The sequence below is a fragment of the Acinetobacter sp. YH12131 genome, from assembly GCF_013418635.1.
GTDB classification, from domain to species: Bacteria; Pseudomonadota; Gammaproteobacteria; order Pseudomonadales; family Moraxellaceae; genus Acinetobacter; species Acinetobacter towneri.
Genome location: NZ_VPBQ01000003.1, coordinates 173,015 through 230,685, shown reverse-complemented (window position 1 = coordinate 230,685; position 57,671 = coordinate 173,015). Strand labels below are relative to the sequence as shown.

Below are 57,671 nucleotides of genomic sequence, written 5' to 3'. Positions count from 1 at the left end.
ATTCTTAATGCCAATCGAAGACGTATTCTCTATTTCTGGTCGTGGTACAGTAGTAACTGGCCGTGTAGAAACTGGTATCGTGAAAGTAGGCGAAGAAGTTGAAATCGTTGGTATCAAAGACACAGTTAAAACAACTGTAACTGGCGTAGAAATGTTCCGTAAACTTCTTGACGAAGGTCGTGCGGGCGAGAACTGTGGTGTTCTTTTACGTGGTACTAAGCGTGAAGACGTACAACGTGGTCAAGTACTTGCTAAGCCAGGTACAATCAAGCCACACACTAAATTCGATGCGGAAGTATACGTACTTTCTAAAGAAGAGGGTGGTCGTCACACTCCATTCCTTAACGGTTACCGTCCACAATTCTATTTCCGTACAACTGATGTAACTGGTGCAATCCAGTTGAAAGAAGGCGTTGAAATGGTAATGCCAGGTGACAACGTTGAAATGTCAGTAGAATTAATCCACCCAATCGCAATGGACCCAGGTCTACGTTTTGCGATCCGTGAAGGTGGCCGTACTGTAGGTGCGGGTGTTGTTGCTAAAGTAACAGCATAATTATAGAATGTGTAAAACAGGTCGGGAGCTTTGGCTCTCGATCTGTGCTGTAGGTCAGTAGTTCAATTGGTAGAGCGTCGGTCTCCAAAACCGAATGTTGGGGGTTCGAGTCCCTCCTGGCCTGCCACTTTTTTTAAAAGAAGCTTGATGTCGGCTAATCTAGTCATATAATAAGTCGCGAATTCTACGACGAGTACAAAAATGTCGAATGATAAATCGCGTGACGCATTAAGCGACGCGCCAATCCCTCAAAGAAATAATTCTGCTGAAGTTGTTCAATCAGGTTCTCCATTAGACTATGTGCTATGGGGTGTTGCCTTGGTTTTATTCATCGCTTCGATGATGGTGAATCAGCATCTTCCTGCGTATTGGGCACCAGCCAATGATATTTGGGTGCGTGTTGGGGTAATTTTGGCTTGTATCGTTGTGGCTTTAGGTTTATTATACGCCACCCATCAAGGCAAAGGCTTTGTTCGTTTGCTTAAAGATTCACGTATTGAGTTACGTCGAGTCACTTGGCCTACTAAACAGGAAACTGTAACAACGTCATGGCATGTATTGATTGTTGTTGTAGTCACTTCAATTGTATTGTGGTGTTTTGACTATTTGTTAGGCTGGGCAATCAAGTTAATTATCGGGTAAAAGAGCTATGAAACGTTGGTACATTATTCATGCCTACTCAGGTTATGAAAAACAAGTGATGCGTTCGCTTAATGATCGAATCCAGCGTAGCGCTGTTGCCGATAGCTTTGGTGAAGTCCTTGTTCCTACCGAAGAAGTGGTAGAAATGAAGGATGGTAAGAAACGTAAGTCAGAGCGTAAGTTCTTTCCAGGCTATGTATTGGTTGAAATGGAAATGAACGATGAAACTTGGCACATTGTTAAAGAGTGTCCAAAAGTTTTAGGTTTTATTGGTGGTACAGCAGAAAAGCCTGCCCCAATTACGCAAAAAGAAGCTGACGCGATTCTTGCACGTGTACGCAATACTGGTGAAGCACCTCGTCCGAAGACGATGTTTGAACCAGGCGAAGAATTACTTGTGATTGATGGTCCATTCACCGACTTTAAAGGCGTGGTGGAAGAAGTTCAATACGAGAAGTCACGTTTAACGTTGACAATTAATGTATTTAATCGACCTACTCAGGTTGAGCTGGAATTTCGTCAAGTCGAAAAATCCGTTTAAGTTTGAGTGGTTGGAAAACGCCCGATTTATGATGAATCGGGCATTGTTGTTGTAACGGTATCGTTACTTAAAATATTGGGGAGCCTAGCGGCGTTTGTACCCAGAGGTAATTTGAAATGGCTAAGAAGATTGACGGCTATATCAAGCTGCAAGTTCCAGCTGGTAAAGCGAATCCATCTCCACCAATTGGTCCTGCATTAGGTCAACGTGGTGTTAACATCATGGCATTCTGTAAAGAATTCAATGCTGCTACACAAAAAGTTGAACCAGGTTTGCCAATTCCTGTAGTGATCACTGTGTACAACGACAAGTCGTTCACATTCATCATGAAAACTCCTCCTGCTGCAATTCTTCTTAAGAAAGCTGCAGGCATTCAAAAGGGTTCAGCTGTACCTAACAAAAACAAAGTTGGTAAGTTGACTCGTGCTCAATTAGAAGAAATCGCGACTACTAAAGAACCAGATTTAACTGGTGCTGATTTAGAAGCACGTGTGCGTACCATTGCTGGTTCTGCACGTTCTATGGGCTTGGATGTGGAGCTATAAGACATGGCAAAGTTAACTAAACGTCAAAAAGCCATTGCTGCTGCTGTAGAAGCAAACAAAGTTTACACTTTGGAAGAAGCAGTTGAAGTTCTAAACAACCTTCCTGCTGCTAAATTCAAAGAATCTTTGGATGTTGCGGTAAACCTAGGTGTTGACCCACGTAAATCTGATCAGGTTGTTCGTGGTGCGACTACACTTCCTGCAGGTACTGGTAAAACTGTACGTGTAGCTGTTTTCGCTCAAGGTGCTGCTGCAGAAGCTGCTAAAGCTGAAGGCGCAGACGTAGTTGGTTTCGACGACTTAGCTGAAAGCATTCAAGCGGGTAACCTTGACTTTGACGTTGTGATTGCAGCTCCGGATGCAATGCGCGTAGTAGGTAAGTTGGGTACGATTCTTGGTCCACGTGGCTTAATGCCAAACCCTAAAGTGGGTACTGTAACTCCTGACGTTGCGACTGCAGTTAAAAATGCAAAAGCAGGTCAAGCGCGTTACCGTGTAGACAAAGCGGGTATTATCCACGCTGCGATTGGTCAAGTTGGCTTTACTGCTGAAGCAGTTCGTTCAAACGTTGAAACCTTAGTTGCTGACTTGAAAAAGTTAAAGCCTGCAACTTCTAAAGGCGTATACATCAAAAAGATCACTTTGAGCTCTACTATGGGTCCTGGTCTTGTTATTGATGTACAGAACGTTTCTAACTAAGTCTGACTTAGAAAGAATTTTAAAGTCCTGAAAAGTCTCCTTCTCCCTCTGGGAGAAGGTCGGGATGAGGGTTAAACCTCTCCCTAACCCTCTCCTAGCAGGAGAGGGGGACATTCAGGCGGACTTTGAATTGGTAAATGAGAATTTATCAGCGTCAAAGACCTCAGGCGAGAGTAGTTTTATGCTGCTTTCTTAATCTTCCAGCCTGGGTAGACGCGGTGGTGTGATTTATTCCTCCTCCGCGTGTAAGTTCAGCAATGAATTTACGAATTGGGAGTGTGCTTCACGTAAGCACATAAATCACCGTTAGGAGGTTTTACAATGGCTCTTCTTATCGAAGACAAAAAACAGATCGTAGCAGAAGTTAACGAAGTTGCTTCTAAAGCGTTCTCTGCTGTTGTTGCTGACTATCAAGGTATGAGCGTTGAGCAATTAACGGCTCTACGTGTTGAAGCGCGTAAATTAGGTGTTACTACACGTGTTGTACGTAATACTTTGGCTAAACGTGCTTTTCAAGATACGCAATTCACGATCTTGAACGACAACCTTGTTGGCCCAACAATTTTAGCTTTCTCAACTTCTGAAGACGACATGGGTGCAGCTGCACGCTTGTTCGAAGAATTCGCTAAAACGAATAAAGCATTTGAACTTAAAGCTGCTGCATTTGACGGCAAACTTTATCAAGGTGCTGAAGTTAGCGTAATTGCGAATCTTCCGAACCAAGAAAAAGCGCTTACTATGCTTGCAAACGTTCTTCAAGCTCCTATTTCGAAATTGGGTCGCCTTATTACTGCGCTCAAAGAGAAAAACGAGTCAGAAGCTGCATAAGCTTAAATTTATTTCCACACCATTCAATTTCCATTTGGAGTTATTCTCATGGCTTTAACTAACGAAGAAATCTTAAACGCAGTTGCTGAAAAAACTGTTCTTGAACTTGTTGAACTTATCTCTGCTTTTGAAGAGAAATTCAATGTATCAGCTGCTGCTGTTGCTGTTGCTGCTGCTCCAGGCGCTGGCGCTGCTGCTGCAGAAGAGCAATCTGAATTCAACGTTGAGTTGACTTCTTTCGGTGCGAACAAAGTTGCTGTAATTAAAGCAGTTCGTGAAGCTACTGGCCTTGGTCTTAAAGAAGCTAAAGACATCGTTGAAGGCGCTCCTTCAGTGATCAAAGAAGCTGTTTCTAAAGAAGAAGGTGAAGAGCTTAAGAAGAAACTTGAAGAAGCTGGTGCTACAGTTACACTTAAGTAATCTTAAGGGGAGTCGATTTTTTTATAATCGACTCCAAAAAATGGCTGATGGCTCTTGGGTCATCAGCCTTTTTGCGTTACAATTATCGGCTCGATTTTTGTTTGAATGATGGGAAAACCATCGAAAACAATATAAATCAATAAAATCAAACGCTTACCAATATTTTTCCACATTTAAAAATATTGTTAAGCGTTTTAATACCACTAAAAATTGCAGCATTTGTAAAGAGTGGTGGCCATATCGGCCTGCGTAATTCCTTCTAAACCCGTTCTGCAGGCGGGTTTAGTTTACTTTCCGAGGACTCCAGATGGCATACTCATATACCGAAAAGAAACGGATCCGTAAGAATTTTGGTAAATTGCCCCAAGTAATGGATGCACCGTACTTGCTTTCGATTCAAGTCGACTCGTACCGTACTTTCCTTCAAGATGGCAAAACTCCAAAAAGCCGCGAAGATATCGGTCTCCAAGCCGCATTTCGTTCAGTTTTTCCTATAGAAAGTTATTCTGGCAATGCTGCTTTAGAATTTGTTGAGTATAGTCTTGGTAAGCCTGAGTTTGATGTACGTGAGTGTATTCTTCGCGGCTCAACTTATGCGGCACCAATGCGCGTAAAAATTCGTTTGATCATTAAAGATCGTGAAACGAAATCAATCAAAGATGTGCGTGAGCAAGAAGTCTACATGGGCGAAATGCCATTGATGACGGATAACGGTACCTTTGTGATTAACGGTACTGAGCGTGTAATTGTTTCTCAATTACACCGTTCACCAGGCGTGTTCTTTGACCACGATAAAGGTAAGACCCACTCGAGCGGTAAAGTGTTGTATTCAGCACGCATTATTCCTTACCGTGGCTCATGGTTAGACTTTGAATTCGATGCCAAAGACCTCGTTTATGTGCGTATTGACCGTCGTCGTAAATTGCTTGCGACTGTAGTGTTGCGTGCATTGGGCTATAGCAATGAACAAATCCTAGACTTGTTCTTTGAGAAAGTACCTGTCTATTTAGACATGGGTAGCTACCAAATTGACCTTGTCCCAGAACGCTTACGTGGCGAAATGGCACAATTTGACATCACTGATACTGACGGCAAAGTGATTGTTGAGCAAGGTAAACGCATTAATGCGCGTCACGTACGTCAAATGGAAGCAGCTGGTCTTGAGAAGCTTTCAGTTCCTGATGAGTACTTGTACGAACGTATTACTGCAGAAGACATCCAGCTAAAAGATGGCGATGTGATTGCTGCAAACACCTTGTTAAGCCATGAAATCATGGTGAAACTTGCAGAAGGTGGTGTAAAGCAGTTCAACATTCTGTTCACAAACGACATTGATCGTGGTTCATTCGTTGCTGACACCTTGCGTGCTGATACGACTGTTGGTCGTGAAGATGCCTTGGTCGAGATCTATAAAGTGATGCGTCCAGGTGAGCCACCAACGAAAGAAGCAGCTGAAAATCTGTTCAATAACTTGTTCTTCTCTTCTGAGCGTTATGATTTATCGCCAGTTGGTCGTATGAAGTTTAACCGTCGTTTGGGTCGTCCTTACGAAGTGGGTACAGATCAGAAGTCGCGTGAAGTTGAAGGTATTTTGTCAAATGAAGACATTACCGACGTACTGAAAACCTTAATTGAAATCCGTAACGGTAAAGGTGAAGTCGACGACATCGACCACTTAGGTAACCGTCGCGTGCGTTCAGTAGGTGAGATGACAGAAAACCAATTCCGTGTTGGTTTGGTACGTGTAGAACGTGCTGTTAAAGAGCGTTTGTCTCAAGCTGAAACAGACAACTTGTCTCCGCAAGATTTAATCAACGCGAAGCCAGTGGCTGCTGCAATCAAAGAATTCTTTGGTTCAAGCCAAATGTCTCAGTTCATGGACCAAAACAACCCATTGTCTGAAATCACCAATAAGCGTCGTGTATCCGCGCTTGGTCCAGGTGGTTTGACACGTGAACGTGCAGGCTTTGAGGTGCGTGACGTACACCAAACTCACTATGGTCGTGTATGTCCAATTGAAACGCCTGAGGGTCCAAACATTGGTTTGATCAACTCCCTGTCTGTTTATGCCAAATGTAACAATTTTGGCTTCTTGGAAACCCCATACCGTAAAGTGGTTGATGGTCGCGTAACTGATGACGTTGAGTATTTATCTGCAATTGAAGAAGTAGGTACTGTGATTGCACAGGCAGACTCTGCAGTAGATAAAGACGGCAACCTGTCTGAAGAATTCGTTTCTGTACGTCACCAAGGTGAATTCGTACGTATGCCTCCTGAAAAAGTGACGCATATGGACGTATCTGCACAACAGGTTGTATCTGTAGCAGCATCACTGATTCCGTTCCTTGAGCACGATGACGCCAACCGTGCATTGATGGGTTCGAACATGCAACGTCAGGCTGTTCCAACTTTAATTGCCGACAAGCCACTTGTTGGTACAGGTATGGAAGCCAACGTAGCGCATGACTCAGGTGTATGTGTGATCGCGAAACGTGGTGGTCGTATTGAATATGTTGATGCGTCACGTGTGGTGATTCGTGTTAACGAAGAAGAAATGATCGCAGGTGAAGCAGGTGTGGATATCTACAACCTGATCAAATACACACGTTCGAACCAGAACACTTGTATTAACCAAAAAGTTTTGGTGAAGATGGGTGATAAGGTTGGTCGTGGTGATGTATTGGCTGACGGCCCATCGACTGATGGCGGTGAGCTTGCGCTTGGTCAGAACATGCGCGTTGCGTTCATGACTTGGAATGGTTACAACTACGAAGACTCGATCTTGCTTTCTGAGCGTGTACTTCAAGAAGACCGTCTAACGTCGATTCACATTCAAGAATTGTCATGTGTTGCACGTGATACCAAATTGGGTGCGGAAGAAATCACGGCGGATATTCCAAACGTAGGCGAAGCTGCACTGTCTAAATTAGACGAGTCAGGTATTGTTTATATTGGTGCTGAAGTGACTGCGGGCGATATCCTTGTAGGTAAAGTAACACCTAAAGGTGAAACGCAATTAACACCTGAAGAAAAATTACTTCGTGCAATCTTTGGTGAAAAAGCGGCTGACGTTAAAGATTCATCGCTTCGCGTGCCATCAGGTACTAAAGGTACAGTGATTGACGTTCAAGTGTTTACCCGCGATGGTCTTGAAAAAGACGAACGTGCGCAAGCAATTGAAAAAGCACAGTTAGATGCATATCGTAAAGACTTGAAAGAAGAATACAAAATCTTTGAAGAAGCTGCACGTGAACGTATCATCCGTTTATTGAAAGGCCAAGAGTCTAACGGTGGCGGTACAACCAAACGTGGCGACAAGCTTTCTGAAGATATGTTGTCAGGCTTGGCTTTAGTGGATTTACTTGAAATTCAACCAAGTGATGAAGCGATTGCTGAACGCTTAACGCAAATTCAAACCTTCTTGAAAGAGAAGAGCTTTGAAATTGATGAGAAATTTGCTGAGAAGAAACGTAAACTTTCTACAGGCGATGAGCTCACTACAGGCGTGTTGAAAGTTGTTAAGGTGTACTTGGCTGTTAAACGTCGCATCCAACCGGGTGATAAGATGGCGGGTCGTCACGGTAACAAAGGTGTTGTATCTAACATCTTGCCAGTAGAAGACATGCCGCACGATGCTAACGGTGTACCTGTTGACATCGTATTGAACCCACTAGGCGTACCATCGCGTATGAACGTGGGTCAGATTCTTGAAACACACTTGGGTATGGCAGCCAAAGGTTTGGGTGAGCAAATTGATAAAATGCTCAAACAACAACGTGAAATTGCTGAACTACGTGAGTTCCTAGACAAGATTTATAACAAAGTTGGTGGCGAGCAAGAAGATCTTGACAGCTTAACTGATGATGAAATCTTGGTATTGGCTGGCAACTTACGTGCAGGTGTTCCGTTGGCTACTCCTGTATTTGATGGTGCAGAAGAAGGTCAAATTAAAGAATTACTTGAACTGGCTGAATTACCACGTTCTGGTCAAACCGTGTTGTACGATGGTCGTACAGGCGAGAAATTTGACCGTCCAGTGACTGTAGGTTATATGTACATGCTCAAACTCAACCACTTGGTGGATGACAAGATGCACGCACGTTCTACAGGTTCTTACTCACTTGTAACGCAACAGCCGTTGGGTGGTAAGGCACAATTCGGTGGTCAGCGTTTCGGTGAGATGGAAGTCTGGGCACTTGAAGCATACGGTGCTGCATACACGCTTCAAGAAATGCTCACTGTGAAGTCGGATGACGTTGAAGGTCGTACCCGTATCTATAAGAACATTGTAGATGGTAACCATTATATGGACCCAGGTATGCCTGAATCGTTTAACGTATTGACCAAAGAGATCCGTTCTTTAGGTATCAACATTGAACTGAAAAATGGTGACTAAGCATCTCCATTAAATCTCCCTAAATCCCTCTTTATAAAAGAGGGACTTTTCCCCCTTTGAAAAAGGGGGATTAAGGGGGATTAAAACTCAGTTAAAAAACAATATTTGTGACCCAGTTGGGATGTGAAAACAGCCTCCCAGCACACGGAGAAAAAAATTGAAAGACTTGCTCGATATCATGCGCAAAAAGACGGATTCAGACGGTCATGCTCCAGTAGAGTTTGACCGCATCCGTATTGGTCTTGCGTCACCAGAAATGATTAAGTCATGGTCTCACGGTGAAGTTAAAAAGCCAGAAACCATTAACTATCGTACGTTTAAGCCTGAACGTGATGGTTTATTCTGTGCCAAAATTTTTGGTCCAGTAAAAGATTACGAATGCTTGTGTGGTAAATACAAGCGTATGAAATACAAAGGCGTCATTTGTGAAAAATGTGGCGTTGAAGTAACGACTGCAAAAGTTCGTCGTGAGCGTATGGGTCACATCGAACTCGCTTCTCCAGTTGCACACATTTGGTTCTTGAAATCATTACCAAGCCGTATTGGTTTATTACTTGATATGACTTTACGTGATATCGAGCGCGTATTGTATTTCGAATCTTATGTGGTTACTGACCCAGGTATGACGCCATTTGAGAAATATCAACTTCTCAATGACGAAGAATACTTCAATGCTCTAGAAGAGCATGGTGATGAATTCACTGCGAAAATGGGTGCTGAAGCAGTTCAAGACTTGTTAAAAGACATCGATCTTGAAGCTGAAATTGCTCGTTTACGTGAAGAAATTCCACAAACAACTTCAGAAACTAAGCTGAAAAAAGCGTCTAAGCGTTTGAAGTTGATGGAAGCGTTCAAAGAGTCGAACAACAAGCCAGAATGGATGGTGATGAATGTACTGCCTGTACTTCCACCAGATCTTCGTCCGTTGGTTCCACTTGAAGGTGGTCGTTTTGCGACGTCTGACTTGAACGATCTTTATCGTCGTGTGATTAACCGTAACAACCGTTTGAAGCGTCTTCTTGACCTTGCAGCGCCAGACATCATCGTACGTAACGAAAAACGTATGTTACAAGAGTCTGTGGATGCCTTGTTAGATAACGGTCGTCGTGGTCGTGCAATCACAGGTTCAAACAAGCGTCCGCTTAAATCTTTGGCAGATATGATCAAAGGTAAGCAAGGTCGTTTCCGTCAAAACTTACTTGGTAAGCGTGTTGACTATTCAGGTCGTTCGGTGATTACCGTTGGTCCAAACCTACGTTTACACCAGTGCGGTCTTCCGAAGAAAATGGCACTTGAACTGTTCAAGCCATTCATCTTTGCGAAACTACAAGCTTCAGGTCAAGCTACCACCATTAAAGCTGCGAAGAAAATGGTTGAGCGCGAAACCCCTGAAGTTTGGGACGTACTTGCCTCTGTGATTCGTCAACACCCAGTGATGTTGAACCGTGCGCCTACACTTCACCGTTTGGGTCTTCAAGCATTTGAACCGATCCTGATTGAAGGTAAAGCCATCCGTCTACACCCACTCGTTTGTGCTGCGTTTAACGCCGACTTCGACGGTGACCAAATGGCGGTACACGTACCATTAACGCTTGAAGCGCAATTAGAAGCGCGTGCGTTAATGATGTCCACCAACAACATCTTGTCTCCTGCGAACGGTGAACCAATCATCGTACCATCTCAGGACGTGGTGTTGGGCTTGTATTACATCACGCGTGATGCAATCAATGCCAAAGGTGAAGGCATGGTGTTTGCAGATACGCACGAAGTAAACCGTGCACTTGCAACGGGTCAAGTTGACTTACACGCTCGCGTAAAAGCACGTGTACACCAAACCGTAATCAATGAAAATGGTGAGCGTGAGCAACAAACTATTGTTGTAGATACGACACCAGGTCGCTGCTTGCTTTGGGAAGTTGTGCCTGAAGGTTTAAGCTTCGAGCAAATTAACCTAGAGATGAACAAAAAGAACATCTCAAAGTTAATCAACTCTTGCTACCGTAAATTAGGTCTAAAAGACACGGTTATTTTTGCAGACCAATTGATGTACTTGGGCTTCCGTCAAGCGACACGTTCAGGTGTTTCTGTGGGTATGGAAGACATGGTTATTCCACCACAAAAACAAGCAATTATTGAAAAAGCAGAAACTGAAGTTCGTGAAATTGAACAACAGTTCGAGCAAGGCTTCGTAACTGCGGGTGAGCGTTATAACAAAGTGGTCGATATTTGGGCACGTACCAACGACCAAGTTGCTAAAGCGATGATGGACAACTTGTCATTCACAACTGTGAAAAACAAACAGGGTGAAGACGAGAAGCAAAAATCATTCAACTCGATCTACATGATGTCGGATTCAGGTGCGCGTGGTAGTGCGGCACAGATTCGTCAGTTGGCGGGTATGCGTGGTTTGATGGCGAAACCAGATGGTTCGATCATTGAAACGCCAATTAAAGCGAACTTCCGTGAAGGTTTGACGGTACTTCAGTACTTCATTTCAACTCACGGTGCGCGTAAAGGTTTGGCCGATACCGCATTGAAAACAGCGAACTCAGGTTACTTGACACGTCGTTTGGTTGACGTTGCACAAGACTTGGTAATTACTGAGCCAGATTGCGGTACTTATGGCGGTTTAGTGATGACACCATTCATTCAAGGTGGTGATGTCATTGAAAACCTTGGTACGCGTGTATTAGGTCGTGTAACTGCAGAAGATGTGAAGAAAGCGGGTTCAGACGAAGTTATTCTGCCACGTAACACACTCATTGATGAAAAACTTGCTAACTTCTTAGAAGAGCAAGGTGTCGATGAAGTAAAAGTACGTTCAGTGGTATCTTGTGAATCGACCTTTGGTGTATGTGCGAAGTGTTATGGTCGTGACCTAGCACGTGGTCACTTGGTGAATCCAGGTGAATCTGTGGGTGTAATGGCTGCTCAATCGATTGGTGAGCCAGGTACACAGTTAACCATGCGTACATTCCACGTGGGTGGTGCGGCAAGCCGAACTTCTGCAGCCAATAGCGTACAAGTGCGTAACAAAGGTTCAGTACGTTTCCATAACGTGAAAACTGTACAACACGCTAAAGGTCACTTGGTATCTGTTTCACGTTCAGGTGAAATTGGTATTGCCGATGAGTTAGGTCGTGAGCGTGAGCGTTATAAACTGCCATACGGTGCGTCAATCTTGCTCAAAGATGGCGAAGCGGTAGAAGCTGGCGGTATTGTGGCGACTTGGGATCCACACACGCATCCACTTGTGACCGAAGTTGCGGGTAAAATCCGTTTCAGCCAAATTGCTGATGGCGTGACTGCAACCTCGAAAACTGATGATGCAACAGGTATGACCACAGTTGAAATCTTGCCAGTGACTTCACGTCCTGCGTCAGGTAAAGACTTACGTCCTGCTGTGGTATTAGACACTGTGGATGGTGGCGAACAGTTCTACTTCTTGCCACAGAACACGATTCTTTCTGTCCGTGATGGCGAAAATATCGGTGTGGGTGACGTTATTGGTCGTGTACCACAAGAATCTTCACGTACTCGTGATATTACCGGTGGTTTACCACGCGTTGCAGACTTATTTGAAGCACGTAAACCAAAAGAGCATGCGATTCTTGCAGAAGTGTCAGGTATCGTGAGCTTTGGTAAAGAAACCAAAGGTAAGAACCGTTTAGTGATTACACCAGATGATGGCTCTGAGATTTACGAAGAGTTGATTCCAAAATGGCGTAACATCAACGTGTTTGAAGGTGAGCATGTGAACCGTGGTGAAACCATTTCTGATGGTCCACAAAACCCACATGACATCTTACGCTTGAAAGGTGAAGTGGCATTAACCAACTACATCGTGAACGAAGTTCAAGACGTTTACCGCTTACAAGGTGTAAAAATTAACGATAAGCACATTGAAGTCATCGTGCGTCAAATGTTGCGTAAAGTTGAAATCACCGATGGTGGCGATACGAGCTTCATCAAAGGCGAACAAGTGGATTACATTCGCGTGGTACAAGAAAACCAAGCTGTACTTGCACAAAACAAGTTCCCAGCGAAGTTTGAACGTCAATTGATGGGTATCACCAAAGCATCGCTTTCAACAGACTCGTTCATTTCTGCTGCATCGTTCCAGGAAACTACACGTGTGTTAACTGAAGCGGCTGTAACAGGTAAAGAAGATGATTTACGTGGCTTGAAAGAGAACGTTGTTGTGGGTCGTTTGATCCCAGCAGGTACGGGTCTTGCTTACCACTTAGAGCGTCGTCGTCAAGAAGCTGAAGCTGCTGAATTGGCATTAGTGAATGATTTCTCTGATGTAGATCAAGCATTAAGCCAAGCATTTAGCGATGAATTTAACGATCTCTAATTCGTTTTAAAGCATCATTTAAAGACGCCTTTCGAGGCGTCTTTTTTTTGCCAACGTTTTAGTTGCATATTTTGCTTTAATAAAGCCGCAATATTGCATATAGTGAATTAAGAACAATTTAAAAATATCAAGAAAACTAAGGGGATAGCTTATGCAATTTAGAGGACTGACACTGTGTTTATCGGCAATGCTACTGAGTGTGTCTGTTTCGGCTGCACCAATGCCAAACAGCATTGTGGTGAAAGACAAAGCCATTGTGCCTATTCTAAAAACTGAAGTGATTCGTACAGTGACAGGTGAAAAGCCTATACGCCATGTAGAAGCCACGATTTTTGAAGTGAGCAATCAGGGTAAAGATATTGTGGCAAAGGAAGTTGTTTTTGATGATGATCAAGCACAGTTTTCAGAGAAACAATTGGGTATTCCTGTGATTCAAAAAGGTGGGGTGATTGTACCAACCTCAAAAATTGAGTTGAATAAAACCCTAAAGCAGGATGGTAAAGTCATTTCTGAAGTGAAAACGATTGATGCAGAAGGCATGGAATATAAGCAGGGGCAGGCGCCAATTCATCGCACATTAAAACTGGATCGGGTCAAAACGCCTGAAAGCAAAGAAACAGTTTCTCATGCTGTGTTTACTGAAGATGGACAAACCACAAGAGATGTCGTGCTTTTGGAAGAAGATGTTGCTGAATCATCTATTCAGCCTTAAGTCTTTTACAGAAATACCTTCATCTTGCTGTGCTTGGTAACAGTTTTTTCAAAGTTGTTACCGCAATATGCACTAAGCTGAGAGCGAATAGACCGAGGGGGAGTGATCACCATGAAAAAAGTATTGAGTGTATTGGCAGTTGCAACTGTATCGACCATGTTAATGGCGGGTTGTGAGAGCATGAGTTCAAATGACCAACGTATTGGTGCAGCAGCATTAGGCGGTGCCGTTGGTGGCGCAGCGGGTAACAGCGTAGGTGGTAGTGTTGGTGCAGCAGCAGGCGCAGGTGCAGGTGCAGCAGTTGGAAGTAAAACCCAAGATGGTTCTAACCGTAACGCAACCTATAGTGGAATTGGCGGTGCGATTGGTTCAATTTTAGGTAAAGAAGTGATAGGTGGTAATGCAGGCGCTGCAATCGGTGGTGCTGTTGGTGGTGGTGCTGGTGCAGCCATCGAGCAAAAGCGTTAATCTGAATACGAACAGCCATGCCATCCTACTGAAGTATTTATATTTCAGTACATCCAACGCAGAGTCTTATGATTCTGCGTTTTTTATGCGCTAGCTGAAAAATTAATGCGTTTGGATAAATTGATTGACTGCTTGAGTATAAGCATTATTTTGTCCCAATGACTTGTTGATTTCAGCATGTGAAAGTCGGACAGGCAATAACTGGGTTTGAGTTCCGAATTTCTGTGCTTGTTGAATAAATTGTCGAGCTTGAGTACAGGGTTGATCTGCACGGATGGTTGAGCACACCGCGAGAAATGCAGGTAAAGCTTGATGTAGCTGAGCTATCGGAGAAAGGGCTTTCCAGTTGGAAGGTTGATCACCAAAGGCTTGATCATAAAAACGTGCATGACGTGTTTGCATTATCTTTTCTATATCATAAGCCGCGCTATCTAAAGCAACTGTAGCACGCCAAGGCTGTGGCTGGGGTGCCAGCCAATGGGGGCGAACGGTTAATAGACTGACCAGGTGTGCGCCCGCAGAATGTCCCATCAGCACCAAGCGTTTTGAGTCAGCATGCCAATGCGGTGCCTGATTTTGGATATAAATAAGCGCTTGGGCGATATCCTGAGTTTGCTGCTGTACGGTCACATCTGGAACTAATCTATAGTTGATAGACACAAAAATCCAGTTTTGCTTGGTCCAGTAACTCAGCTTATTTTTGACCACAGCAGCATGATTTTTATCACCCATTTTCCAAGCACCGCCATGGACCATCATCATGAGCGGGGCTGGTGTTTGATCTGTGAGTACTTTGGCAGGGAAATAGACATCCATCACTTGTTGAGGATGAGATCCATAAGCCACATTTTTCAAAGTCTGGACTTTGGTAAATGTATTCGGCACCAAAGCATGGAGGGATGTCGATGAATAGAAACAAAGTAGGGAAAAGATTGGCACAAGATTTTTTTTCATTTTAATGATCCTTTAATTTTAAATACTATCAATGTTTATAATTTTTATGATCCACTGATGTATCAACAGTAATACGTTAATTAATTCATACCTGCTAAAAAAGAGTTGCGAAGTTTGTCGGTGATATCGATCTTTTTGTCTTTTGGTTAAAATAATATTACCAACAACGTAGAATCATTAGATTCTGCATTTTTATGTGAGCTAAAAATTACGTTGCTACGGCTTTGGGCTTTTTACGTCGGATATATAAAGTTTTATGCACTTCTGCAATTCGAACACCTGATTCATCGACAATATTGAGCGTATATTGACGTGTAACAGGCGCATAGTCTTCTGCGAGTTGTTTAATTTCTTCGACTTCAGCGGCACTCAGGCGAATATCGGCATAGACTGTACTGCGCCCAGGGGCTAGGAAATGAATCGTCGCAGCTTTATCCCAAACAATATATTTTGAACCCAAGTGATGCATCAGAATTAACATATAAAATGGATCGACCATGGAATAGAGACTGCCGCCAAAATGCACCCCGACAATATTTTGATTTTTGCGGGTGAGTGGCATTTTGACACGGACATGGTGGTTGGCTAAATCGATTTGATCAATTTCAATACCTGCACCCCGATAGGGTGGGTACCGATTTAAAAAGTATTTAGAAACGATAGGAAGTTGCTGCAATTTTTTGATGAGGTTCATGGGAAATTTTATAGAGCCTTAAGTAGATTTTTCTTATATTAGTATGAAATTTGAGCAAGCCAATGGCATATTTTGTTATTCTCAAGAGCAATCATGTCAACAATAAACAACAGGATGTTTATGCAAGCACAAACGCAATGGATTGAAACCTCAGATTATCAACAGCTCTATGTCAAAACTTGGGGTGAAAAAACAGCACCTGCATTGATTTTGCTGCATGGCTATCCAGATAACCAAGAAGTCTGGGAACGAGTGATTGCCGTGTTGGTACAAGATTTTTATGTGGTGAGTTATGATGTGCGCGGTGCGGGACAATCCTCCATTCCTAAATCCATTCGTGCCTATAGCTTGGCTCAATTGGCTGCAGATTTAATGGCTGTTGCTAATGCCGTTTTGGGGCAGCGTGCATTTCACTTGGCAGCTCATGACTGGGGTTCAATTCAGTCTTGGGAAGCTGTAACTGATCCAGATTTAAAAGGACGAATTTTATCTTACAGTACTATTTCAGGCCCATGTTTGGATCATGCAGCGTTTTGGATGCGTAAGCAGTTTTCTGAAAATAAAATTAAATTTTTCAAACAAATGCGTAAATCTTGGTATATTGCTGCTTTCCAACTTCCTGCACTTGCGCCTGCAGTTTGGCAGTTCTTTCAACCAAAGCAGTGGCGTCAGGTAGTGATGCGTTTAGAACGTGATCAAGATATTCCGGTCAATCCTAATATCAGTAAAGATGGGCGATATGGCGTCAATTTATATCGTGCCAATTTTATGCCACGTTTATTTAAGCCGCGGCAGCGTTACGCAATTTGCCCTGTGCAAGCTATTCTCTTGAAATATGATCAATTTGTGGGTGCTGAATTGATTGATGAAATGCCACGCTGGGTAGATGATTTTCAACGTGTAGAATTGGCTGCCAATCATTGGGCAATTCTCAGTCAGCCGCAAGCTGTTGCTGCTGCCATACGTGACTTTGCTTATAAGCATGAAAATCAGTAATTTTTGCGTGATCATACTTAGATTCATTTGTCGGAGTTGAAGGTTTGGTCAACTCCATCATCCATAATCTCTGATAAAATAGCTTCTTTTTTGAATTTCATCTCTTATGTTCGCAATTCTTGCTGCCATTGCAATCATGTTCGGATTGTCGTTGGCTCGTGTGCCTGTGGTTTTTGCCTTGGTTATTGGTGCAGTTTCAGGTGGTTTACTGGCTGGTTTAGGCTTACAAGGCACTTTAGATGCGTTTAATAATGGCTTAGGTGGTGGCGCTAAAATTGCCTTGGCTTACGGTATTTTAGGTGCATTTGCTTTGGCTTTGGCACGGTCAGGTTTACCAGACTTATTGGCGTATAAACTGATTCGCACCTTAACAGGTAGCAGTAATACTAAGGTACAAAACCGCGTTAAATATCTGATTTATTTTACTGTGGCTTTGGCAGCGGTATTTTCACAGAACTTAATCCCTGTACACATTGCATTTATTCCTGTATTGATTCCACCTTTATTAAGTGTTTTCAATCATTTAAACCTAGACCGTCGTGCAGTGGTTTGTTTGCTGACTTTTGGTTTGGTTGCCACCTATATGTTTGTTCCTGTGGGTTTCGGTGCAATCTTTCTGAATGATATTTTGGCGCACAATATCAACACCTTTGGTGCTCCGTATGGTTTTGCCATTCAAAATGAAGATATTCCTGCTGCCATGTTTATTCCTGTGTTTGGGATGTTTATTGGGCTATTGATCGCGTTGTTTGTGAGCTATCGTAAGCCTCGACATTATCAAGATGTGCAGGTAGAGCGTACCCAAAGCATTTCGAGTGAGCTCAATGCAAATACCGCCGCGCCAACCCTACAAGCGCCTCAGATTGCAAAATTTACCTTGTGGATGGCAGTGTTTGCGATTATTGCAACCTTGGCGGTGCAATTGTATTCAGATTCGATGATTCTGGCAGGTTTGGTGGGTGTTGCCATTTTAAGCTGTGCGGGAATTTTCAAATGGAAAGAAGCAGATGATGTGATCATTACAGGTATGCGTATGATGGCACTCATCGGCTTTATTATGATTGCTGCACAAGGTTTCGCTTCAGTGATTGAAGCTACTAATCAAGTGCCTGCTTTGGTAGAAGCGTCGGTGGAATGGATTGGCAATAGCAAAGCTTTGGCTGCATTTTTAATGTTATTGATTGGTTTGTTAATCACCTTGGGGATTGGCTCATCTTTCTCTACCGTGCCTATTTTAGCGATTATTTATGTGCCTTTATGTTTGCAGTTCGGTTTTAGCCCTGCAGCAACCATTGCGATTATTGGTACAGCAGCAGCCTTAGGAGATGCGGGTTCTCCAGCATCGGATTCAACCTTGGGGCCAACTTCGGGTTTAAATATGGATGGGCAGCACGACCACATGAAAGACAGTGTGGTACCGACTTTTATTCACTTTAATATTCCACTGATTATTTTTGGCTGGATTGCAGCGATGGTGCTGTAAATCATCACCAAAATTTGTAAGCACACGTGTTCAGAATAGACTGGGCACGTTGCAGCATCGTGCTAAAACGACAAGAAGAATCTTCCTCAAATTCATCCTCAAATCTGCCTATTGAAACCCAATACAAAATTCAAACTCTCTAACAAAATGATCCATTTTTCGTTGTAATTAACTTCTAATATTAGAATGAAGATGATTTTAATTCTCTTTATTTAATTTTAATAATTTTTATTAATTTCCTGTGATTTAAAAATATAAAACCTGAGTGAATTAATCAATTTAAAATAAATTTGTTTTAATTTTTAAATAAATATAAGATGTATTTCAAATAAACCTTTTAATATATTTTTTAAGTAAAATTGAGTAATATAGTCGGGAAATAATAATATAAACTTTATTAATTAACTCGGGTTTTAAAACCAAGTAATTTGGTCTATTTAAAATAAATTTATATAATAATGAATAGTTTATAAAATAATTAAAATATTATGTTTAATATGTGTTGCATATTAATAGTGGTCGTGTTTAATATTAATTAAGCGTTAAGATTTTTATTCTAAAGGTGGTTTTGAAATGTTAAAGCAAGTTGCTCTAATTGCATTAATGGGGATGTCTGCTTCTGCAATGGCAGGTCAATGGCAAGTTAAGGTTGGTGGTTCTGTTTTAGCACCTACTACTTCAAGTACAGTACAACAATTAGGTGGTATTGAGGTTGAAGCAGATCATGAATATGCGTTTACCCCTTCAGTAGAATATTTCTTTAATGACAATATCTCTGCCGAGTTATTACTTGCAACTCCAATCAGCCATGATGTGTTAGTGAATGGCGATTCAGCTGTTAAAATTAAGCATTTACCACCAACATTGACTGCTAAATATCATTTTAAAAATTCAACTGGTTTTACGCCATACATTGGTGTGGGTGGTACAGCATTTGTGGCATGGGATGAGCGTACCAACGGTTTAGGCAATACTGATGTTAAGGTAAAAGAAGATTTTGGTTTTGCTGGTCAGGTTGGTTTTAACTTCCAGCCAGCTGATGCGAAAAACTGGGGTGTATTCTTTGATGCGCGCTATGCACAGCTTAGCCCTGAAGTTACTTTAAGCGGTGATATTGCAACTAAGTTTGATTTGGACATCGATCCAATGGTGTACACCATCGGTTATAGCTACAAATTCTAATAATTGCTAGCTCTTTATAATAATAAAAATCAGCGCAACCCCATCTTTATGATGGGGTTTTTTATTGCAAAAAATAACAAATGTGCAAAATGAAAAGATTGAGCGTATAGGCAATGTTCATTTAAATTTTGAAGAATAAAGTAGAGTATGAAGAATAAGGAAATATCATGTTTATAAAGTATAGTTGGATTTTTTGTGCCTGTTTTATGCTCAGTTCATTTGCTCATGCAGCTAGTTTTTCTTGTGAAAAAGCCAAAACACAAACAGAACATGCCATTTGTGAACATCGTGCGGTCAATGATGCCGATGTGAAAATGGCAACCACCTATCGTATAGTCAGTCGTTTGGTCGCCATGGGGACGCGTTCACAAATCCGTGATGAACAATTTCGCTGGTTAGAGTTGCGTGATCGTTGTGGCGCTTCCGTCGATTGTTTAACCCAAGTGTATAATTTGCGTCAGCAGAAATTAGAGGATCATTTAAATCAGGTCTATCAACGTGCGCCTTTTTAAATTTTTCTGGGTTTAGGCTTGAAAAATCAAGCAATCACTCCAATTCATTAACACATCCAACAATAACCATGTTTATGATTTTAAGGAGTGATGAATGAGCGAGCACAGCCAAAAACACAGTTTCCAAGCCGAAGTGGCGCAGTTATTACATTTGGTGACCCATTCTCTTTATTCCAACCCTGAAATTTTCTTGCGTGAACTGATTTCTAACGCATCGGATGCCTGTGACAAATTACGTTTTGAGGGTATCAATCATCCTGAATATTATGAAAATGATCCTGATTTACGTGTGCGTATTCGCTTAGATCAAGATCAGAAAACCCTGACCATTTCAGACAATGGCATTGGTTTAAGCCAACAGGAAGCGATTGAACATTTGGGTACCATTGCCAAATCGGGCACCAAAGATTTTATGTCGAAATTGACAGGCGATCAAAAAGCCGATGCGCAATTGATTGGTCAATTTGGTGTGGGTTTTTATTCAGGTTTTATCGTGGCGGATAAAATTACTGTGGAATCACGCCGTGCAGGATTGGCTGCAGATGAAGCCGTGCGTTGGAGCAGCACGGGTACTGGCGAGTTTGATGTTGAGCAAATTCACAAAGCAGAACGGGGTACCGATATTATTCTGCACTTGCGTGAAGATGCGCTGGATTATTTAGAAAGCTACAAAGTTAAGCAGATCATCAATAAATACTCTGATCACATCAGTTTGCCAATTCAAATGCAGAAAGAAGTATGGCAGCAAGAAGAAGCAGCTGAAGGTGAAACACCGAAAGCAGGTCAGTATGTGAAAACTGATGAATGGGAAGCAATTAACTCGGCCAGTGCGTTGTGGACGCGCAATAAAAACGAAATTAGTGAAGAACAGTACATTGAGTTTTATAAAAACCTCAGTCACGATTTTGACGCACCATTGGCATGGGCGCATAACCGTGTTGAAGGCAGTACTGAATACACTCAGTTGTTGTATGTGCCAAGTAAAGCACCGCACAACATTTTTACTCGTGAAGCCAAAGCGGGGATTAAATTGTATGTGAAGCGCGTATTTATTATGGATGAGGCAGACAACCTGATCCCGAACTATCTACGTTTTGTACAAGGTGTGGTGGACAGCGCCGATTTGCCATTGAACGTGAGCCGTGAGTTATTGCAAGAAAGCCGTGATGTTAAAACCATCCGCGAAGGCAATACCCGTCGTGTGTTGACCATGTTGGACAATTTAGCCAAGTCTGAAGATGAAAAAGACCAAGAAAAATTTAAGCAATTCTATCAAGAATTTGGTTCAGTTTTAAAAGAAGGCTTAGGCGAAGACTTTGGCAACCGTGAACGTATCCTGAAATTATTACGCTACGCTACTTCAAGTAATGATGACATCAGTACCTCATTGGCGGACTATAAAGCGCGAATGAAAGAAGGTCAGAAAGCCATTTACTACGTTACTGCAGACAACTTGAACGCAGCAAAGCATTCTCCACAGTTGGAGTTGTTTAAGAAAAAAGGCATTGAAGTGTTGTTGATGGCAGAACGCGTAGACGAGTGGGCGATGAACTTTGTGCAGGAGTTTGATGGCACGCCAATGCAAAACGTATCTAAAGGTGCGGTTGATTTAGGCGATCTACAAGATGCTGAAGAGAAGAAAGCTTTAGACGCGGCTGCAGAACAATTTAAACCTGTGGTTGAGCAATTGTCTGCATCTTTAAGCGGTAAAACCAAAGAAGTGCGTGTGACTACACGTTTGGTTGATTCCCCTGCTTGTTTGGTAACAGGTGAAGGTGAGCTGTCGCCACAATTGATTCGTATGTTAAAGGATGCAGGACAAGCTGTACCTGATATGAAGCCAATTTTGGAAATCAATCCAGAGCATCCATTGGTGAAAAAATTACAGGACTCCAATCAATTTGATGATTTGGCGCATGTGATTTTTGATCAAGCTGTGATTGCTGAAGGTGGCTTGCCTGAAGACCCAGCGGAATATGTGAAACGTATTAATAGCTTACTGTTAAAGTAAGTCTGCTTTCGCATGAACATGATCGATGATGCGTTGTACAAATAATGCATCGTCATCTTGCAAGATCATCTTGCAAAAAAACCAAGTCCTGTTCGCAAGACTTGGTTTTTTAATTTGGCTTGATTGTAGATGTTACCTGTTTAGAAAATGGCTTCTAAACGCACTAAAGCACCGAGATAATGATTACGATCTGCGCGATCATCATTTAAATAATTGACATCGCCCTGAATAAAGAACCATTCACGTAAAAATGGTTGACGCCAAGAGACAAATGGCCCCCAACGATTTAAACGTAAGTCATCATCGTCATAATAACCGCCTGTATAAATGCCATAGTTAAAGCGGTTGCCTGCAAAGAATTGATGTTGTCTAAAGGTGTAGTTGTCCCAAACCAAATCATCATCTTGTTCATCGGCATAGGTCAGGCTAAATTGATTGGACAAGAAAGCCTGATTGGGGCGTGCGTGCGTGAGCTCCAAGTTGGTTCTGAGATAATTTTCACTGTCGATGCCATAACGATAAATTTGTTCGGCATGAAAAGAGAAATCATTTTCCAAAGTCCAGTCTTTAGAGGCTTTTAAACGCAGATAAATATCATCGCCAGAACGTACCCCTAAATCGACATCTGTTTCAAAAGGTAGACGCTCGGCAAAGTTCGACCAACGTAATGCCAGAGAACTGTTGTCTTCACGGCTACGTTTGCTGTCTACAGTTTTGTCTGCATCATGCGCTGGGTTTTCGTTGGTAATGGCGACGTTATTTTGCAATTCGTTATCGAGCGAGTCATCACCAAAGACCACACTGAGTTTATTTTCAAGCGTAGGCAGTTTGATTTTCCCGCGAATACGAGGTTTGACTTCATATTCATTATGCTTATCCCAACTGCTATCGACCAAAACCCGCAAAGTGGCTGAGGCAGGCTGTTCAGGACTTGGTTCACCAAACCAGTTATCCAGTTTATGTGCTGTTTTATCTGCCCAGTTGCGAATATTTTTTTGACGTTGATCGAACCAAGTTAAATGTTCCGTTTCTGCGGTGGCAGGTACAATGGATTCATTGGATTGTTCGGGTAACACCGTCGGTGTGGCATCAATCCAACGTGGAATCGTGTAATAAAAACCGTTTTTATCTGCTGCACTTGGCGGAGCGACAGGCAATTCATAAGGTGGCAGTGACGTATGGGCTTGATCCACTGCTTGAGTTGATTCTTGTGCAAAAGTGATGCCTGCGACCCCACTTAAGAGACAGCTTAATATAAAAGGCGATGTGTGCTTTATTCTTGACATTATTTACTGATCTTTAAGCCATTTTTGTTAGTGTTGAAAATCTATGAGATAAAAGCAAGACTTGGCTACAAAATCATAATATAAACGGCAGTTTTTAGGCAGAAACCTCTTTTTCTTGATACATTTGAAGTGCTTGGCATAACTGCAAAGCATCAATCGGTTGCTGTAATTGGGAGATGACTTTTTGAATCATTTGCCAACTAATACCTTGTTGTCGATCTAATAAAATGTGCGGTATAGCTTGTTCAGTACGGGACAGTTGTAAGCGCTTTTGACCATGAATCACACGAATTTTTTGTCGTTCTTTCAGTAAAATCAAAGGGGTATGACTCTGTGCTTCACTTTCTTCAAACTGAATAAACTTAGTAGTTTGAATGTGCTGTATCGGAATGAAAGGAAAATAATGCTCTTGCTGCCACACGATTTGAGCATCATGACTATAGCATTGAAAAAGCTGATCGAAATCAAATAAATGTTCTTGTAATTTTTCCCAAGAAATTACACGTATTGCTGCAATTTCATGTTCAAACTGTTGGCAAAAGTTTTGAGTCAAACGAATCGCTTGCATTTGATCTAATGCGCCAAGCAGTACCACATATTTAATAAAGCGTCCTTGCGTATTGGTTTGTTCTGCCAAATATACCGCACGCGCCAACACCTGTTGCTGATCTTCTTCGGGATCAGACAAATGCACCAATACATCGGCATATTGCGTGACTTCTGGCGCTTCAGGCAAAAAGACCCGATACAACTGTGCTGACTCATTTTGGCTAAGATTGAGCGCAGAAATGGGGCAACTATATTGGCTTAACAATAGATTATAAGCTGGGTTGACGCTTGGTTTTTGCGTGCCAGCCGTCATCTGGGCAGTATCTATTGTCGTTGCATCAGGCTGAGTTATATCCAATGTTGCATTGGAAATGATCGTTTGGTCTGCTGTCGGTTCAATTGTAAGTTCATCTTTAGCCACGTCCACAACTTGAGTATCAGACGAGGCAACTTCTTCTGTAGCGATGTGGTCTCTAATAAAGTCAAATTGAATTGGCGGATCTGCAGCTTTATTTTCTTCTGGGTCTACAGTGGCAAAAATTGGTTGAGTTTGTGCTGCTTCTATCGTTACAGTTTGAGCAGCTTCTAGCACAGCAGCTTGCTTGAGTTCTGCATCGGTTTGAAGGCAGTGATATTGTTGCTGCTGTTCCAACATCCAGCGATAGACCTGCTCTAAATCTTGAAACTCACTTAGTAAAGCAGTGCGGTCAGCAGCAGGAATTAACCAAATTTGCCAACCTGCTCTCGGTTGATACAAAAATCGCCCAGCCTGCTTCAGGTTGTTGATAAAGTGCTGTTTCAAGTGCTTCAAGTTGTGTAAATACACCACGAAAAGATTGTGCATATAAACTTTGTTCTGCAAAAGTTACCGCAGTTTGAATTGGATTTTGTGAGGCTTTAAATGTGAGCAACTGTTTTTGAAAAATCGGTTCATCGCACAGCATAAAAATTTCTTTAATGCGTGCTTTGGCTTTGGCTGTTTCATACAGACTGAGTCTTTTATGCGTTAAAGCATCAATTAAGTCGCGTAATTCTTTAATCAACAGTGATTTTTCTAGTGTATTCATTGATGCATACTTAAATATGTTGTTGTGCTTTTTCCAAATAATCTGCCAAGACAATATTCAGAGCCAATTCAATCAATTTATATTCTGCCGATTGTGGTTGAGGATAGCGTTTGGCTAATTCGATTAAATGGCTGACCTCAATCGCTTGAGGTGGAATTTTTCTTTGTATAAGTGCTTGAAGTTGTTGCATAGGCATCTGCTATAGCAATGAAAAAAAATCACTTTAATTATATGGATTTAATTAAAAAATACATGCTAAAAATTGTCAGCTTTTGTGCTTTTTTAGACATTATTGACAAAAAATGCGCTTTTTATATGAAAAATAATCAAAAAAATTTAAATCGCAGTGCCAAAAAAGTATTAGCAATTGGGTAGAACACAGTTTTTAGATGTTGCATGGACGATTTAAAGCAAATTTAGCATTAGAAAAACAAACAGCAGCCTGCTTTAGACTGCTGTTTGGGGAGAGAAATGGGAGGGATTAATACAGCTAAAATTAGTGGATAAAACGCGTAACTTAAGCTGCCTTTTGCGAAGTTGGTTCATTTACAACAGCTTCAGATGCAGCCGATTCTGTATTCACTTTTTGAGTTGGAAAATCAGGTACATGCACAATTTGAGCAGATACATTTGCAGCAATTGCTAAAAGTGAAACCATCAAAACAGATTTAAACATATTCATGGGAATATCCATCCAAAGTGTTAATGTCTAGGCAGAAGAATAGACATCGTAGGGAGATCAAACGAAATAAAAAATTCACATGAATCATAACAAAGTTTAAAATTTACAAAATGATCATTTCGGCAATTATTTTAAAAATAGCAATATAAAACAATATATTAGAGTTTTAGCTCTAGTTTTTTGTGTAGGCTTAAATGGTTGAGATGTCTGCAAAATTTGTATTTAGATAAGTCTGAAATGCGGGTGAATGGTGACAGTTTTTGACAGTGTGAAATCATGTAATGTTTTGGCTGTGATTGGTTAAACAGTCTAAAAATGCGGTTTTTTTAATCTATGATGGAATTCCAATAACGATAAAGGACAGTGAGAAAATCATGGCAATTGCAAAAGTAGTTGAAGTTAATTCAAGCAGTACAAAAAGTTTTGAAGACGCGATTCAGACTGGAATCGCTAAAGTGACAGAAACAATTAAAAATGTCCAAGGGGCGTGGATTAACGAACAAAAAGTGGTGGTTAAAGACAATCAAATCACGGAGTATCGGGTCAATTTAAAAATCAGCTTCTTGGTTGAATAACACCTCGCTTCATTAACGAAGCATAGTAAGATGACAACTAACCGAAGCATGGTTGCGGGGCAAAGCTGGAACTTTGACCCATTTTAAAAGCACAAAAAATCCCGTAATGGGATTTTTTTGTGCGTCTAATCAGCCGGAAGAACACTATTCAGCCTTGTCTGTATTTCAATCTTAAGCTTTAGGTTCAGATACATCGCATTGTTCTGCATCGCAGCTTGCTGCATCTTCAAGCTCTAGCTCGCTTGCTGTTTCAAGGGCTTTTTGCAGAACTTGCACAAAAACTTCGCGTGGCTGCGCACCTGCTAAAGCAATACGCTGATCAAATACGAAGAACGGTACGCCAGTGACGTTTAATTGTTCACGTGCAACTTCTTGGTCAAATTTTACAAAGTCGGCATATTCGTCAGAATCCAAAACATCATCCACTTCTACAGGGTTCAGCCCAATACGTGATGCAACATCTTCCAGTGTTTCACGCTCGCCAATTGCCAAACCTTGAGTCATATAGCTATAGAAAAAAGCTTCTTTGGCTTCGCTGCCCAAGCCTTTACTTTGCGCCAAATGCACCAAACGATGGGCATTAAAGGTATTGCCAGAGTTGGCATTTTCCCATTGAAAGTCAATGCCTTCAGCTTTTGCCATTTCGGCAATATTACGCTGCATGTCTTCTACTTCGGCAAGGCTGCGCCCATATTTTTGTGCCAAACGCTCTGAATTGGACACTTCCTGACGCGGTGGCGCATCTGGATCAAGTTCAAAGCTGTGCCAATGCACTTCTAATTCTACACCTGCTTCTTCAGCAGCAGCCTCTAAACGTTTTTTGCCGATATAGCAAAACGGGCAAACAATATCTGACCAAATATCAACGCGCATGAACAATCTCAAATTCTGTTTTTTACTAAGATGGGGATGTTACATAAAATTTAAAGCATAAAGCGATGCTAAACTTATTTTTGAGCATCTGATCAAATAGCGTCATGGATACAGAATCATATAAAGGCATAAATGAATTGATTTATTTCACTATATTCTAATGGCTGCATTAGAAAATAAGCATAAAATGCTATACAAATGTGACAGGCTTCACGCTAAGATATTGCAAATACTAAAAAATAAGAGGGCACGCATGCGACGTATAGTGCTAATTATAGGATGTGCAACGCTGCTGATTTTTGGCGGGATGTTTTATCAATATCAACAGCAGCAAAAACAAGTCACTCAATTGCATGCTTATCAAAATGTGATTTATGAAAAAGCCGAACAAATTTTTGTACAGGCACAGGATTGGTCTAAGCCGATTCAAATTGACTTAAAAGATAATCGTTTAGATGGCGACTATCAAATTATGGCGAGTTTTGTCTTGAGTCACATGGTGCAAAGTGCCGAAGCGCGCAATAGCTATTTACGTGAATTAAAAGCCTTGAATTGGGATCAGTTTTTAGATCCTCAACGACTTGCTGCAGATAAAAAACAAGACTATGCCGATACCGAAGCCATGTTGGTGCAAGTACGTGCCATGGTAGAGCTGTATCAGGAACATTTAGAACAGCATGAAGCGATGGCTTTGGAGCAGATTGAGAATCTTGAAATCAATCATAATTTGCGCCGTCATTTAGCAGAATCTTTGCTAGAAAGCCGCCATAATGACCAAGGACACGCATTATTTGAATTGGAAAAGAAAAATTTGGGTAAGGCGTATGTGTTGTTTGCAATTTTAAAAAACAATAAATGGGAGCTCAAAAACAATACCTTCATGTTCTATGAAGATGCAGCCTTGAAAGAATTTAATGCGGTATATCAAGAGATGGTGCAGCTCAATACGCAAATGCAAGAGATCACTCAGCAGCATCAGCGGGCACTGGAAAGCAAGTTGTAAGGTCTGGCAAATCCTTACATCAAATTGTCAAAAGAATGTCATCTGCCGTTCAAATCTCTTGCCTAAACTGTGCCTGTTGATTTAATTGCTCAGCTAGGCAGGTCCAATATGAACAGCATTCAAGTCTTTGATGATATTCAACAACTGTATTTGCAATTCTTAGAAAATAAAAACTACCCGAAACTCGAAAATTTAAATAATTGGGGCAAGAACCGTTACTTCTTTAATCAGCACTTTCGTTTGGTTGAAGATTGGCATCAGACTGAACAAATTGTGATTGAATTTAATCAACAATATTATTGCTTGGATACAGGCAGCGCCCCAGACTTTATGGATAAAGAACGCTATATGACATGGTTGATGGGGGAGTTGTTGGTTTAAGCCGTGCAGGTAAATCACAACTGATCAGCCATCTAGTCTTCAAGATAACAATGCAAAAGAATAAAATTTAAAAATTAGAACAGCTCAAAACAACAAAATAAAAAATCCCCGCATGATGCGAGGATTTTTTTATTACGAAGACTTTTTACACACGCTCAATAATTGTCGCGATACCTTGACCAAGACCGATACACATGGTCGCAAGACCAATTTGCGTGTCTTGTTGTTCCATCACGTTCAACAACGTGGTGGTGATACGCGCACCTGAACAACCCAATGGGTGACCGAGTGCAATTGCACCACCGTTCAAGTTCACACGATCTTGCTGATCATAAATGCCTAAGCCTTTTAGAACAGATAGACCTTGTGCAGCAAACGCTTCGTTTAATTCAAAGGTTTGAATGTCTGCAATTGACAAGCCCGCACGTTTAAGTGCTTTTTGCGTTGCAGGTACTGGGCCATAACCCATGATTGCTGCATCACAGCCTGCAACGGCCATAGAGCGAATCACCGCACGTGGTTTCAAACCTAATGCTTGTGCACGTTCAGCAGACATAAGCAACATAGCAGAAGCACCATCAGACAATGCTGAAGATGTCGCCGCAGTTACGGTACCGCCTTTCGGATCAAATACAGGACGTAAAGCTTGGAATGCTTCAAGGTTAGCATCTGGACGAATCACTTCGTCGATGTCGCATAGTTGTTTAAAGCCGTTTGCATCATGACCTTCAATGCCAATGATTTCGTTTTTAAAACGGCCTTCTTGCGTTGCAGCCCATGCACGACGGTGTGATTCCACACCAAAGGCATCTTGCTCTTCACGAGAAATACCGTTCATGCGACCCAACATTTCAGCAGTTAAGCCCATCATGTTTGAGGCTTTGGCATAGTGCTTCGATGCAGCAGGGTTGATGTCGATACCGTGCATCATGCCCACATGGCCCATGTGCTCTACACCACCAATGATGAAAATATCACCCTGATTGGTTGCAATTTGTGCCGCAGCGGTGTGGATCGCTTGCATTGAAGAACCACACAGACGGTTCACAGTTTGACCTGCTACTGTTTTTGGAAGATCAGCCAATAAAGCAATATTACGACCAATGTTCATACCTTGTTCTAGGGTTTGGTTAACACAGCCCCAGATCACATCTTCAACTTCGTTGACATCAAACTGGTTACGAGCAACTAAAGCACGAACCAATTCAGCCGATAGACTGTCAGCACGTACATTGCGGAACATACCGTTTTTGGTTTTACCCATTGCAGAACGTACGCCATCAACGATGACAACGTCACGTGGATTTAAAGTAGCCATTCACGTTGCTCCTTAACCGTAGAATTTTTTGTTGTTAGCAGCCATGTCACGCAACATTTGTGGCGCTTCATAAGCTTTTCCTAAGTGTGCATATTTGTCGCAAAGCGCAACGTATTCAGCAACACCTGTTTGGTCGATATAACGGCATGGGCCACCACGGAATGGAGGGAAACCTACACCCATAATCATCGCCATATCTGCTTCAGATGGTGTCGCCACGATGTTGTCTTCTAAGCAACGTACTGTTTCATTACAGAAAGCCAACATCATACGGTCAATGATTTCTTGTGCATCAAATTCGCGCTTTTCAGATGTTGCGACAGATGCTACAAGCTCATACGCAGTTGGGTCGACCACTTTGGCTTTCTTGCCTTTACGATCCAATTCATATTTGTAGAAACCTACGTCATTCTTTTGACCAAGACGTTTGTTTTCGTACATGACTTGGATTGAGCCTTTATAGTCTGGCTTCATGCGGTCTGGGAAACCTTCTGCCATGACTTCTGCACCGTGAACGCCCGTGTCGATACCAACAACGTCGATTAGGTAAGCAGGGCCCATTGGCCAGCCGAATTTTTCCATGACTTTGTCAACTTGCTGGAAGTCTGCGCCATCTTTAAGTAACAAGTCGAATGCACCAAAGTAAGGGAACAATACGCGGTTCACCAAGAAGCCTGGGCAGTCATTCACTACGATTGGTGTTTTACCCATTTTCTGAGCAAGCACCACAGTAGTCGCAATCGCTTCAGGTGAAGTTTTTTCACCACGAATCACTTCTACCAATGGCATCATGTGCACTGGGTTAAAGAAGTGCATGCCGACAAAGTTTTCTGGACGTTGTAGGTTTTCTGCCAAACGTGTAATCGAAATGGTTGATGTGTTTGACGCGATAATGGTGTTTTCACGTACTGATTTTTCAGTTTCAGCCAACACAATGCCTTTGACTTTCGGATTCTCAGTCACGGCTTCAATCACGATATCTACTTCTTTAAACTCGTCATAGCTTAAAGTTGGGCGGATACGTGCCAAAGTTTCACCCATTTTGGCAGGTGTCATTTTTTTACGTTCAACTTGTTTGGTCAGCAATTTGTTTGCTTCAGACATCCCCAATGCCAATTGTGGATTGCCAATGTCTTTCATGATAATTGGTGTGCCTTTGCTTGCCGCTTGGTAAGCAATACCACCGCCCATGATACCCGCGCCGAGTACAGCCGCTTGGTTCACAGGATGTGCACCTTTTTCATATTTTTTCGAGGTCTTTTTCACCACTTGGTCGTTGATGAACAAGCCAATCAACGCGCCTGCTTGTGGCGTTACCGCAGCTTTAGCAAAGCCTTCCGCTTCCGCTTTGAGTGCGTCATTACGTGGCAAGCTTGCACCTGCTTGTAAAGAATCAAGCATGAGTTTTGGTGCAGGGTATTGTGCAGGATTCGCTTTCGCTAATACCGCACCTTTTGCAGTGTTGAACGCCATCATTTGTTCAAGTGGGTTCAATTTCACTGGGTCTAATTTTTCTTGGCGTTTTGCTTTCCAGTCCAAACGACCTGCAATGGCTTGTTTAACCAAATCAAGCGCAGCCGCTTGTAATTGATCTGCAGCAACTACAGCATCTACAGCACCGTCTTTAAGTGCAGCATCAGGACGTTTAGGGTTGGCCATTGCCATCCATTCAACCGCATTGTCGATACCAATAACGCGGCTTAAACGAACCGTACCACCAAAGCCCGGGAAAATACCGAGTTTGATTTCTGGTAAGCCCACCTGTGCTTGGTCTGACATGACACGGTAGTCACATACCAAACACATTTCAAAGCCGCCGCCCAATGCCATACCATTGATTGCAGCAACTTTAGGAATTTCTAAATCTTCAAAAGCATTGAAGATGTCGTGAACAGGCAATGCCCAATCCACAATGGCTTGTTCGCCTTGAGCGAAGTTTGCGCCAAATTCGGTGATGTCTGCACCCACGATAAAGGTTGATTTCGCAGAAGTGACGATTAAACCTTTCACTTCATTGTTTGCTTTAACAGCCTCAATCGCAGCTTTAAAGTCTTCAATCGTTGCACGGTTAAATTTGTTGACCGACTCACCTTGTAAGTCAAAGCGGAATTCTGCAATTCCGTCCGAAAGCATTTGGACGGTAATGGCATTGCCAGCGTGGATCATGCCTGATCTCCTTTATTTTGGAGGACTTCTAAGTTGATGTTATGAAGCGTGTGCGATAGTCCTGCACACATATATGCCTCGCTAATCTTACGATAACTATATCGAAAAAAAATATAGCAAGTTGTATCAAGCCGTGACGCAAGGGTCATGATTTTTCTCATAGCACGGAATTGCTTTTTGACCCGATCTTAAAATCCTATGTTTAAAGCAAGATGAAAGTGATTGTTTTCTCTTTTATTTTTAATCAGGTTGTATTGCATTTTCGATTTAGAAAAGCTTGATAAATAGATGTTATCAGTGGGTTGTTGTGGGCAGAAAAGTCAATCCCTTGTTTTGATTATAAGTTTTAAAGCATGAAGTCGGTAGATATGGGTAGTTTAGGCAGTGACTTGCAATGTGGTCTTTTATTTTTTGCTTAGCTCTACAGGCATTGGAAATGTAAGTCAGCAAGTTAAAGAAATAAACGAGCCTAAAAAGAATTATGGAATGAGATTTGGTAGGTAACAATCAAATTACATTTATTAAAGGAAATGTTAAATAAAAACTTTAATATTTAATGAGCAAAATTAAATAAGTGATAAAAAATGAAAAAACTATTCGCATTGAGTTTACTAGTATCATCGACATCCGTCTTAGCAGCTTTGCCTCCGTTTACATCCCAAAATCTAGAAGGATACAAGGGCATTCAAAGAGATAGTATGTCTCGCTTGAGGGTTAATCTAACAGTTTCTAGTAATAATGATGCTGGGGAGATTAATATTTCTAATTTCACTTTGTGTTCAGCAACTGCTTGTTGGAAAGCCGATGTTAATAAGTATGTACCTGTTGTAAATAGTAGTACCACGAGAGGGCAACTAGTCGCAGACGTATTAATTCCAAATAATGAACAAATTAGAGAAGTTTTCTTTGAACCGACTACAGGTAAACAATCAATTGAAGGGAATTTAAAGTTTAAAGAAACTGTAAAAATTGATCCTGAATATCAAGGACAGAACTTATATATTGTTTTAGATAAAACCAGTAAAGGAAATGGTGTATTGCGCTACTTTCCAGTAGCCAGTACTGCGTTACCTTTTAACCCTGAACTAAAATATTATCTAATTGATCCAAAGTTTAATCAGTCGATTAATCTGAATAGTAAAAGTACGATTACTTTTCCATCTAAATTCTTGGCTCAACCTCAACTATTTACTATTGCTGAGCATAACGTAGGTAAGAAATTTCCAATGCTTGATATATATCCTTATATCAAGGGAAGGAATAACCTTAAGATTAAGTTAGCCGAAGTAGATAAAGGTGCTAATACTAAAACAGGAAATCGGATAATAAAATTATTAAATTTTTCGGAGATAACTTCTACTGAAACTCGTTTAATTGAGGGATCTGATACTCCCAGTAGTGCCGCTCAATAAGTCTCTATGGCTGCGGCTGCTGCAACTTGTGCATCTACAATAGGCTCTAATTTAGCGAGTTATCGAAGCCTTGCGACAAGTACAGGGGTAGTAAAGATTTCAGCATGTGAACATATAGCCCCTAATATTTATACCGCTTTTATTAATTCAAAAGATAGTCGTATTAAGTATGACTTACCTGTATCTGTGGCTACTGAGTGCGTTTAAAAGCATCACAACGCCTTTCGGGGCGTTTTTTATGACATTTTTGAGAAATTTCAGCAACGTGCTTTAATTCCCGCCTACTTTTATGTATAGAATGAAGCAAATAGGGGAATTTTTATGCAAACGTTTCGTTCTAAAAAAGATTGGTGGGTTTTGGCTTTTGTGATTTGTATGTCTGGTCTATTGATTCAGTTATTGCTGACCATGTACGCCAAAGGCACGATGCCAGCATTTCCTGTGCACACAGGGGTGTATTTCATTACCACTTTTGTGTTGTGGTGGCCTGTGTTCAATACGCGCTATCAGGTCGATGCAGAACGCTTGCAGATCCGTTGCATGTTTTTAAAATGGGACATTCCACGCGACAGTATTCAAAAAATATCTAAAACCAATAATTCGGTAGCGTCACCTGCTTTGTCGCTGAAGCGTTTAAAAATTGATTATCTTCTAGCGGGGCAGCCAAAATTTGTATTGGTTTCACCTAAAGATCAGACCAAATTTAGTCAAGCCTTGGGAATGGAAATTACTAACTAATCCCTAGGGTCTGTTGACATTTCATAAATGGCTTGCGCTGTAGGCTAAAACTGAGCAGATCAGGCATGAAACGCAGGGAATAGCGAGACTATTGCCAAGTTTCATAACGCAATCTGAGAAAGTTTTAGCCACAGCCTTTCAGGACGAGCATATTTTTTGCTGCTATTGCGTTATGAGTCAGTCATTTAGAATGACTAAATTTCCTGCCTCATGCCTTATATCAGCTAAAAAACCTTGCGAGATATATCTCTCACGTCGCAAACATAGACGAATTGTCAACAGACCCTAGGCTTTTAAAGCAAAAAATAAGCATCAAAACTTTGAGGATGAGCAGAGTGGCATTCTCAAGATTCACGCAGCATAAGTCGCGGGCTTATTCTATTTTGAGGTGCAATTGATTTGCACTGCAATCTACACATATTTCCGATTTTTCAGGATACTTTAAAAAATATAAAGCTAAAATGGGTTCAAGTTCAGTACGAATTTTACGCCCCAAATGCCGCGCGCCGTAACGAATATCATGCCCCTGATAAAAATAGGCTTTAGCTGCTGCAGTGAGTTCGACTTGGCGCTGTTGATGCTGCAGGCGATGGTTTAACTTTTCCAATTCAATTTCAACCAATTGCGGCAGGGCATCAGCAGATACCGCTTGATAATGCAAACTACGGTCAATCCGATTTAAAAATTCAGGGTCAAATTTACGCTGCATGACTTTTTCAATGATCCGTTGTGTGGGCATGCGTTTTAAGCACAGTTGTTGTACTTTTTGCGGCAACAGATTCAATTTATCTAAGTATTGTTGTGCGGCTTGAGCACCCACATTGCTGGTCATAAAAATCATGCAATTGCGAAAGTCGATGGTTTTGGTGCCTGCAGTCAGGGTCAGTTTGCCTGTATCTAGCACATTCATTAAGCCACGTATCACTTCGCTTGAGGCTTTTTCCAGTTCATCAAACAGCATAATGCCTGGGCGGGTGTGCGAACCTGCAATCGCAGTTTCATCAAATAAACTATGGCCTTCTTTAGAGCCGACATAGCCAGGAGGCGCGCCTGTGAGTGCAGCCGCATAGTGTTCCTGCGCCAAGGTATTCATATCAATGCGGCAGAAGGCATCGGGGCGATCATAAATGGCTTCGGCAATCAGGCGCACCGTTTCGGTCTTGCCAACACCTGTCGGGCCAAGCATTAAAGTCACTGAAAGTGGTCGCTCTGTGCTGGAGAAATCGGCCTTGACCACATACAGCATTTTTTCGATTTCATTCAGCGCTGCATCTTGTCCAATAATCCGTTGACGTAACAATTGCATGACTTGTGTAGGTTCAAAATGAAAGCGCGGCTTGCCAATCAAACGGTCTTTGGCGGATACATACTGATGTGTACTGATCGGCTGGGACGTTGCGGATTGAATGGTCGGTATGCCGTGTGGTGCGGTCGTCATCCTGCACTTTCCTTCTGCTGACAAGATGCCTGAGCATAGCAAATCTTGTGTTGCCGACTGATCGTTTTTAGCACTGAGCTGATCGTTTTAGTGGATAGATCATGCGCTATGCCACAGGATAAAGCTTGAAAAAATCAGATAAAGCAGCACATCATGTAAAGAATGTAGCAAGAATAGGATGACTCGTGAACCCAAACGCAGGTGAGCATATCGAGAAAATTTTGGCAAATATGACCCAATTGCCAGGGGTTTACCGTATGTTGGGTAAAGACGGGGAGTTGTTATATGTCGGCAAAGCCAAAAATTTAAAAAACCGAGTGTCGAGTTATTTTGTCAAAACCATCGAGCATCCTAAAACGCAGGCTTTAGTGGCGCGTATTTATGATATTGAAACTTTGGTGGTGCGTTCCGAAACTGAAGCGTTATTGCTTGAACAAAATCTGATTAAGCTGCATCGTCCACCGTACAATATTATGCTGCGCGATGATAAGTCCTATGTTTATATTTTTGTGTCGGCAGATCAGCCTTATCCGCGTATTGCCAGTGGACGCGGCAAAGGCAAGCATCAGATAGGCAAGTTTTTTGGGCCTTATCCGAGTGCGTACAATGCCCGCGATACTTTGGTGGTGTTACAAAAACTGTTTAATGTGCGGCAGTGTGAAAACAGTTATTTTGCTCAACGGCAGCGTCCGTGTTTGCAATATCAGATCAAACGCTGTTCGGCACCGTGTGTAGGATTGATTTCGCCCGAAGAATATAAAGAAGATGTTAATAATTCGATTCGATTTTTACAGGGCGATAGTAAAGAACTGAATCAGCAATTGATTGCCAAAATGGAAGCTGCAGCCGAAGCGTTGGAATTTGAAAAAGCAGTCTTTTACCGTGACCGTATGGCTTTGTTGCGTGATGTGCAGGCACAGCAAGCCATTTATAAACTCAAAGGCGAAGCCGATATTATCGCAATTGCTTATCAGGCAGGTGTGACCTGTGTGCAAATTATGCATGTGCGCAATGGCAAAATGCTGGGCGGTAAAAGCTATTTTCCTGATATGTTGGGCGATGATTTGGGGCAAATGTTGGCCGATTTTATTGCCAACTTTTACTTTCAGGTGGCCGATGAAATTCCAGCGGAATTGATTGTTAATGTGGAAGTGGCAGATTGCAAAGAGTTGGAACAAGCCTTACAGCAACACTTCGATAAAAAAATTCAAATTAAACATAAAGTGCGTGAAACCCGTGCCGAGTGGCAAGAATTGGCACAAATGAATGTGCAGCATGCTATTAAAGGTAAACTCGCTAATCACTTTGAATTAAATGAGCGTTTTCATCAGTTAGAACAAGTGGTTGGACGCCCCATTGATCGAATTGAATGTTTTGATATTTCGCACACTATGGGCGAAGACACTGTGGCATCTTGCGTGGTATTTGACAGTGGTGGTATTCGCAAACGTGATTATCGACAATTTTCAATTCAGGATATTCAGGCTGGAGATGACTATGCTGCCATGCGCCAAGCTTTAACGCGCCGTTATAAAAAAGCCATGCTGCCCGATTTATTGCTGATTGATGGCGGTAAAGGGCAGTTGAATATGGCGATGGAGGTCATGCAGGAGTTAGGATTGGATGCCTTTATGATTGGGGTGTCCAAAGGCGAAGGACGCAAACCTGGTCTAGAAACGCTACATTTTACCGATGGCAGCAAAATTCAGCTGCCTGAAGATCATAAGGCGCTGCATTTGATTCAGCAGGTACGTGATGAAGCACACCGATTTGCAATTACCAAGCACCGTGCCAAGCGCGATAAAAAACGTGGCTCATCAATACTTGAAGTGATTCCGGGCTTAGGGCCAAAACGTCGTCGTGATTTACTCACCCATTTTGGTGGCATACAAGGTGTCCTGAAAGCTTCTGAAAAAGAGTTGACTTTAGTACCCGGACTGGGTGAAGTAATGGCGCGTACGATTTATAAAGTGCTGCATGAATGACTAAATTTCCTGCCTCATGCCTTATATTAGCTAAAAATCTTGCGAGATATATCTCTCACGTCGCAAACATAGACGAATTGTCAACAGACCCTATTTACTGCATAAAAAGCAGTATTTTCTACAAAGGTAAATAGCAAAAAAGTGCATTGACTCTGTCGTCATTGAACATTCACATCAGATCGAAACCCTGTAATATCAACCACAACATTGTTTAAGGAAAAGCTATGTCGTTGCTACAGACCTATCAAGCCATTGCCGAGCAAGAATGGATAGACATCCCGTTTGGGTGGTTACAGGGGCGCACTATTTATGGTGGATTGGTGGCAGGTTTGATGATGCAAAAAGCCCAGCTTTGTATTGCCGATCCGAAAAAGCGCTTGCTAAGCAGCAGTGTCACGTTTGTCGGACCTGTGCAACAAGGTCGGGCACGGCTCACGGCGGAAATTCTGCGTGAAGGCAAATCTGTGACCAGTGTCGAAGTTCGTTTATGGCAGGATGATGCAGTACAAAGCATTTTAATTGCTAGTTTTGGTGCGGCACGTGACTCCAGCATTGTGGTGCAACAAGAACGTACTGCGCCCAATTTTCCACCTGCAACGGAATTGCCTGTTACACAGCATCATCCTTTAGCACCTGAATGTTTTCAGCAGATGGATTTGGTTTGGTCTGAAGGACAATATCCGTTTACTGCTAGTCATAAACCTGATTTTGCAGGCTGGATGCGTTTTAACCCAAAACAGCATACGAATCGTGCCATGACCATTGCCGATTTGATGGTGGCTTTTGATATGTGGCCGCCTGGAGTACTGCCGATGTTTGAGCAGCTCGCTCCTGCCAGTTCACTGACTTGGCATGTGACCTATGTCAATCCTTTGCAAAATCAGCTGCAAGATTGGATGAAATATAAAGTTTTTACCGATCATGCTAGCGGTGGTTATGCCACAGAATATGCGCACTTATGGGATGATCAGGATCGGCTAATAGCGATTGCCCGACAGACCATCACCGTGTTTGCCTAGTGACACCTACTAGCATTTCGTATAAAGTGAAGCCTATTCACGATGACAAATCCTCAAAAAACTTGTGAATATGCAGCGTAAAGAGGGGAAACATTGGCGGTGTCTATGACAACAGGTCGTATCCTGAACATTCCAAATATATTAACTTTGGCTCGAATCGCCTTGATTCCTGTTTTTTTGTTGGTGGCGTATTGGCCGCCTGCAATGGGCGTAAAAGGTTATGATGGTGGCATGACGCGTCATATTATTTTGACGTCTATTTTTGTGATTGCTGCTGTGACCGACTGGTTTGATGGCTATTTGGCACGTACTTTGAATCAGACCTCTGCATTTGGGCGCTTTTTAGACCCTGTGGCCGATAAACTTATGGTCGCTGCGGCATTGATTGTTTTAGTGCAATGGCAACCGACTATTTCTATGGCTTTTGCCGCGATTGTAATTATTTCCCGTGAAATTACCGTATCTGCCTTACGAGAGTGGATGGCTGAACTCGGCGCACGTACCAGTGTGGCGGTGTCTACAGTGGGGAAATATAAAACAGCATTCCAAATGATTGCGATTTCAGTGTTCTTATTGAACTGGCAACCATTGGAAATGGTGGCTTATTTGTTGCTCTATACTGCTGTAATTCTAACGCTTTGGTCGATGTTTATTTATTTAAAAGCGGCATGGCCATATTTGAAACAACCTTAAATATCGTGATTCTTCATTAAAAAGTGCTTCTGATTGAAGCACTTTTTGATTAACTATGGGTTTCTTCCTCGGCATCATCCTCATAAGTTTTGGCAATTTTTTCAATATTTAAACTTTTTGCCATCGCATCAAAAATTTCTTTATAAACCCCATTTTGATGATAAAGCGCATCATGTTCGCCATGTTCCGCAATCCTGCCATCTTTCATGACATAGGTGTAATCGGCATCAATAATTTGCGATAAGCTATGTGAAATGATGATGACCGTACGCCCTTGTTTAATTTCATCGAGGCTTTGTTTGATTTGTTCGGTTGCAATGGCATCCAGACTAGCAGTCGGTTCATCTAAAAAAATAATAGGTGGATTTTTCAGGAACATACGTGCAAGGGCAATCCGTTGTTGTTGACCGCCTGAAAGCATGAGGGCATCTGCGTCATAAGCCTGAGGCAATTGCAAAATTTGTTCGTGAATAGAGGCTTTTTGGGCTGCCAGAATCACATCTTCCAAGCTTGCATCAGTTTTGCCATAACGAATATTTTCAAAAATAGAGCCTTGGAAAATATGATTTTTTTGCAAAACCAAGCCGATATGGTCACGCAAATATTGAGTGTCGATGTGGTTAATATCAATCCCATCGAGCTGAATTGTTCCCTGTTGTGGTTCATAGAATTTATCTAATAAACTGATCAGGGTAGATTTTCCTGCTCCCGACAATCCCACCAATGCGGTAATTTTATTGGGCTGAATCTGCATTTGAATGTCTTTGAGTGCATGATGTCCATTCGGATAAAAAAAGTTTACCTGTTGCAGATCAAACTGCCCTCGAATAACTGGTTTAAGCGTACCACTTGGCTCAATTTCATGCTCGGCTTCCAAAATTTGAAAGAAGCTTTCTGAATAGATCATTGCGTCATTGACTTCATCATAAATACGATGCAATGAGCGAATTGGGGCAGAAACATTGCCAAACAGTAACACGTGATACATGATCATGCCGATGCTCATTTGTCCATCTAACACAAAATAAGCAGTTAAAATAATAATCAGCACCACGCCAATTTGTTCAATAAAGCTTTTTAAACCATCAAATAAAAAACTGGTTTGGCGAGTCTGCATTTGATTGTGGGTTAGTTTTTTCTGCAGGGTGAGTTGTTTTTCTGCTTCAATGCTTTCTCTGTTAAATGATTTAATCACGGTAATTGAGTTGATGATGCTGAGAATCCCTTGGCTTTTTTTCTCACGTCCATCACGTAAATTACGTCGCCAGCTTCCTAGTTTTTGTGCCTGCTGATAGGTCAGCCAAAAATAAATAGGCACAATGAGTGTCGCGACCAAGCCCACGTAAACATTGGCATAATACATTAAGCCCAAAGCCACAATTGCACTGGTAAAGAGTGGCAAAATATCAATAAAGAAAATTTGCACTAAACGGGTAAGTGAACCAATGCCACGATCTATACGTGTTTGTAATTTACCTGCTTGGTTGTTGTCCTGATTAAAAAAGGCCAGTCTGTAACGTAAAAATTTCTCAATAATGCCCTGTGCCAAATCTTGTGACACAAAAATGCGTAGTTTTTCACCATAAAACTTCTGTCCAAACTGCACAAAAGCATTGATGATTTCTTTACCCAGCAAAATGGCTGAAATGGTGATTAAAATGTGCCAGCCTGCAGACAGACCTTGTCCTGCCTCAATTAAGGCGTTAATACGGTCAACAGCGTATTGTAAAGTTAGTGCATTGACTTGAGCTGTTAACGAGCCGATGAGCGTTAAAACTAAGGTGGCAATCACCAAGAGCCGATAAGGTCGAACGAAGGGACGCAATTTTTGAAATAAATGCCATAAATTCATAAGCTATTATTGTTATAAGAACGATGATTTTAAGTCTAAGGATGAACTTCACGACTCACAAGCCAAAAAGCTGTGTCATTTTGTGAGCAGTCCTGATCCTTGTTTTAGATTAAACAATAAGCTATTCAGCATTGGAATGACCATGAATCTAGAATTATTTGCACCTGAGCGTTGTGACAACGTACTGCCTTATGACGGCATTGTGCAGGACTATGGTTTGGTGCTGAGTGCGGAGCATAGTGAGCGTTATTTGCAGTATTTTCTGCAACATTTGGCATGGCAGCCTGATGAAGGTCTGCTCTTTGGTCAGTATTATCGGACACAGCGCCAAGTGGCATGGTATGGCGATGAGCAGTATCAATATCGTTATTCGGGAGCAGTTAAGCAGGCACTGCTATGGCAGCCTGCTTTGTGGCGATTGAAACAGCAAATTGAACAATGGGTCGGGCATCCCTTTAATTCATGTTTGGTCAATTTATATCAAGATGGTACGCAGGGCTTGGGTTGGCACAGTGATGATGAGCCGAATTTAGGCAGACACGCTGTCATTGCATCTTTGAGTTTGGGGGCAACCCGTAAATTTTGTTTTCAGCATAAACACCGCGCCAACAAGGTTGAGCTACTGTTGCACAGCGGTCAGTTGTTGGTCATGCGTGGCACGACACAACACTATTGGAAACATGCCTTAATGAAGTCCAATAGAATTATACAACCCAGAATTAATCTGACCTTTCGCTATTTTCACACGGCTATTGAATAAAACTTGATTTAGCACTCTAAATCCTTATTCAGGAATAAATTTTAATTGTATTTAAATTCAGTGCTTTAAGGTATCAATAACCTAAATCTTTAAGTGAGTTCTATACTAAAACTGGTATTCAGTACTTCCACCTGTTTTTCAATTTGTTCTGCATTATCCTGCAAAATTTCAATCAGTTTTTGCAAATTGACAAATTCAAAACGGTTTTTAGATGCCAGCAGCGTCAATGCATAAGGTGCATCTTTAGATGAAAAACGAATCGGTACAGATAAGCCTGCAATTTCTGCATCGAGTTCGCCGTTAGAAAAATAATAGCCTTGTTTTTTGATTTTGCGCATTTGCTGCAAAAAGTCATCTTCATCTTGTGCAAAATTGACTTGTGCCAATTCGTTAGAAAAACGTTGGTAATAGTCTAAAATTTTAGCTTTAGGCAGATGTGCCATAATAATTTTTGGCGATGAGCCGACATAAACAGGACGTGGGCAGCCGCGACCATAAGACAGCAAAGGCGTATCTTTAAAGATTTCGTGATGCACATCAATGCAGGAATCTTGATTGAGTTGGGTCAGCAAACAGCAAAATTCAGTACGTTCCGCAATTTTTTTCATAAACGGAATACTGATGGTGACCAATGGATCGGTCGTGCGAGAGATAAAATCCAATACTACAATTTTTGGCCCTAGGGTGTAATCTCCCGATGTGCCACTCATGCGCTGCAACAACTCTGCCGAAACCAACTCTTTTAAATAGCGGTAACTGGTGGGCTTAGATAAACCGAGTTCCTCACTAATGGTATCTACATTAATGACAGGACGTGCGGTTGAAAATAAGTCTAAGACTGTGAGAATCTTGCCAAAGCTAGACAGTGCCATGCGGATTTACCCATTCACACCAAAAGGATGGTGTCACTTTATATCAAAAAATCGCCAGACCAATAGACTTTTTACAGATGGTCTTAGGCATTCTAACGATCAATGTCCCAATTCTTTTGCATTTGTCGATGTTATCTATTCAGAAATAGGATTTAAGGCTGAACGCCGTGAGGGTCACGATACCAGCTTTCAATCAATAGTGCTGCGGCAAGACTATCGGCAGCGAGCTTTTTGCCACGCCCTTGGGCTTGATAATGATCAAGCTCATCACGTGCTTCACGTGTGGTTAGGCGTTCATCGACCATTAGGGTGTTGATATTGCTTTGATGGCGTAAGCGTCTGGCAAACTTACGTGCACGGGTAGACAGTTCCGACTCGCTATCATCCATATTTAAAGGTAAGCCCACTAGAAATAATTGTGGCTGATGTTGCTTGATGATTTTCAGCAAGTTTTCCCATTGTGGAATGCCATCTTTCATGGGGAAGAGGGCGAGTGGGGTCGCACTTTCAATTACTGCCTGCCCCACAGCCATGCCCATTTTTTGCGTACCGAAGTCAAATGCCATAATGGTTTGGGCTTGTGTTGTTTCAGGCATGACCAATCTCTGAAGATAACCATGTTGGATCTACGCCCATTTTACGATAAGCGGCATCCCAACGGTCGTCATAAGGTAAATTGAAAATCAAGTCCATGTCCGATTCACAAATGAGCCAATCGCCACGGGCAATTTCTTGTTCCAGTTGCTGTTTGCCCCAACTGGCATAGCCCAAGGCAATTTGGTAACGTCCAACGCCTTCGTTGTGGGCAATCGCATCTAAAATATCTTTAGAGGTGGTGATACAGACATTTTCACCAACAGCGATAGATGAATGCCAAGTTGGCTGCCCTGTGTGTAAAACAAAACCTGCCTCAGGTCGTAATGGACCACCTTGTAGAACTTCGTGAGGATGCACATTATCTGCGTCTATATCTAAATCATTGAGTAATTCTTTGATTTGGATACCCGATGGACGGTTGATAATAATGCCTTGCGCACCGTCTTCATCATGACGTGCCAAATAGATGACGGTGTTTGCAAAAAACTCATCATTCATATCGGGCGGGGCTATGAGACAGCGATGCGTCAGATATTGTTTAGTCACCTAAGCAATTCTCCTTAATCTGAGGTGGTGGCAAACAGAACTGTAAACCGACTTGGAAACGTAAACGAGTTACAGCCAAATCATGCAAATATACATTTCTTAGCTGTACTTATCCCATAAAACCACTCTGATGACAACTTTGCTTTGGTAAAAGTGAGACAAAGAATAAATAAAAGAATAAATCTAAAATTTAGAAAAAATGATGTCATTAAATTTATCTATTTAGTTACAAAGTTGAAGATATAGGAACATAATAATTGATTGCTTTATTATCTTTGTGAGGTGGGTTTGTTAAATGTTTCAGTGTATATTTTTTAATCTACTTTTTTAATTTTAACTAATGTGATTTCTGTTTTTTAATTGCAAAATAGGCGGTTTTACTACATTTAGATTCTCTTTTATTAAATAATAAGTTTGTCTAATGAGTAGTGGTTTTTTAATATAAAAAATCTATAAGTTTGTTGATCTCTTTTGTAAGTTTTGTACTTTAGTGTAAAATTTGTGTTTTTTATAGCTTGATATGTTTCAATAAATATACATAAAATACATATTGAAACAAAAAATGATTGTTTGTAAGATGGTGAAATTTTCATCTTTTATAGCTTTTTTTGATGGTTTAATATGAATTATTTAATAAAGGGAAGTTTGTTTGCTGCTGTTTTTTCAGCTTCAGTTTTTTCTCAAGCAGCAATTTTTGGAACTTATAATGATGAAGGTAATTTATTTCGCAGTCATTTGAATAATCATTTATCTGAAGATTTAGTTGCTAAATTTAAAGATAAAGTAGATTCAAAAGACGGCGTACTATATTTACTGGAGCAGGCACGTCTATTACAAGTCAATCATCAGTATGAAGAAAGTTTGAATCATTATAAGCAGGCTTTTGAATTGCTAGATAAACAAAAAAGTCGTGCAAAAATTAGTCTGAGTCGGGTCGGATTTAAAGCACTTTCTATGGTGAGTAATGATTCGGTGGTGCCTTATTTGGTACCACCTCATGAACAGGTATTGGCACATATTTCTCAAGCCAAAAATTATATTTTTCTAAAAAACCTTGAGGCTGCTGCAGTAGAAATGCGTGTTGCACAGGGTATTCAGCGTGAAATTGAACTGGCACATCAGGCTGAGTTTGAAAAGAAAAAAGAGAAAAATACAAAAGCAAATGCATCTTCAAATGCCGCATTGCATGTTTTAGATGAGGCATTTGTTGGCTTAGATCCAATTGCGGGCAAGATTAAGAATACTTATCAAAATGCCTATGCTTTTTATATGGCAGCTAACTTGTGGGAAACCTTAGGCGAATATAACGATGCTTTGGTGGATTACAAAAAAGCTTATGAGTTACAGCCTGATGAGCAGATTGCTAAGGATGTAAAGCGTTTAGATCAATTGGTTGCAAAACAAAGTAATAGTAGTGTGCCTGTTATTGTATTTATTGAACAAGGTATCGTTCCACAGAAAATTGAAAATAAGTTAGATATTCCGACTCCGGGCGGCATTATCAACATTGCTTTTGCGACTTATGAACCTAGCACTTATGTTGCACCCAAAAGCCTGAAAGTGAAGCTGAATAACCGAGTTTTGCAAGACAGTTATGTGATTAGTGATATTGGTGCATTGGCTGTTAAAGACTTAAAAGAAAAAGTCGTTGGAACTTTAACAACCCAAGTGATTCGTGCCACAGCCAAATATGCTGCTCAAAAAGAGCTTGGTAACCAATTTGGTGTTTTAGGGCAATTGGCAGGTAACGTGCTCAATATGGCAACCGAGCGAGCAGATTTACGAGCTTGGACAACTTTGCCAAGTAATACGCAAATTGCACGTCTGAACTTAACACCAGGGACACACAACTTACAGTTATCGTCAGGTAATTTGTCAAGCTCCTCTGTGAAGTTGGATGTAAAAGCCAATGAAACAGTATTTGTTTATGCACATCATGTAAATGACAAAATTACAGCAAGTGTAAGTAGTATTCCACGCCAATAATATTGAAGAGAACTTTATGAAAAATCAGCTAAAACTCGCATTACTCGGTCTTAGTGCTGCGGCGATGGTTGGATGTACAGCCCCTAATGCTTTGTCTACACAGACAGATGCGAATAACGAAGTAAGTATTCGCACCATTACCAATAACCCAGTCTTAACCACTGAGGTATTTGTTGAGCGTGTGGGAATATCTATGGCAGGCGACTTAAAAAAGGCATCAATTGCCATTAAAAACCGCCGTTTCAATAACAAAGATTTTAGCTACAAAATCGTATGGGTCGATGCACATGGAGCAGAAGTGAACCCTGAAGGTGCGATTTGGAAACCAATTCAGTTAACGGGTCGAGAGGTGAAGGGCGTGCAATCTTTAGCACCAAATCCATCGGCTGTAGATGTTGTTGTGTATTTAAAGAAATAAGCGAGATAGAGCAATGAATGCAAAGTTAATCATGGCTGTGGTAGCAACTTCTGTTTTGGCAACAGGTTGTGCAACAACGGGTAGTGCAGTGAGTTATGGTGATGCTCAAGCTGTAGAAACTTTAACGAAAGATTTTGGATCGACAGATCTACAAATGATTGCTGCAAAGATGGTGGATGATATGCTGACCTTCCCACCTGTGGTGCAAATGACGCAAACTCGTCGTCCAGTCATTGTGCTTGATCGTATTCATAACAAGACACAAGAACATATCGATACAGAATCTATTACAGATACGATTCAGAACAAATTAATTAATTCAGGGAAGTTTCGTTTTGTAGATATGAAATCTGTCAATGCGATGGCGCAGCAACTTGCCTATCAAAAGCAAAGCGGCATGGTCAATCAAGCGACTGCAGTGCGTACTGGTGGACATATCGGTGCTGAATATATGCTCAATGGCAATCTATCTAGTATTGTAAAAAATGCAGGTGGTAAGAGCGATGTGTATTACAAGTTCACATTTAAATTGCAGAACTTACAAACTGGCATTGTAGAGTGGACAGGCGAAAAAGAAATCCGTAAGGCAGCAAAGCGCTCAACTTTTGGTCTTTAATTTAATCTGAAAGCAACTGCGCTGTGATAAGCGCAGTTGCTGTTGAAGAATAGAACATGAAAAAAATATTATTTGCAGGCTTATTATCTGGATTACTGTGCAGTCCTGCTTTTGCTGCGATTAAAGAAGTGATTAAAGAGGCAACGGGTAGTGGTCCAACACAACACCAAGCTATTTCTGAAGCATTATTGATTGCAGTTCAATCGGTGAATGGTGCTTCGGTATCGTCACAAATGAATTATGAAGAAACAGTTTCTTTATCTGTAAATAATCAGGGCTGGACATATACGGGTAAAGTTTCACCTGTATTTAGTGTAGCCAATCAAGGTTCGGGTTCTGTCACCAAGTTTCAGGTCTTGAGTGTTTCTGGTGCTAAAAATAATTATCGCGCTAAAGTTCGCGCACATGTGGTGAAGTTTGAATCTACTGTACAAGATCAACACATGCGCCGTATTGCAGTCTTGCCATTTCAAATGGCAGAAAAAAATAACCGCTTAGCCAGCGGTGCTTCTGCTTCTGAGTTTAGTCAAGAATTATCAGATACTTTAGGTACTTATTTGGCACAGTCAGGGCAGTTAAGTGTTGTTGATCGTCATTACATAGATGAAATGCAATTTGAAAATGACTTCCTGTATTGGGATGGTGCACCGCATGAGTTAGCGCGTATTGGTCAAAAAGTAGGTGCTGATTATTTACTCGTGGGGCGTATTAACGATTTGTCAGTTGCTAGCGGTCAACAAATGTATGGGTTAAATGCTGGTGCAGAGCAGGTGCGTTTAACGTGGCGAGTGATTGAAGCGAATACCAGTAAGGTAGTTGCGGCAGGGACTTTTAATCGTACCTTATCGAACTTGATGACACAGAATCTTTTAAATAATAGTTTAAATGATAGTACTGCAGATAAGATTGCCCAAAGTTTAAATCCTGAAATTTTACAGGGTCTTAAACTACAACCTGTGCAATCTTCTAGCAGTCAATTTTATGATACCTCTCCAGGTTATGAAATGACACCTGGTTCAAGTGACCAACCTGTGAAATGGTAAATAATGATTAAGCTTGTTTTAGACCTAAATAAATCCCCCTGAAAATCAGGGGATTTATTTTTTAAGCCTGTTGAAACTTCAATTGGCGTAATTGTTTGGCGTGTTGCAAGGTAGTGTCATTAATTTCAACACCGCCTGTCATGCGTGCCAATTCTAAAATACGCGCATCTTCTTCTAATTCAACAATGGTACTGCTGGCAGGATCGGTCTGACGCTTTTTCACCAAAAGGTGCTGATCAGACTGTGCAGCTACTTGTGCTTGGTGGGTAATACATAAAATTTGAACGTGTTGCGCCAAACCTGCGAGCAAACGCCCCACAATTTCAGCAGTACCACCACTAATCCCGACATCAATTTCATCAAAAACCAAAACTTCAGCTTCGGTTTTTTCGGCATTCATGACTTGCATGACCAAGGCAATCCGCGATAATTCGCCACCAGAAGCCACACGTGCTAATGGCTGAGCAGGAATACCTTTGTTGGCAGTAAACAGTAGTTGAATAAAACTTAACCCCTCCGCAGAAACCTGCTCTAAAGGTTCAAACTTAAATTCAAAATGTGCCTCAGGCAGTGCCAATTGTTTAACTTGCTCGGTTAGTTGTTTAGCGAGCGGTGCAGCTGCTTCACGACGGATATCATCTAAATGTTGTGCTTTGGCTAAGAAGTCCTGATGTGCCACTTCGACTTGTTCTGCCAAAGTTTCAGGATCTTCCAGTTCATGTAAAGCCGTGAGTTCGGCTTGCCAAGTATCGAACTCTTGTTTCAGTAATTCAGGCTGAGTGCGGTATTTACGTGCCAAACGATGAAAAACTTCCAGCTTCTGATTCAGTTCTTCCATGCGCTCTGGATCAAAGCTTTGACGATCAATAAACTGACGTAAATTGGCTGTCGCATCATCTAATTCACTTTGCGCATTTAACAATGAATTATAAATTTCCGATAATTGCTCACTGCGCCCCGCATGCGATTCCAAGCGGCGAATAATTGAAGCAATTTCCTGAGTGATGTTTTGCTCGGCTTCATCCAAGGCATTTAAGCTATAACTGCAATCCTGCATGATATGTTCATGATGGCTTAGGCGATCAAACTCTTGTTCAATCTCCTTATAATCGATTTGTACCAGTTCTTCGAGTTCTTCGAGCTGTAAGTTCAGGGTTTCGATGCGTTGCTTGCGGGTTGCCTGTGCATCCAGCGCTGCCTGATGCTGTCGGATATTTTTTTGCCAGGTACTGTAAGCATCACGTACTGCTTGGGCAGGGGCATAAAAATTATAATAACGATCAAGCCAGTGTTTTGGATAAGGCGGTTCGAGCAATTGTTGCTGACTGTGCTGACTGTATAACTGTACCAGTAAGCGTCCAATTTCTTTCAGCTCTGCCAAACTGCTTGGACGACCATTAATCCATGCTTTGCTGCGTCCTGTAGCAAAAATTACCCGACGTAAATGGATTTCACCAGACTCATCATCTAATTCATGTTCTTTTAGCCATTGTGCTTCAGGGCTATTGTCCTGATAACTGAAACTCGCGGTCACATCGGCTTTATCTGAGCCAAAACGTACATAATTGGTATCGGTACGTTCACCTAAACAGGCAGAGAGCGCATCTAAAAGTAAGGATTTACCTGCACCTGTTTCCCCTGTCAGAACGTTAAAACCTGTTTCAATATCCAGTGCTAAGTGGTCGGCAAGGGCAAAGTTAATCAGTGTTAAATGAGTCAGCATAAACGCATCCAAGCTGCGAAAAGTGTCAGTGAAAGAGAGTCAAGTTTTGGAAATGCCATAACAAGGCTGTTATTTTCTTCTATTTAATTCTAGCTTAAATTGCAGCGCAAACAACAAAAAATGTACCCGATAAGCATCATATATAAAACACATGATCATTTGATCATTTCATTGGATGGTCATTAAATTGCAGTATATTCACTTGGGGAGTTTTCGGTGCTGCTTGATATGGTGGAACTTAAACGATATAGATACTATTCGTGATCTGTTTCACATTCAGATTTAGCACTTTAGTGGGGAAGAATCTAGAGCAGAGTACTTTGCATGCCTCTGGCATTGGCTTAGACTGTGCTGTCAGCGTGTTGCATGCTGCGTATTGAAACATTGTTCAATTTACGCAAAGCTCACTGTAAACACAGATTGATTAGTTCTGAGGACAGAATTAAACTACATCAGTCAAAAATATAAAAACGCGTTACCTGGAGAATACGCATGTCAGCTCAGTTTGATCATGTATCAGTTGTGAAAAAGTCGAATGTCTATTTTGGTGGGCAATGCATCAGTCACACGGTGCAATTTGAAGACGGTACCAAAAAAACCTTAGGGGTAATTTTACCGACTGAACAAGCCTTGACTTTCGAAACGCATGTACCTGAACGTATGGAAATTATTTCAGGTGAATGTCGTGTCAAAATTGCCGATAGCGAAGAAAGTGAATTATTCCGCGCGGGTCAATCGTTCTATGTGCCTGGCAATAGCCGTTTCAGCATCGAAACCGATGAAGTGCTCGATTACGTGTGCCACTTAGAAGGCTAATCAGCCGATAATAGGGTATTGAATTAAGATTTCATTTTTCTCCTGCTTGAGCACCCAATCAAGCGGAATTGAATCAAGAAATTTTCACCCGAATCGGTTAAACTAGATCTTATTGAAATCCTGTAAAGTCAGCTTTGCAGGATTTTTCGTTTTCGCTGGTTTATTGGTGCATTAATTAGAGGTCGTTCATGGCAAAACCTGAATATTATTATGGCGTTCACTCGGTGGAGTCATTATTGGAGCTTGAGCCAGAGCGCGTCTTAACTCTTTTTACCTTAAAAGGGCGTGATGATCAGCGTTTACAAAAGATTTTAGAACTTGCCGAACCATTTGGCATTAGTGTGCAAAAAGCCAGTCGTGACAGCTTGGAAAAACTGGCAGGTTTGCCTTTTCACCAAGGAGTGGTGGCTGCAGTACGCCCACATCCAACTCTGAATGAAAAAGACTTGGATGCCTTGTTGCAGGCTGATAGCAAGCCTTTACTTTTGGCGCTCGACCAAGTCACCGACCCGCATAACTTGGGTGCGTGTATCCGTACTGCCGCTGCGATGGGGGTTACTGCCGTGATTGTGCCGCGTGATCGTTCAGCAAGTTTGACCCCAACTGCACGCAAAGTAGCTGCAGGTGGTGCAGAAAAAGTCAAATTTATCCAAGTGACCAATTTGGCACGTACTTTGGCGCATTTGAAACAAGAGTTTAATGTGCGCGTGGTGGGTACGATGCTGGATGAAAAAGCTTTGCCAATTCAGCAATTTGACTTTACAGGCACAGCAGTATGCGTGGTGATGGGCGCAGAAGATACAGGTTTACGCCCAATTACCCAGTCACAATGTGATCAAACCGTATTTATTCCAATGGCAGGAAATCTGCAAAGTCTGAATGTCAGTGTTGCAACAGGTATGGCCTTGTATGAAGCTTGTCGTCAGCGTCAGGCTTAATTGCTGATTTTGTATTTGCTATTTTATTGATGCTTTCAACACCGTGATTCGTCTATCTCCCCAAAAGCAAGGTTATGCTTTGGTGCTTGTTACCATGTGCATTTGGGGTGGTTTTACCCTAACTGCTCGGCTGAATGCACAATGGCAGATCAGTGCTTGGGATATTACCGCCTTACGCTTTGCTTTGGCTTTTTGTATTTTAATGCCGATTCTTATCTGGAAAAAAGATACGGCATTTTTATGGAAAAAAGAGCCTTTTATTTTGGCAATGATTGGTGGAGTGGGCTATTGCCTGACTGCGTATAGTGCTTTTCATTATGTACCTGCTGCGCATGCTGCCATTTTTTTGAATGGCTGTATTCCTGTTTGTACCGCCATTGCTGCTTGGATGTTATTTCGAGTGCCTTTTGACCGCCATACATGGATCAGTATTGTAATTATGCTGACCGCCATTGCGGGTATGAGTGCGCTGATGTATCAAGAAACAGGTGTTGCCTTTGGACTTGGGGATGGACTGTTTTTTATCAGCGCTATTTGGTGGGGTGTGTTTACGGTTTTATTAAGACAATGGAAGCTTTCCGCTTGGCATGCTATGGCGGGTGTCGCAATTTGGTCGGCAATCGTCTATGTCCCGATTTACGTACTGTTTTTCCCGAAACAACTCAGCACACCTGAACCGATTCATTTATTGCTGCAAACTATTTTTCATGGAGTGTTTGTGGTGATCATCGCAACACTTAGCTATGTCGAGGCAATTAAGCGTTTGGGAGCATTCAAAACTGGCAGTATTGTGACCTTGGCGCCGTTTATCGCTGCGATTCTTGCTGTCCCTTTATTGGGTGAACCTTTGAGTTTAGCAATTTTATGTGGCTTGGTGGGTATGGGGATTGGTGCTTTGCAACCTTGGCGTTGGTGGGCCCGACCTGACAGCTTAAAAGCTCAACTTGAACAGCAAAAACAACAGTCAGATTAATTTGCTTACTGCATCGCTCGCTTTAAATACTGCTGATGCAATACTTCAAGTTTGCTATACAAATGATCTAAATGCCCATCATTTAGCACAATGTCATCGGCTAGGCGTTGTTTTTCAGCACGTGGCATTTGTGCTTGAATAATTTTATGAATTTGCTCAACCGTTTGACCATCACGTTGTGAGGCACGGTGAATTTGTAGTGCTTCAGTAGCATCAATCAATAATGTATGTTGGGTCAATTGATGTTGATTGGTTTCAAACAAGAGTGGTGAAACCAAAACCACGTAGGGGCTATTGGCAGCATTTAATTGTTGAATAATCGATTCACGAATTGCAGGGTGGGTGATTTTTTCAAGTGCTTGTCGTGCACTTGGTTCTTTGAAAATGTGTTCACGTAAGGCACGACGATCAAGCTCACCATTCTCAAGTAAAACCCAATCGCCAAAGTGTTGTCGAATTTGCTTTAAGGCAGGCTGTCCTTTTTCGACTACTTCACGTGCAACCACATCTGCATCGACCACAACAATGCCTTGGGTCTCAAACCACGCACTGGCTGCAGACTTGCCACTGCCAATTCCTCCTGTTAGACCCAAAACAAAACGCATGTGCTGTCCTTATTGTCCCAAATATACTTTCATGATTGGCTCGCCCCATAAAAAGGCAATCCAGCCCGCAATGGCGATATACGGACCAAACGCAAAGGGTTGATTTTCTTTACGTACTTTTAACAGAATAATGCCAATAATCGCCCCAACTAAGGAAGATAGCAGCACAATCAGGGGTAACATCATCGGCCCCATCCATGCACCTAAAGCGGCAAGGAGCTTGAAGTCACCATAGCCCATGCCTTCTTTGCCTGTGACGATTTTAAACAGGTAATACACCACCCATAGACATAGGAAGCCAATTACATAACCCCAAATTGCCGATGTCGGTGAGGTATAGATGGCATAGCTGTTGACTGCCAAACCCAGTGCAGCCAAAGGCAGGGTGTAACGGTCTGGCAAGAGTTGTGTATCAAAATCAATGAAGGTGAGTGCAATCAAGGTATAAGTGAGCAGCAAACCAAACAGCATTTGTACAGTTGGGCCAAATACCGCAAGCACAATCAGGGCGCAAACAGCGGTTAATACTTCAATCATTGGATAACGTACGCTGATCAGGTTTTGGCAGTTGCCACATTTACCGCGTAATACCAACCAACTCAGCACAGGAATATTTTGATACCAACGAATTGGGTTGTGACATTTGGGGCAGGTCGATGCAGGTTTGCTCAGGGTGATTTTACTTTCATCAATAATGGCTTGTTCAGGATGTAATAACATTTGGCAGTCATTACGCCACTCCTGTTCCATCATTTTTGGGGTGCGGTAAATCACCACATTCAAAAAACTGCCAATACATAAACTAAAAAGTCCAACTGCGATATAGAGCGCAGTTGGATTTTGGATAAAGTACGCGATTAATTCTTGCATTAAACCACAGAACCCATTTGGAAGATTGGAAGGTACATGGCGACAACTAAACCACCCACTAAAATACCCAAGACAGACATAATCAACGGCTCCATCATTGAGGTTAAGCCATCTACTGCGTTGTCGACTTCGTTTTCATAGTGGGTTGCGACTTTATCTAGCATGGCATCTAGCGCACCTGATTCTTCACCAATGGCTACCATTTGCACCGCCATAGAAGGGAATTTATTGGTGACACGCATGGCGAATTGTAGCTGCTGTCCTGTCGCGACATCATCACGGATTTTCATCACCGCTTCTTCATAGACCACGTTATTGGTTGCCCCAGCGGTCGATTCCAAAGCATCAATTAAGGGTACACCAGCAGCAAAAGTAGTGGCTAAAGTACGGCTATAACGCGCGATAATGGCTTTATAGACCAAGTCACCAAAAATAGGCGCTTTCAGTGCCGCTTTGTCTAAGAAGTCACGGAATTTTTTACTGCGTTTTTTAGTTTCCAAGAAACCTGCAATCATGACCCCAATCACAATAATCAGAATAAACCAGTATTTCTGCATCCATTGTGACATGTTGACCACCATTTTAGTGAAGGCAGGCAAGTCTGCACCAAAAGAGCTAAACAACTCTTCAAATACAGGTACAACTTTTACCATCAAAATAATGGTCACAATCACAGCCACCACGATGACCGTTGCAGGGTATTTCATGGCTTTTTTAATTTTTTGTTTGAGTAACTCACTCTTTTCTTTATAGATCGCGACACGATCCAGCATGGTTTCTAGTGCACCCGATTGTTCACCAGATTCAACCAAAGAGCAGAACAGATTGTCAAAATATTGAGGATATTTACGTAATGCGCCAGCAAAGGTATTACCGCCTTCCACTTCACCTTTAATGCCTAAAACAACTTCACGCATGGCGGGGTTTTCAAGACCTTCGGCAACAATCTCAAAGCTTTGTACCAAAGGCACACCTGCTTTCATCATGGTGGCAAGCTGACGCGTGAAAATGGTGATGTCTAAGGTCGACACCCGTTTTTTCATTAAGCCTTCAAGAATATTCTTTTTCTTTTGACGAATCGTCTTGATGGTAATCCCTTGTTTACGCAATGTGACCTTTGCTAAAGCCATATTACGCGCTGGAATTTCCCCTTTTAACTTAGCCCCTTTGCGGTCAATCCCTTCATAAACGAAGGTGGGCATCATCTGTGCTTTTTTGACAGCCATGCGTATTTATCCTTATTTTAAATTTTACAACTATTCACTGGTCACACGATTGACTTCTTGCAATGAAGTCACCCCCTGCATGACCTTAAGTAACCCCGAACGACGCAGATTGTTAAACCCCGATTTTGCTGACGCATCAGCAATTTGGATGGCATTACCATCCTCCATAATAAGTTTGGAAATTTCTGGTGTGACTTTCATCACTTCATAAATACCGACACGTCCTTTGTAGCCTTCACGACATTCAGCACAGCCTACTGGTTGGTAGACCTGAAACTTTGGATTGTTCAAGTCGGCTTCTGTAAAACCCATTTCCAATAAGCTTTGTTTTGGAATATCAGATGGTGTTTTGCAATGCGAGCATAGGCGTCGTGCCAAACGCTGTGCAATCACCATATTGACTGAAGTTGCAATGTTAAAGGACGGTACTCCCATGTTGCGTAAACGGGTTAAAGTTTCTGGTGCACTGTTGGTATGCAGTGTTGACATCACCATGTGACCTGTTTGGGCCGCTTTAATCGCAATTTCTGCTGTTTCTAAGTCACGAATCTCACCCACCATGACAATGTCAGGGTCTTGACGTAAGAATGATTTCAGTGCTGCAGCAAAGGTTAGACCAACTTTGTTGTTGACGTTAACCTGATTGATCCCTTCAAGGTTAATTTCTACAGGGTCTTCGGCAGTGGAAATGTTGGTGTCTTCTCGGTTTAGAATGTTTAAACCTGTATAGAGCGATACCGTTTTACCCGAACCTGTTGGACCTGTGATCAGTAACATACCTTGCGGTTTGTCCAGAGCTTCCATAAACAAAGCTTTTTGTTCAGGCTCATAACCCAAGGCATCAATTCCAAGCATGGCGCTTGATGGATCTAAAATACGCAGTACAATTTTTTCACCGAACAAAGTCGGTAATGAGTTGACACGGAAGTCGATGGATTTATTTTTAGACAGTTTAAGTTTAATACGACCATCTTGCGGCACACGTTTTTCAGAAATATCCATTTGCGACATGACTTTCAAGCGCGATGCCATACGATTGGCTAACTGTAATGGTGGCGTGGCAATTTGACGTAACACCCCATCGACACGGTAACGCACGCGATAGGTTTTTTCATACGGTTCAAAGTGTAAGTCCGAGGCCCCCATACGAATTGCATCAATTAGTAATTTGTTGATGTATTTGACGATAGGGGATTCATCGCCCTGTGGCTCATCTTCTGTGGCTTGTTCTTGTTCGTTGTCGCCTTCGTCAAAGTTGAGTTCAAAGTCATCATCTTCAAACTCAAAAGCAGATTCACCTGCGAAGTTCTGCTCAATCAGTTTGGCCAGTTTGTCATGTTCAACCACAATTGCTTCAACATTCATTTTACTGTTGAAACGAATCGCATCCATCGCTTCGATATTGGTTGGGTTACTGGTCGCAACGTAAAGTAAATTATTACGTTTAAAAATAGGCAGTAGGCAATATTTGCTGAACAGCTTTTCATCGATGCCTTCACGCACAATCAAAGCGGAATCATAGACACCTAAGTCAAAAATAGGTTCACCAAATTCATTGGAAATTTTTTCAGCAATCAGCAAAGGTGAAATATTCAGGTTCTGAATGAGATAGGGAACAATGTCAATTTTTTCTTTTTGTGCAGAGGTAATCGCAGTTTGCATGTTTTCAGCAGAAACGAGCCCATCTTCGACCAAACGCCGAATAAAACCTGTGAATCTAGGTGTAGCTTGTTGTACTGACATTCCCCAACGTCCTCAAATTTAAGATTGTTTATAATTGGTATCGTAAAATTATACTTTTGTTGCATAAAAATACCATATCTGAAAGTGCTGTCACCACCTAAGTATCGCTTAAAAGCATGAACCAGTTACATTAATCTGTTAAAAAAATTGTAAGTCTTGCCCTGAAAAGATACTTCATGCTGAGCTTGGATGCAAAGCTTGCACAAAAAACTCAGCAGAAATGTGATTTGCGTGTAGAATGTGCGCGATTAAATGAATTGTTTTTGTAGGTTATTCTATGTCGGCTACGACGATTAAGCCTTGGGTGGTTGGCAATTGGAAGATGAATCCGATGCATGCCGACGCTCAGCAACTTATTTCTGAATTTAAAACATTATTACAAGAAAGTCCTGTAGATGCTGAAAAGTGTCATTTAGGTGTTGCCCCTGTAATGCTGGCATTAGCGCAAACGCAGGAGGCATTGGCTGATGCAGTGCGTCCTGTTTATACCGTAGCGCAAGACATTTCACGTATTGCAGGCTTGGGGGCTTACACGGGTGAGGTGAGTGCAGAATTACTTAAAGATAGCCAGGTTGAATATGTGTTGGTCGGACATTCTGAACGCCGCGAGCTGTTTGCAGAAACACCAGCCATTTTGAATGAAAAAGTAAAAAATGCCTTGCAGGCGGGGTTGACTGTTATTTACTGCGTTGGCGAAAGTTTGGAACAGCGTGAAAATGGTCAGGCAGAGCAGGTGGTATTACAGCAAATTTGTGATATCGCTGCAGTGGTTGAAGCAGAACAATGGCAGAAAATTGTAATTGCTTATGAGCCAATTTGGGCTATTGGTACGGGTAAAACAGCATCTCCTGAAGATGCTCAAGCCATGCATGCTAAAATTCGTGAAGGTTTAAGCCAAATAACTAG

The 57,671-nt window shown here is 41.8% G+C and carries 53 protein-coding genes and 1 tRNA gene (2 of these 54 running past the window's edge); 34 read left to right on the top strand and 20 right to left on the bottom strand.

The window, feature by feature from the left end; translation table 11 throughout:
* The 12 genes from tuf to FTU66_RS03800 form a co-directional block, all read left to right on the top strand.
* On the top strand, window positions 1-556 hold the 3' end of the coding sequence (gene tuf / locus FTU66_RS03855) for an elongation factor Tu (RefSeq protein ID WP_004975768.1). The gene continues 635 nt to the left of window position 1, outside the view; 556 of the gene's 1,191 nt are visible here — the last part of the coding sequence; its start codon lies off the left edge, out of view; the stop codon is at window positions 554-556.
* Window positions 557-607: 51 nt separating this feature from the next.
* Window positions 608-683, top strand: a tRNA-Trp gene (locus FTU66_RS03850).
* Between the two features lie 74 nt (window positions 684-757).
* The gene (gene secE, locus FTU66_RS03845) at window positions 758-1,198 is read left to right on the top strand and encodes a preprotein translocase subunit SecE (RefSeq protein WP_180112335.1); all 441 of its coding nucleotides are present in this window, start codon (window positions 758-760) and stop codon (window positions 1,196-1,198) included.
* 7 nt (window positions 1,199-1,205) lie between these two features.
* The gene (nusG, locus tag FTU66_RS03840; RefSeq protein WP_004975770.1) at window positions 1,206-1,739 is read left to right on the top strand and encodes a transcription termination/antitermination protein NusG; all 534 of its coding nucleotides are present in this window, start codon (window positions 1,206-1,208) and stop codon (window positions 1,737-1,739) included.
* Between the two features lie 116 nt (window positions 1,740-1,855).
* Window positions 1,856-2,284 carry a 50S ribosomal protein L11 gene (rplK, locus tag FTU66_RS03835; protein WP_004975771.1) on the top strand — a complete coding sequence of 143 codons (429 nt, stop codon included), beginning with the start codon at window positions 1,856-1,858 and terminating at the stop codon, window positions 2,282-2,284.
* Window positions 2,285-2,287: 3 nt separating this feature from the next.
* Window positions 2,288-2,983 (top strand): 50S ribosomal protein L1, encoded by a 696-nt coding sequence (gene rplA, locus FTU66_RS03830; RefSeq protein WP_004975774.1) that lies wholly within the window; start codon window positions 2,288-2,290, stop codon window positions 2,981-2,983.
* Between the two features lie 321 nt (window positions 2,984-3,304).
* Entirely contained in the window at window positions 3,305-3,811 is a 507-nt protein-coding gene (gene rplJ / locus FTU66_RS03825; protein ID WP_096902333.1) for a 50S ribosomal protein L10, read from the top strand.
* A 48-nt stretch (window positions 3,812-3,859) separates the two neighbouring features.
* A complete protein-coding gene (gene rplL, locus FTU66_RS03820; protein ID WP_004975779.1) occupies window positions 3,860-4,231 on the top strand; it encodes a 50S ribosomal protein L7/L12 in 372 nt (123 codons plus the stop codon).
* 307 nt (window positions 4,232-4,538) lie between these two features.
* Window positions 4,539-8,627 (top strand): DNA-directed RNA polymerase subunit beta, encoded by a 4,089-nt coding sequence (rpoB, locus tag FTU66_RS03815; protein WP_180112334.1) that lies wholly within the window; start codon window positions 4,539-4,541, stop codon window positions 8,625-8,627.
* A gap of 157 nt (window positions 8,628-8,784) precedes the next feature.
* Window positions 8,785-12,984, top strand: coding sequence for a DNA-directed RNA polymerase subunit beta' (gene rpoC / locus FTU66_RS03810; RefSeq protein WP_096902331.1), 4,200 nt, complete (start codon window positions 8,785-8,787; stop codon window positions 12,982-12,984).
* A 151-nt stretch (window positions 12,985-13,135) separates the two neighbouring features.
* Window positions 13,136-13,696, top strand: coding sequence for a hypothetical protein (locus FTU66_RS03805; RefSeq protein ID WP_179989537.1), 561 nt, complete (start codon window positions 13,136-13,138; stop codon window positions 13,694-13,696).
* 111 nt (window positions 13,697-13,807) lie between these two features.
* Window positions 13,808-14,164, top strand: a complete 357-nt coding sequence (locus tag FTU66_RS03800; RefSeq protein WP_167845717.1) for a DNA transfer protein p32 — start codon at window positions 13,808-13,810, stop codon at window positions 14,162-14,164.
* 102 nt (window positions 14,165-14,266) lie between these two features.
* On the opposite strand, the gene FTU66_RS03795 is transcribed toward FTU66_RS03800, so the two are convergent.
* Both FTU66_RS03795 and FTU66_RS03790 read right to left on the bottom strand, forming a co-directional pair.
* Window positions 14,267-15,118, bottom strand: a complete 852-nt coding sequence (locus tag FTU66_RS03795) for an alpha/beta hydrolase (RefSeq protein WP_096902328.1) — start codon at window positions 15,116-15,118, stop codon at window positions 14,267-14,269.
* Between the two features lie 208 nt (window positions 15,119-15,326).
* Window positions 15,327-15,812, bottom strand: a complete 486-nt coding sequence (locus FTU66_RS03790) for a DUF4442 domain-containing protein (protein WP_179989676.1) — start codon at window positions 15,810-15,812, stop codon at window positions 15,327-15,329.
* 120 nt (window positions 15,813-15,932) lie between these two features.
* Here FTU66_RS03790 and FTU66_RS03785 point away from each other — a divergent pair, with 120 nt between their 5' ends.
* The 5 genes from FTU66_RS03785 (at window position 15,933) to htpG (ending at window position 21,996) form a co-directional block, all read left to right on the top strand.
* The gene (locus tag FTU66_RS03785) at window positions 15,933-16,808 is read left to right on the top strand and encodes an alpha/beta fold hydrolase (RefSeq protein WP_180112364.1); all 876 of its coding nucleotides are present in this window, start codon (window positions 15,933-15,935) and stop codon (window positions 16,806-16,808) included.
* Window positions 16,809-16,914: 106 nt separating this feature from the next.
* Window positions 16,915-18,291 carry a Na+/H+ antiporter family protein gene (locus FTU66_RS03780; RefSeq protein ID WP_154321132.1) on the top strand — a complete coding sequence of 459 codons (1,377 nt, stop codon included), beginning with the start codon at window positions 16,915-16,917 and terminating at the stop codon, window positions 18,289-18,291.
* Window positions 18,292-18,864: 573 nt separating this feature from the next.
* Window positions 18,865-19,473: an OmpW family protein gene (locus FTU66_RS03775; RefSeq protein ID WP_180112333.1), complete on the top strand. Its 609-nt coding sequence runs from the start codon at window positions 18,865-18,867 to the stop codon at window positions 19,471-19,473.
* A gap of 167 nt (window positions 19,474-19,640) precedes the next feature.
* Window positions 19,641-19,985: a lysozyme inhibitor LprI family protein gene (locus tag FTU66_RS03770; RefSeq protein ID WP_180112332.1), complete on the top strand. Its 345-nt coding sequence runs from the start codon at window positions 19,641-19,643 to the stop codon at window positions 19,983-19,985.
* A gap of 94 nt (window positions 19,986-20,079) precedes the next feature.
* Window positions 20,080-21,996 carry a molecular chaperone HtpG gene (htpG, locus tag FTU66_RS03765; protein ID WP_180112331.1) on the top strand — a complete coding sequence of 639 codons (1,917 nt, stop codon included), beginning with the start codon at window positions 20,080-20,082 and terminating at the stop codon, window positions 21,994-21,996.
* A gap of 140 nt (window positions 21,997-22,136) precedes the next feature.
* Here htpG and FTU66_RS03760 read toward each other — a convergent pair whose 3' ends face one another.
* From FTU66_RS03760 to FTU66_RS03745, 5 genes are all read right to left on the bottom strand, one after another.
* Window positions 22,137-23,282, bottom strand: coding sequence for a hypothetical protein (locus FTU66_RS03760; protein ID WP_180112330.1), 1,146 nt, complete (start codon window positions 23,280-23,282; stop codon window positions 22,137-22,139).
* Window positions 23,283-23,376: 94 nt separating this feature from the next.
* Window positions 23,377-24,588, bottom strand: a complete 1,212-nt coding sequence (locus tag FTU66_RS03755) for a hypothetical protein (RefSeq protein WP_257222046.1) — start codon at window positions 24,586-24,588, stop codon at window positions 23,377-23,379.
* Window positions 24,539-24,898 carry a hypothetical protein gene (locus FTU66_RS13625; protein WP_257222045.1) on the bottom strand — a complete coding sequence of 120 codons (360 nt, stop codon included), beginning with the start codon at window positions 24,896-24,898 and terminating at the stop codon, window positions 24,539-24,541. Before FTU66_RS13625 ends, FTU66_RS03755 begins: the two co-directional genes overlap by 50 nt.
* Window positions 24,899-24,908: 10 nt before the next feature.
* Window positions 24,909-25,088, bottom strand: coding sequence for a hypothetical protein (locus FTU66_RS03750; protein ID WP_004975807.1), 180 nt, complete (start codon window positions 25,086-25,088; stop codon window positions 24,909-24,911).
* A 327-nt stretch (window positions 25,089-25,415) separates the two neighbouring features.
* A complete protein-coding gene (locus FTU66_RS03745) occupies window positions 25,416-25,580 on the bottom strand; it encodes a hypothetical protein (protein ID WP_019836107.1) in 165 nt (54 codons plus the stop codon).
* Window positions 25,581-25,954: 374 nt separating this feature from the next.
* Between FTU66_RS03745 and FTU66_RS03740 the strand changes: the two genes are divergently transcribed.
* Window positions 25,955-26,155, top strand: a complete 201-nt coding sequence (locus FTU66_RS03740; RefSeq protein WP_004975809.1) for a dodecin family protein — start codon at window positions 25,955-25,957, stop codon at window positions 26,153-26,155.
* A 171-nt stretch (window positions 26,156-26,326) separates the two neighbouring features.
* Here the strand turns inward: FTU66_RS03740 and FTU66_RS03735 are convergent, their stop codons facing one another.
* The gene (locus FTU66_RS03735) at window positions 26,327-27,028 is read right to left on the bottom strand and encodes a DsbA family protein (protein ID WP_004975810.1); all 702 of its coding nucleotides are present in this window, start codon (window positions 27,026-27,028) and stop codon (window positions 26,327-26,329) included.
* A gap of 253 nt (window positions 27,029-27,281) precedes the next feature.
* Here FTU66_RS03735 and FTU66_RS03730 point away from each other — a divergent pair, with 253 nt between their 5' ends.
* On the top strand, window positions 27,282-28,031 hold the full coding sequence (locus tag FTU66_RS03730; RefSeq protein ID WP_104852942.1) for a hypothetical protein: 750 nt from the start codon (window positions 27,282-27,284) through the stop codon (window positions 28,029-28,031).
* Window positions 28,032-28,139: 108 nt separating this feature from the next.
* Window positions 28,140-28,412 (top strand): hypothetical protein, encoded by a 273-nt coding sequence (locus tag FTU66_RS03725; protein ID WP_004975814.1) that lies wholly within the window; start codon window positions 28,140-28,142, stop codon window positions 28,410-28,412.
* Between the two features lie 145 nt (window positions 28,413-28,557).
* Here the strand turns inward: FTU66_RS03725 and fadA are convergent, their stop codons facing one another.
* Both fadA and fadB read right to left on the bottom strand, forming a co-directional pair.
* Window positions 28,558-29,730, bottom strand: coding sequence for an acetyl-CoA C-acyltransferase FadA (gene fadA, locus FTU66_RS03720; RefSeq protein WP_004975824.1), 1,173 nt, complete (start codon window positions 29,728-29,730; stop codon window positions 28,558-28,560).
* A 12-nt stretch (window positions 29,731-29,742) separates the two neighbouring features.
* A complete protein-coding gene (fadB, locus tag FTU66_RS03715) occupies window positions 29,743-31,896 on the bottom strand; it encodes a fatty acid oxidation complex subunit alpha FadB (protein WP_180112329.1) in 2,154 nt (717 codons plus the stop codon).
* Window positions 31,897-32,480: 584 nt separating this feature from the next.
* Here fadB and FTU66_RS03710 point away from each other — a divergent pair.
* Both FTU66_RS03710 and FTU66_RS03705 read left to right on the top strand, forming a co-directional pair.
* Window positions 32,481-33,308 (top strand): hypothetical protein, encoded by an 828-nt coding sequence (locus tag FTU66_RS03710; protein ID WP_228262063.1) that lies wholly within the window; start codon window positions 32,481-32,483, stop codon window positions 33,306-33,308.
* A 321-nt stretch (window positions 33,309-33,629) separates the two neighbouring features.
* Window positions 33,630-34,046 carry a PH domain-containing protein gene (locus FTU66_RS03705; RefSeq protein WP_180112328.1) on the top strand — a complete coding sequence of 139 codons (417 nt, stop codon included), beginning with the start codon at window positions 33,630-33,632 and terminating at the stop codon, window positions 34,044-34,046.
* Between the two features lie 373 nt (window positions 34,047-34,419).
* Here FTU66_RS03705 and FTU66_RS03700 read toward each other — a convergent pair whose 3' ends face one another.
* On the bottom strand, window positions 34,420-35,484 hold the full coding sequence (locus tag FTU66_RS03700; protein ID WP_180112327.1) for an AAA family ATPase: 1,065 nt from the start codon (window positions 35,482-35,484) through the stop codon (window positions 34,420-34,422).
* A gap of 185 nt (window positions 35,485-35,669) precedes the next feature.
* Here FTU66_RS03700 and uvrC point away from each other — a divergent pair, with 185 nt between their 5' ends.
* From uvrC to pgsA, 3 genes are all read left to right on the top strand, one after another.
* Window positions 35,670-37,469, top strand: a complete 1,800-nt coding sequence (uvrC, locus tag FTU66_RS03695) for an excinuclease ABC subunit UvrC (protein ID WP_004975832.1) — start codon at window positions 35,670-35,672, stop codon at window positions 37,467-37,469.
* Between the two features lie 224 nt (window positions 37,470-37,693).
* A complete protein-coding gene (locus FTU66_RS03690; RefSeq protein ID WP_179996323.1) occupies window positions 37,694-38,488 on the top strand; it encodes a thioesterase family protein in 795 nt (264 codons plus the stop codon).
* A 105-nt stretch (window positions 38,489-38,593) separates the two neighbouring features.
* On the top strand, window positions 38,594-39,181 hold the full coding sequence (pgsA, locus tag FTU66_RS03685) for a CDP-diacylglycerol--glycerol-3-phosphate 3-phosphatidyltransferase (protein WP_179996324.1): 588 nt from the start codon (window positions 38,594-38,596) through the stop codon (window positions 39,179-39,181).
* A gap of 49 nt (window positions 39,182-39,230) precedes the next feature.
* On the opposite strand, the gene FTU66_RS03680 is transcribed toward pgsA, so the two are convergent.
* Complete coding sequence (locus FTU66_RS03680; protein WP_180112326.1) at window positions 39,231-41,033, bottom strand: ABC transporter ATP-binding protein; 1,803 nt, start codon at window positions 41,031-41,033, stop codon at window positions 39,231-39,233.
* 142 nt (window positions 41,034-41,175) lie between these two features.
* On the opposite strand from FTU66_RS03680, the gene FTU66_RS03675 reads away from it, so the two are divergent.
* A complete protein-coding gene (locus FTU66_RS03675; RefSeq protein ID WP_180112325.1) occupies window positions 41,176-41,793 on the top strand; it encodes an alpha-ketoglutarate-dependent dioxygenase AlkB in 618 nt (205 codons plus the stop codon).
* 89 nt (window positions 41,794-41,882) lie between these two features.
* On the opposite strand, the gene FTU66_RS03670 is transcribed toward FTU66_RS03675, so the two are convergent.
* The 3 genes from FTU66_RS03670 to FTU66_RS03660 all read right to left on the bottom strand — a co-directional run bounded on the left by FTU66_RS03670 (window position 41,883) and on the right by FTU66_RS03660 (window position 43,808).
* Entirely contained in the window at window positions 41,883-42,665 is a 783-nt protein-coding gene (locus FTU66_RS03670; protein ID WP_180112324.1) for an IclR family transcriptional regulator, read from the bottom strand.
* Window positions 42,666-42,817: 152 nt separating this feature from the next.
* Window positions 42,818-43,261, bottom strand: a complete 444-nt coding sequence (gene ruvX, locus FTU66_RS03665; protein ID WP_180112323.1) for a Holliday junction resolvase RuvX — start codon at window positions 43,259-43,261, stop codon at window positions 42,818-42,820.
* Window positions 43,254-43,808, bottom strand: coding sequence for a YqgE/AlgH family protein (locus tag FTU66_RS03660; protein WP_004975844.1), 555 nt, complete (start codon window positions 43,806-43,808; stop codon window positions 43,254-43,256). Before FTU66_RS03660 ends, ruvX begins: the two co-directional genes overlap by 8 nt.
* A gap of 621 nt (window positions 43,809-44,429) precedes the next feature.
* Between FTU66_RS03660 and FTU66_RS03655 the strand changes: the two genes are divergently transcribed.
* From FTU66_RS03655 to FTU66_RS03640, 4 genes are read left to right on the top strand one after another with little or no spacing between them, the layout of a single operon-like run.
* Window positions 44,430-45,794 carry a COG3014 family protein gene (locus FTU66_RS03655; RefSeq protein ID WP_179988501.1) on the top strand — a complete coding sequence of 455 codons (1,365 nt, stop codon included), beginning with the start codon at window positions 44,430-44,432 and terminating at the stop codon, window positions 45,792-45,794.
* Between the two features lie 16 nt (window positions 45,795-45,810).
* The gene (locus FTU66_RS03650; RefSeq protein WP_180112322.1) at window positions 45,811-46,212 is read left to right on the top strand and encodes a DUF1425 domain-containing protein; all 402 of its coding nucleotides are present in this window, start codon (window positions 45,811-45,813) and stop codon (window positions 46,210-46,212) included.
* A gap of 13 nt (window positions 46,213-46,225) precedes the next feature.
* A complete protein-coding gene (lpoB, locus tag FTU66_RS03645; RefSeq protein WP_004975849.1) occupies window positions 46,226-46,828 on the top strand; it encodes a penicillin-binding protein activator LpoB in 603 nt (200 codons plus the stop codon).
* 56 nt (window positions 46,829-46,884) lie between these two features.
* Window positions 46,885-47,871, top strand: coding sequence for a CsgG/HfaB family protein (locus FTU66_RS03640; RefSeq protein WP_004975851.1), 987 nt, complete (start codon window positions 46,885-46,887; stop codon window positions 47,869-47,871).
* 61 nt (window positions 47,872-47,932) lie between these two features.
* On the opposite strand, the gene recN is transcribed toward FTU66_RS03640, so the two are convergent.
* Entirely contained in the window at window positions 47,933-49,594 is a 1,662-nt protein-coding gene (recN, locus tag FTU66_RS03635; RefSeq protein ID WP_131261101.1) for a DNA repair protein RecN, read from the bottom strand.
* A gap of 492 nt (window positions 49,595-50,086) precedes the next feature.
* Between recN and FTU66_RS03630 the strand changes: the two genes are divergently transcribed.
* From FTU66_RS03630 to FTU66_RS03620, 3 genes are all read left to right on the top strand, one after another.
* A complete protein-coding gene (locus FTU66_RS03630; RefSeq protein ID WP_004975854.1) occupies window positions 50,087-50,410 on the top strand; it encodes a pyrimidine/purine nucleoside phosphorylase in 324 nt (107 codons plus the stop codon).
* Between the two features lie 188 nt (window positions 50,411-50,598).
* A complete protein-coding gene (gene rlmB, locus FTU66_RS03625; protein ID WP_004975856.1) occupies window positions 50,599-51,348 on the top strand; it encodes a 23S rRNA (guanosine(2251)-2'-O)-methyltransferase RlmB in 750 nt (249 codons plus the stop codon).
* A gap of 43 nt (window positions 51,349-51,391) precedes the next feature.
* Window positions 51,392-52,321 carry a DMT family transporter gene (locus tag FTU66_RS03620; RefSeq protein ID WP_004975858.1) on the top strand — a complete coding sequence of 310 codons (930 nt, stop codon included), beginning with the start codon at window positions 51,392-51,394 and terminating at the stop codon, window positions 52,319-52,321.
* Window positions 52,322-52,326: 5 nt separating this feature from the next.
* Here the strand turns inward: FTU66_RS03620 and coaE are convergent, their stop codons facing one another.
* From coaE to pilB, 4 genes are read right to left on the bottom strand one after another with little or no spacing between them, the layout of a single operon-like run.
* On the bottom strand, window positions 52,327-52,926 hold the full coding sequence (coaE, locus tag FTU66_RS03615; RefSeq protein WP_179997300.1) for a dephospho-CoA kinase: 600 nt from the start codon (window positions 52,924-52,926) through the stop codon (window positions 52,327-52,329).
* Window positions 52,927-52,935: 9 nt separating this feature from the next.
* Entirely contained in the window at window positions 52,936-53,796 is an 861-nt protein-coding gene (locus FTU66_RS03610) for an A24 family peptidase (RefSeq protein WP_180111239.1), read from the bottom strand.
* Window positions 53,796-55,022, bottom strand: coding sequence for a type II secretion system F family protein (locus tag FTU66_RS03605; RefSeq protein WP_179997302.1), 1,227 nt, complete (start codon window positions 55,020-55,022; stop codon window positions 53,796-53,798). The genes FTU66_RS03610 and FTU66_RS03605 overlap by 1 nt, the downstream gene beginning before the upstream one ends.
* A gap of 30 nt (window positions 55,023-55,052) precedes the next feature.
* Window positions 55,053-56,765: a type IV-A pilus assembly ATPase PilB gene (gene pilB / locus FTU66_RS03600; RefSeq protein ID WP_180112321.1), complete on the bottom strand. Its 1,713-nt coding sequence runs from the start codon at window positions 56,763-56,765 to the stop codon at window positions 55,053-55,055.
* Window positions 56,766-57,042: 277 nt separating this feature from the next.
* On the opposite strand from pilB, the gene tpiA reads away from it, so the two are divergent.
* Window positions 57,043-57,671: the 5' portion of a triose-phosphate isomerase gene (tpiA, locus tag FTU66_RS03595; RefSeq protein WP_180112320.1), read on the top strand. The gene runs 163 nt beyond the window's last position; only the first 629 of its 792 coding nucleotides appear in the window; the start codon lies at window positions 57,043-57,045; its stop codon lies beyond the right edge, outside the window.

Excerpts from the sequence above, each read along its gene's own strand:
- FTU66_RS03675 (WP_180112325.1), top strand. The coding sequence starts at position 41,176 with ATGAATCTAGAATTATTTGCACCTGAGCGTTGTGACAACGTACTGCCT.
- lpoB (WP_004975849.1), top strand. The coding sequence starts at position 46,226 with ATGAATGCAAAGTTAATCATGGCTGTGGTAGCAACTTCTGTTTTGGCA.
- FTU66_RS03730 (WP_104852942.1), top strand. The coding sequence starts at position 27,282 with ATGCGACGTATAGTGCTAATTATAGGATGTGCAACGCTGCTGATTTTT.
- FTU66_RS03745 (WP_019836107.1), bottom strand. The coding sequence starts at position 25,580 with ATGAATATGTTTAAATCTGTTTTGATGGTTTCACTTTTAGCAATTGCT.
- FTU66_RS03650 (WP_180112322.1), top strand. The coding sequence starts at position 45,811 with ATGAAAAATCAGCTAAAACTCGCATTACTCGGTCTTAGTGCTGCGGCG.
- secE (WP_180112335.1), top strand. The coding sequence starts at position 758 with ATGTCGAATGATAAATCGCGTGACGCATTAAGCGACGCGCCAATCCCT.
- rpoB (WP_180112334.1), top strand. The coding sequence starts at position 4,539 with ATGGCATACTCATATACCGAAAAGAAACGGATCCGTAAGAATTTTGGT.
- FTU66_RS03780 (WP_154321132.1), top strand. The coding sequence starts at position 16,915 with ATGTTCGCAATTCTTGCTGCCATTGCAATCATGTTCGGATTGTCGTTG.
- FTU66_RS03795 (WP_096902328.1), bottom strand. The coding sequence starts at position 15,118 with ATGAAAAAAAATCTTGTGCCAATCTTTTCCCTACTTTGTTTCTATTCA.
- FTU66_RS03680 (WP_180112326.1), bottom strand. The coding sequence starts at position 41,033 with ATGAATTTATGGCATTTATTTCAAAAATTGCGTCCCTTCGTTCGACCT.
- FTU66_RS03800 (WP_167845717.1), top strand. The coding sequence starts at position 13,808 with ATGAAAAAAGTATTGAGTGTATTGGCAGTTGCAACTGTATCGACCATG.
- rplL (WP_004975779.1), top strand. The coding sequence starts at position 3,860 with ATGGCTTTAACTAACGAAGAAATCTTAAACGCAGTTGCTGAAAAAACT.
- FTU66_RS03760 (WP_180112330.1), bottom strand. The coding sequence starts at position 23,282 with ATGTCAAGAATAAAGCACACATCGCCTTTTATATTAAGCTGTCTCTTA.
- FTU66_RS03700 (WP_180112327.1), bottom strand. The coding sequence starts at position 35,484 with ATGACGACCGCACCACACGGCATACCGACCATTCAATCCGCAACGTCC.
- FTU66_RS03735 (WP_004975810.1), bottom strand. The coding sequence starts at position 27,028 with ATGCGCGTTGATATTTGGTCAGATATTGTTTGCCCGTTTTGCTATATC.
- ruvX (WP_180112323.1), bottom strand. The coding sequence starts at position 43,261 with ATGCCTGAAACAACACAAGCCCAAACCATTATGGCATTTGACTTCGGT.
- recN (WP_131261101.1), bottom strand. The coding sequence starts at position 49,594 with ATGCTGACTCATTTAACACTGATTAACTTTGCCCTTGCCGACCACTTA.
- rlmB (WP_004975856.1), top strand. The coding sequence starts at position 50,599 with ATGGCAAAACCTGAATATTATTATGGCGTTCACTCGGTGGAGTCATTA.
- FTU66_RS03670 (WP_180112324.1), bottom strand. The coding sequence starts at position 42,665 with ATGGCACTGTCTAGCTTTGGCAAGATTCTCACAGTCTTAGACTTATTT.
- FTU66_RS03790 (WP_179989676.1), bottom strand. The coding sequence starts at position 15,812 with ATGAACCTCATCAAAAAATTGCAGCAACTTCCTATCGTTTCTAAATAC.
- FTU66_RS03610 (WP_180111239.1), bottom strand. The coding sequence starts at position 53,796 with ATGCAAGAATTAATCGCGTACTTTATCCAAAATCCAACTGCGCTCTAT.
- FTU66_RS03725 (WP_004975814.1), top strand. The coding sequence starts at position 28,140 with ATGAACAGCATTCAAGTCTTTGATGATATTCAACAACTGTATTTGCAA.
- FTU66_RS03770 (WP_180112332.1), top strand. The coding sequence starts at position 19,641 with ATGTTTATAAAGTATAGTTGGATTTTTTGTGCCTGTTTTATGCTCAGT.
- FTU66_RS03710 (WP_228262063.1), top strand. The coding sequence starts at position 32,481 with ATGAAAAAACTATTCGCATTGAGTTTACTAGTATCATCGACATCCGTC.
- FTU66_RS03750 (WP_004975807.1), bottom strand. The coding sequence starts at position 25,088 with ATGCAACAACTTCAAGCACTTATACAAAGAAAAATTCCACCTCAAGCG.
- FTU66_RS03785 (WP_180112364.1), top strand. The coding sequence starts at position 15,933 with ATGCAAGCACAAACGCAATGGATTGAAACCTCAGATTATCAACAGCTC.
- rplJ (WP_096902333.1), top strand. The coding sequence starts at position 3,305 with ATGGCTCTTCTTATCGAAGACAAAAAACAGATCGTAGCAGAAGTTAAC.
- pilB (WP_180112321.1), bottom strand. The coding sequence starts at position 56,765 with ATGTCAGTACAACAAGCTACACCTAGATTCACAGGTTTTATTCGGCGT.
- FTU66_RS03605 (WP_179997302.1), bottom strand. The coding sequence starts at position 55,022 with ATGGCTGTCAAAAAAGCACAGATGATGCCCACCTTCGTTTATGAAGGG.
- rplK (WP_004975771.1), top strand. The coding sequence starts at position 1,856 with ATGGCTAAGAAGATTGACGGCTATATCAAGCTGCAAGTTCCAGCTGGT.
- fadA (WP_004975824.1), bottom strand. The coding sequence starts at position 29,730 with ATGGCTACTTTAAATCCACGTGACGTTGTCATCGTTGATGGCGTACGT.
- coaE (WP_179997300.1), bottom strand. The coding sequence starts at position 52,926 with ATGCGTTTTGTTTTGGGTCTAACAGGAGGAATTGGCAGTGGCAAGTCT.
- FTU66_RS03655 (WP_179988501.1), top strand. The coding sequence starts at position 44,430 with ATGAATTATTTAATAAAGGGAAGTTTGTTTGCTGCTGTTTTTTCAGCT.
- FTU66_RS03690 (WP_179996323.1), top strand. The coding sequence starts at position 37,694 with ATGTCGTTGCTACAGACCTATCAAGCCATTGCCGAGCAAGAATGGATA.
- rplA (WP_004975774.1), top strand. The coding sequence starts at position 2,288 with ATGGCAAAGTTAACTAAACGTCAAAAAGCCATTGCTGCTGCTGTAGAA.
- nusG (WP_004975770.1), top strand. The coding sequence starts at position 1,206 with ATGAAACGTTGGTACATTATTCATGCCTACTCAGGTTATGAAAAACAA.
- fadB (WP_180112329.1), bottom strand. The coding sequence starts at position 31,896 with ATGATCCACGCTGGCAATGCCATTACCGTCCAAATGCTTTCGGACGGA.
- FTU66_RS13625 (WP_257222045.1), bottom strand. The coding sequence starts at position 24,898 with ATGAATACACTAGAAAAATCACTGTTGATTAAAGAATTACGCGACTTA.
- FTU66_RS03705 (WP_180112328.1), top strand. The coding sequence starts at position 33,630 with ATGCAAACGTTTCGTTCTAAAAAAGATTGGTGGGTTTTGGCTTTTGTG.
- FTU66_RS03805 (WP_179989537.1), top strand. The coding sequence starts at position 13,136 with ATGCAATTTAGAGGACTGACACTGTGTTTATCGGCAATGCTACTGAGT.
- FTU66_RS03775 (WP_180112333.1), top strand. The coding sequence starts at position 18,865 with ATGTTAAAGCAAGTTGCTCTAATTGCATTAATGGGGATGTCTGCTTCT.
- htpG (WP_180112331.1), top strand. The coding sequence starts at position 20,080 with ATGAGCGAGCACAGCCAAAAACACAGTTTCCAAGCCGAAGTGGCGCAG.
- FTU66_RS03640 (WP_004975851.1), top strand. The coding sequence starts at position 46,885 with ATGAAAAAAATATTATTTGCAGGCTTATTATCTGGATTACTGTGCAGT.
- FTU66_RS03740 (WP_004975809.1), top strand. The coding sequence starts at position 25,955 with ATGGCAATTGCAAAAGTAGTTGAAGTTAATTCAAGCAGTACAAAAAGT.
- FTU66_RS03630 (WP_004975854.1), top strand. The coding sequence starts at position 50,087 with ATGTCAGCTCAGTTTGATCATGTATCAGTTGTGAAAAAGTCGAATGTC.
- pgsA (WP_179996324.1), top strand. The coding sequence starts at position 38,594 with ATGACAACAGGTCGTATCCTGAACATTCCAAATATATTAACTTTGGCT.